47 protein-coding genes, 1 tRNA gene and 4 pseudogenes are annotated in these 43234 nt (G+C 48.3%); 29 read left to right on the top strand and 23 right to left on the bottom strand.

From position 1 onward, the window contains the following. The first annotated feature begins 95 nt into the window (after positions 1–95). The 3 genes and pseudogenes from BIY29_RS15630 to BIY29_RS15620 all read left to right on the top strand — a co-directional run. Positions 96–1043 (top strand): ribosome-inactivating family protein, encoded by a 948-nt coding sequence (locus tag BIY29_RS15630; protein WP_121576000.1) that lies wholly within the window; start codon positions 96–98, stop codon positions 1041–1043. Between the two features lie 116 nt (positions 1044–1159). After that, on the top strand, positions 1160–1423 hold the full coding sequence (locus BIY29_RS20065; protein WP_147437167.1) for a hypothetical protein: 264 nt from the start codon (positions 1160–1162) through the stop codon (positions 1421–1423). Positions 1424–1574: 151 nt separating this feature from the next. After that, positions 1575–2134 (top strand): annotated as a pseudogene (locus tag BIY29_RS15620) (transposase); the annotation flags it as partial. 213 nt (positions 2135–2347) lie between these two features. Here the strand turns inward: BIY29_RS15620 and BIY29_RS15615 are convergent. Beyond that, positions 2348–3373: an IS110 family RNA-guided transposase gene (locus BIY29_RS15615; protein WP_121575998.1), complete on the bottom strand. Its 1026-nt coding sequence runs from the start codon at positions 3371–3373 to the stop codon at positions 2348–2350. 175 nt (positions 3374–3548) lie between these two features. After that, entirely contained in the window at positions 3549–4142 is a 594-nt protein-coding gene (locus tag BIY29_RS15610; protein ID WP_121575997.1) for a hypothetical protein, read from the bottom strand. Positions 4143–4200: 58 nt separating this feature from the next. Here BIY29_RS15610 and BIY29_RS15605 point away from each other — a divergent pair, with 58 nt between their 5' ends. The 4 genes from BIY29_RS15605 (at position 4201) to BIY29_RS15590 (ending at position 8845) form a co-directional block, all read left to right on the top strand. Next, positions 4201–4410 (top strand): DNA polymerase III subunit theta, encoded by a 210-nt coding sequence (locus BIY29_RS15605; RefSeq protein ID WP_121575996.1) that lies wholly within the window; start codon positions 4201–4203, stop codon positions 4408–4410. 109 nt (positions 4411–4519) lie between these two features. After that, entirely contained in the window at positions 4520–6031 is a 1512-nt protein-coding gene (locus BIY29_RS15600) for an ATP-dependent helicase (RefSeq protein ID WP_240630165.1), read from the top strand. Between the two features lie 101 nt (positions 6032–6132). After that, on the top strand, positions 6133–7737 hold the full coding sequence (locus tag BIY29_RS15595; protein WP_121575995.1) for a conjugal transfer nickase/helicase domain-containing protein: 1605 nt from the start codon (positions 6133–6135) through the stop codon (positions 7735–7737). A gap of 85 nt (positions 7738–7822) precedes the next feature. Further along, positions 7823–8845: a tyrosine-type recombinase/integrase gene (locus tag BIY29_RS15590; RefSeq protein ID WP_121575994.1), complete on the top strand. Its 1023-nt coding sequence runs from the start codon at positions 7823–7825 to the stop codon at positions 8843–8845. A gap of 190 nt (positions 8846–9035) precedes the next feature. Here the strand turns inward: BIY29_RS15590 and BIY29_RS15585 are convergent. The 5 genes from BIY29_RS15585 to aspA form a co-directional block, all read right to left on the bottom strand. Next, positions 9036–9111 (bottom strand) — tRNA-Phe (locus tag BIY29_RS15585). Between the two features lie 128 nt (positions 9112–9239). Next, a complete protein-coding gene (locus tag BIY29_RS15580) occupies positions 9240–9815 on the bottom strand; it encodes a transcriptional regulator (protein ID WP_095834919.1) in 576 nt (191 codons plus the stop codon). 44 nt (positions 9816–9859) lie between these two features. Continuing rightward, positions 9860–11575, bottom strand: a complete 1716-nt coding sequence (locus BIY29_RS15575) for a protein-disulfide reductase DsbD (RefSeq protein ID WP_121575993.1) — start codon at positions 11573–11575, stop codon at positions 9860–9862. After that, positions 11551–11883 (bottom strand): divalent cation tolerance protein CutA, encoded by a 333-nt coding sequence (cutA, locus tag BIY29_RS15570; RefSeq protein ID WP_121575992.1) that lies wholly within the window; start codon positions 11881–11883, stop codon positions 11551–11553. The genes BIY29_RS15575 and cutA overlap by 25 nt, the downstream gene beginning before the upstream one ends. Before the next feature lie 155 nt (positions 11884–12038). Continuing rightward, complete coding sequence (gene aspA / locus BIY29_RS15565) at positions 12039–13478, bottom strand: aspartate ammonia-lyase (RefSeq protein WP_121575991.1); 1440 nt, start codon at positions 13476–13478, stop codon at positions 12039–12041. Positions 13479–13865: 387 nt separating this feature from the next. On the opposite strand from aspA, the gene BIY29_RS15560 reads away from it, so the two are divergent. The 5 genes from BIY29_RS15560 (at position 13866) to ubiA (ending at position 18314) form a co-directional block, all read left to right on the top strand. Next, positions 13866–14336 carry an FxsA family protein gene (locus tag BIY29_RS15560; protein WP_121575990.1) on the top strand — a complete coding sequence of 157 codons (471 nt, stop codon included), beginning with the start codon at positions 13866–13868 and terminating at the stop codon, positions 14334–14336. Between the two features lie 220 nt (positions 14337–14556). Then, a complete protein-coding gene (locus BIY29_RS15555; protein ID WP_048636335.1) occupies positions 14557–14850 on the top strand; it encodes a co-chaperone GroES in 294 nt (97 codons plus the stop codon). A 46-nt stretch (positions 14851–14896) separates the two neighbouring features. Next, positions 14897–16549: a chaperonin GroEL gene (gene groL, locus BIY29_RS15550; protein ID WP_121575989.1), complete on the top strand. Its 1653-nt coding sequence runs from the start codon at positions 14897–14899 to the stop codon at positions 16547–16549. A gap of 355 nt (positions 16550–16904) precedes the next feature. Then, positions 16905–17426 (top strand): chorismate lyase, encoded by a 522-nt coding sequence (gene ubiC / locus BIY29_RS15545; protein ID WP_121575988.1) that lies wholly within the window; start codon positions 16905–16907, stop codon positions 17424–17426. 15 nt (positions 17427–17441) lie between these two features. Further along, a complete protein-coding gene (gene ubiA / locus BIY29_RS15540) occupies positions 17442–18314 on the top strand; it encodes a 4-hydroxybenzoate octaprenyltransferase (RefSeq protein WP_205680358.1) in 873 nt (290 codons plus the stop codon). Between the two features lie 43 nt (positions 18315–18357). Here the strand turns inward: ubiA and plsB are convergent, their stop codons facing one another. Further along, positions 18358–20835: a glycerol-3-phosphate 1-O-acyltransferase PlsB gene (plsB, locus tag BIY29_RS15535; protein ID WP_121575987.1), complete on the bottom strand. Its 2478-nt coding sequence runs from the start codon at positions 20833–20835 to the stop codon at positions 18358–18360. 128 nt (positions 20836–20963) lie between these two features. Between plsB and BIY29_RS15530 the strand changes: the two genes are divergently transcribed. The 3 genes from BIY29_RS15530 (at position 20964) to BIY29_RS15520 (ending at position 22640) form a co-directional block, all read left to right on the top strand. Then, positions 20964–21329 carry a diacylglycerol kinase gene (locus tag BIY29_RS15530; RefSeq protein ID WP_121575986.1) on the top strand — a complete coding sequence of 122 codons (366 nt, stop codon included), beginning with the start codon at positions 20964–20966 and terminating at the stop codon, positions 21327–21329. Between the two features lie 108 nt (positions 21330–21437). Next, positions 21438–22046 carry a transcriptional repressor LexA gene (gene lexA / locus BIY29_RS15525; protein WP_121575985.1) on the top strand — a complete coding sequence of 203 codons (609 nt, stop codon included), beginning with the start codon at positions 21438–21440 and terminating at the stop codon, positions 22044–22046. Between the two features lie 384 nt (positions 22047–22430). Continuing rightward, on the top strand, positions 22431–22640 hold the full coding sequence (locus tag BIY29_RS15520; RefSeq protein ID WP_121576006.1) for a CsbD family protein: 210 nt from the start codon (positions 22431–22433) through the stop codon (positions 22638–22640). Between the two features lie 66 nt (positions 22641–22706). On the opposite strand, the gene zur is transcribed toward BIY29_RS15520, so the two are convergent. Next, positions 22707–23216, bottom strand: coding sequence for a zinc uptake transcriptional repressor Zur (gene zur / locus BIY29_RS15515; RefSeq protein ID WP_121575984.1), 510 nt, complete (start codon positions 23214–23216; stop codon positions 22707–22709). Positions 23217–23321: 105 nt separating this feature from the next. Beyond that, positions 23322–24038 carry a pirin family protein gene (locus tag BIY29_RS15510; RefSeq protein WP_121575983.1) on the bottom strand — a complete coding sequence of 239 codons (717 nt, stop codon included), beginning with the start codon at positions 24036–24038 and terminating at the stop codon, positions 23322–23324. A 110-nt stretch (positions 24039–24148) separates the two neighbouring features. Here BIY29_RS15510 and BIY29_RS15505 point away from each other — a divergent pair, with 110 nt between their 5' ends. Next, on the top strand, positions 24149–25045 hold the full coding sequence (locus BIY29_RS15505; protein ID WP_121575982.1) for a LysR family transcriptional regulator: 897 nt from the start codon (positions 24149–24151) through the stop codon (positions 25043–25045). A 31-nt stretch (positions 25046–25076) separates the two neighbouring features. On the opposite strand, the gene BIY29_RS15500 is transcribed toward BIY29_RS15505, so the two are convergent. The 9 genes from BIY29_RS15500 to exuR form a co-directional block, all read right to left on the bottom strand. Then, the gene (locus BIY29_RS15500) at positions 25077–26066 is read right to left on the bottom strand and encodes a glutathione S-transferase family protein (protein ID WP_121575981.1); all 990 of its coding nucleotides are present in this window, start codon (positions 26064–26066) and stop codon (positions 25077–25079) included. Between the two features lie 110 nt (positions 26067–26176). Next, on the bottom strand, positions 26177–26572 hold the full coding sequence (locus tag BIY29_RS15495; protein ID WP_121576005.1) for a DoxX family protein: 396 nt from the start codon (positions 26570–26572) through the stop codon (positions 26177–26179). 256 nt (positions 26573–26828) lie between these two features. Beyond that, the gene (locus BIY29_RS15490) at positions 26829–27113 is read right to left on the bottom strand and encodes a YqjK-like family protein (RefSeq protein WP_121575980.1); all 285 of its coding nucleotides are present in this window, start codon (positions 27111–27113) and stop codon (positions 26829–26831) included. Continuing rightward, positions 27110–27505 (bottom strand): phage holin family protein, encoded by a 396-nt coding sequence (locus BIY29_RS15485; protein WP_121575979.1) that lies wholly within the window; start codon positions 27503–27505, stop codon positions 27110–27112. Before BIY29_RS15485 ends, BIY29_RS15490 begins: the two co-directional genes overlap by 4 nt. A 14-nt stretch (positions 27506–27519) precedes the next feature. Next, the gene (locus BIY29_RS15480; RefSeq protein ID WP_121575978.1) at positions 27520–27825 is read right to left on the bottom strand and encodes an ElaB/YgaM/YqjD family protein; all 306 of its coding nucleotides are present in this window, start codon (positions 27823–27825) and stop codon (positions 27520–27522) included. Positions 27826–28012: 187 nt separating this feature from the next. Further along, complete coding sequence (locus BIY29_RS15475) at positions 28013–28387, bottom strand: DUF1090 domain-containing protein (protein WP_420808427.1); 375 nt, start codon at positions 28385–28387, stop codon at positions 28013–28015. Positions 28388–28397: 10 nt separating this feature from the next. Next, positions 28398–28778 (bottom strand): EnvZ/OmpR regulon moderator MzrA, encoded by a 381-nt coding sequence (mzrA, locus tag BIY29_RS15470; RefSeq protein ID WP_121575976.1) that lies wholly within the window; start codon positions 28776–28778, stop codon positions 28398–28400. A 2-nt stretch (positions 28779–28780) separates the two neighbouring features. Beyond that, a complete protein-coding gene (locus BIY29_RS15465) occupies positions 28781–29455 on the bottom strand; it encodes a DedA family protein (protein ID WP_121575975.1) in 675 nt (224 codons plus the stop codon). Between the two features lie 489 nt (positions 29456–29944). Then, positions 29945–30721 carry a transcriptional regulator ExuR gene (gene exuR, locus BIY29_RS15460; protein ID WP_121575974.1) on the bottom strand — a complete coding sequence of 259 codons (777 nt, stop codon included), beginning with the start codon at positions 30719–30721 and terminating at the stop codon, positions 29945–29947. 455 nt (positions 30722–31176) lie between these two features. Between exuR and BIY29_RS21050 the strand changes: the two are divergent. From BIY29_RS21050 to BIY29_RS15445, 3 pseudogenes are all read left to right on the top strand, one after another. Continuing rightward, positions 31177–31512 (top strand): annotated as a pseudogene (locus tag BIY29_RS21050) (glucuronate isomerase); the annotation flags it as partial. A gap of 6 nt (positions 31513–31518) precedes the next feature. Next, a pseudogene (locus BIY29_RS21045) lies at positions 31519–32139 on the top strand (mannitol dehydrogenase family protein); the annotation flags it as partial. After that, a pseudogene (locus tag BIY29_RS15445) lies at positions 32129–32458 on the top strand (altronate dehydratase); the annotation flags it as partial. The pseudogenes BIY29_RS21045 and BIY29_RS15445, both read left to right, overlap by 11 nt. Positions 32459–32556: 98 nt before the next feature. Here BIY29_RS15445 and sstT read toward each other — a convergent pair. Further along, a complete protein-coding gene (gene sstT, locus BIY29_RS15440; RefSeq protein WP_121575972.1) occupies positions 32557–33804 on the bottom strand; it encodes a serine/threonine transporter SstT in 1248 nt (415 codons plus the stop codon). 240 nt (positions 33805–34044) lie between these two features. Beyond that, positions 34045–34998: a TerC family protein gene (locus BIY29_RS15435; RefSeq protein ID WP_121575971.1), complete on the bottom strand. Its 954-nt coding sequence runs from the start codon at positions 34996–34998 to the stop codon at positions 34045–34047. Between the two features lie 638 nt (positions 34999–35636). Between BIY29_RS15435 and rlmG the strand changes: the two genes are divergently transcribed. The 4 genes from rlmG to copM all read left to right on the top strand — a co-directional run bounded on the left by rlmG (position 35637) and on the right by copM (position 38398). Beyond that, a complete protein-coding gene (gene rlmG / locus BIY29_RS15430; protein ID WP_121576004.1) occupies positions 35637–36776 on the top strand; it encodes a 23S rRNA (guanine(1835)-N(2))-methyltransferase RlmG in 1140 nt (379 codons plus the stop codon). A 79-nt stretch (positions 36777–36855) separates the two neighbouring features. After that, positions 36856–37152, top strand: a complete 297-nt coding sequence (locus BIY29_RS15425) for an MbeD/MobD family mobilization/exclusion family protein (protein ID WP_121575970.1) — start codon at positions 36856–36858, stop codon at positions 37150–37152. Between the two features lie 239 nt (positions 37153–37391). After that, positions 37392–37871 (top strand): ATP-independent periplasmic protein-refolding chaperone Spy, encoded by a 480-nt coding sequence (gene spy / locus BIY29_RS15420; RefSeq protein WP_121575969.1) that lies wholly within the window; start codon positions 37392–37394, stop codon positions 37869–37871. Between the two features lie 167 nt (positions 37872–38038). Then, positions 38039–38398 carry a CopM family metallochaperone gene (gene copM / locus BIY29_RS15415; RefSeq protein ID WP_121576003.1) on the top strand — a complete coding sequence of 120 codons (360 nt, stop codon included), beginning with the start codon at positions 38039–38041 and terminating at the stop codon, positions 38396–38398. Between the two features lie 166 nt (positions 38399–38564). Here copM and BIY29_RS15410 read toward each other — a convergent pair whose 3' ends face one another. After that, positions 38565–38759 (bottom strand): hypothetical protein, encoded by a 195-nt coding sequence (locus BIY29_RS15410; RefSeq protein WP_121575968.1) that lies wholly within the window; start codon positions 38757–38759, stop codon positions 38565–38567. On the opposite strand from BIY29_RS15410, the gene BIY29_RS15405 reads away from it, so the two are divergent. The 5 genes from BIY29_RS15405 (at position 38758) to BIY29_RS15385 (ending at position 42533) form a co-directional block, all read left to right on the top strand. Then, entirely contained in the window at positions 38758–39072 is a 315-nt protein-coding gene (locus BIY29_RS15405) for a hypothetical protein (RefSeq protein ID WP_121575967.1), read from the top strand. The two genes, BIY29_RS15410 and BIY29_RS15405, sit on opposite strands and share 2 nt — an antisense overlap. 125 nt (positions 39073–39197) lie before the next feature. Continuing rightward, on the top strand, positions 39198–39797 hold the full coding sequence (locus BIY29_RS20275) for a hypothetical protein (protein ID WP_170158954.1): 600 nt from the start codon (positions 39198–39200) through the stop codon (positions 39795–39797). Next, positions 39797–40174, top strand: a complete 378-nt coding sequence (locus BIY29_RS15395) for a type II toxin-antitoxin system YafO family toxin (RefSeq protein ID WP_121575966.1) — start codon at positions 39797–39799, stop codon at positions 40172–40174. The genes BIY29_RS20275 and BIY29_RS15395 overlap by 1 nt, the downstream gene beginning before the upstream one ends. Before the next feature lie 423 nt (positions 40175–40597). Next, complete coding sequence (locus tag BIY29_RS15390; protein ID WP_121575965.1) at positions 40598–41914, top strand: tyrosine-type recombinase/integrase; 1317 nt, start codon at positions 40598–40600, stop codon at positions 41912–41914. 4 nt (positions 41915–41918) lie between these two features. Continuing rightward, on the top strand, positions 41919–42533 hold the full coding sequence (locus BIY29_RS15385; protein WP_205680355.1) for a Fic/DOC family protein: 615 nt from the start codon (positions 41919–41921) through the stop codon (positions 42531–42533). Here the strand turns inward: BIY29_RS15385 and BIY29_RS15380 are convergent. Next, positions 42530–42685 (bottom strand): hypothetical protein, encoded by a 156-nt coding sequence (locus BIY29_RS15380; RefSeq protein ID WP_100247371.1) that lies wholly within the window; start codon positions 42683–42685, stop codon positions 42530–42532. The genes BIY29_RS15385 and BIY29_RS15380 overlap by 4 nt on opposite strands. A 129-nt stretch (positions 42686–42814) precedes the next feature. On the opposite strand from BIY29_RS15380, the gene BIY29_RS15375 reads away from it, so the two are divergent. Next, on the top strand, positions 42815–43234 hold a 420-nt coding region (locus tag BIY29_RS15375), incomplete at its 3' end, for a hypothetical protein (protein WP_147437166.1).

The raw sequence follows: 43234 nt of genomic DNA, 5'->3' as shown, positions 1-43234 counted from the left end.
GTATATTATATGTTTGGATATAATATAACATCATAAATACTGCTCCATTTACCTTTGATTATATAGTTTTCATTAGTGTAGTTAAGTGAGAAATCATGAAAATTAACGTTATGATTTTTTTTCGAATGAAAAAGTATTTAATTGTGAAAAATATAAATCGTAAGGCTTGTTTGTATAAGAATATCTTGGCTCTTTTTTTTATATTTTTTAGCGGCTTTTCATATTCTGATTCATTTGATTTTAAGTTTAGGAGTCCTCGGGAATATATAGGTTCAATAAAAAATATAAGAGAAAACATCGCAGATGCTTTACCCCGTGTTCCCGGTGTTCAGGCACTTAACTCTTCTAATTCCTATAGTGATGTGCGTTTTATCAGTACAGATAATAACGACCAAGAAGTCAAACTTATTCTATCAAATAGTAATCTTTATGCCGTAGGATTTGTTTGCGGGAGGTATTTTTATCGGTTTAATGATCCTGAATTTTCAAACATCACCGTACCAAACACAGAAGCATTGGAAATGAATGTATCATCGGACTATACAAGCTTGAGCACCAGAGCTGGCCGAGTTAGAGCTGATGTGATCGTTAACGAAATAACTATTAATGAAGCTATAAGAAATCTATCAAGTATGGATAGTCAATATGTGACAGAAAATACAGCAAGATCTTTATTGACGTTAATAATCGGAGTGTCCGAATCGGTTCGATTTGCCAACATATCATCTTTTATTTCTCGAAATTATGACAGGCATACTCCGATTGGAAGTTTATATTCCATAACAAACCAATGGGGAAATCTCAGTGACTATGCACGTAGGATGTCGCAAAACGCTAGCTCGGACGCTGAATATTACAGTAGTATTACGCATGCAACAAATAGAAATGAGCTATATTCGTATCTTGCTGTAGCTAACTGCATAAATGATCGGGAAAGAATGAAAGTTTCCAAAATGGGGGAGATGTGCTCATCAGGAGATAGTATAGTGTTAATTGGTAATATATATTGGCCAAAAAATTTAATAGCTGTATTAATTCAATAAATATCATAGTAAATTCGCCGAGGTGTGGGTACTGCCGGTACGCCAGGCGAACGGGGCGCGCTTGAGCACGACGTCACCCTGGACGGCGCGGTGTACCAGGCGTTCAGGGGGATTTTGTGGTGCGGCAGGATGGTTCGACCTGCCTGCAGCTGTGGCACGCGAACGGCCCGCGCACGGTGATCGAGGGCGACGCGCTGCAGATCGCCACCTCCACAACGCTCTGCCGTGATATCACTCTGCGCGGTTACTGCCAGTGGCTGCAACAATGGGTTAGGTCATACTTTAGTGAAAAGGACGGGTATCGCCTTTTGCTGGCCGCGTCACTGAACGAGGTGGAGCACTACCCGTCTCTTAAAGTGCTCTATAGCAGAAGGGTTTAAAGACTCTCTTCCGCGCTCCTTGACTCCATTGCATGCTTTACCTGCCGTTTTCTTACATTCAGTAGTACCTGTGTTGTTGTAGTGACACACTGAATTTGGCCACTTGAACAGAGGTGATATGCTCACCTCAGAACAACACAGGTGCTCTCCAATGAAAAGAAGAAACTTCAGTCCTGAATTCAAACGCGAATCCGCTCAGTTGGTTGTAGATCAAAATTACACCGTCTCTGACGCAGCTAAGGCTATGGATGTTGGTCTTTCCACGATGACAAAATGGGTAAAACAACTGCGTGATGAGCGTCAGGGCAAAACACCAAAAGCCTCTCCGATAACACCAGAACAAATCGAAATACGCGAGCTGAGGAAAAAACTACAACGCATTGAAATGGAAAATGAAATTTTAAAAAAGGCTACCGCGCTCTTGATGTCAGACTCCCTGAACAGTTCTCGATAATCGGGAAACTGAGGGCGCGTTATCCTGTGGTCACTCTCTGCCATGTGTTCAGGGTTCATCGCAGCAGCTACAAATACTGGAAAAACCGCCCTGAAAAGCCAGATGGCAGACGGGTTGTATTACGGAGTCAGGTACTTGAGCTGCATAGCATCAGCCACGGTTAGGCTGGAGCAAGAAGCATTGCCACCATGGCAACCCAAAGAGGCTATCAGATGGGACGCTGGCTTGCTGGCAGGCTCATGAAAGAGCTGGGGTTGTGTACTGGTTCGATACGGTTTGCGACCATATATCCGGCGTCGTTAGTGGGTTAATTTACCCGCGCCATGATGTTATCCGAGCCCTGTTTCCTTATCACTACACCGGTATATGATTACCCAGGTCAACTTCAGGCTGTTACAGGGACGGTAGCCGTTTTCTCATCAGTGCCTGCAAACTCAGTTAAATAATTTTCTGTAAATTGCTGTTTTTAGCTAATTCATCGCAACGGCCTTCTGCATATTAAAATCAACCCCATCTGTCAGCACACGCCAGATAATTCTCGTCAGTTTATTCGCCAGTGCAACCGTGGTTTTCAGGAACCCCTGACGAGCTTCAAGCCTTTGCAGCCAAAGGCCCAGACTGTCATCGCGCTTTTTCATACAGCGCATTACAGACCGTGCTCCATGGATGATTAATGTTCTGAGACTACGATTGCCATTTTTTGTCACGGAGGATAATCGTTGCTTGCCTCCCGAACTGTGCTGCCGGGGAACCAGGCCACACCAGGCGGATAACTCTCTGCCGCTGGAAAATTGCCCTGCATCCACTTCACTGATAAACGCTGCCGCGATGAGCGGGCCGACTCCCGGAATAGTTAACAAATGGCGATAGGCAGCTTGTTGTGAAGACAATGCAGCAATTTCCTTATCCAGTCCGGTGACGCGTTCATTCAGCGCCTGCATGTCTTCCCGCAATGTAGAAAGTAAACGGCGGACAGTGAACGTTAACTCATTCGATGCGTCTTCCATCAGTTCAGGCAGGTGCTGCTGGAGGCACTGGATCCCGACAGGGATAATGAGACCATATTCAGCGAGCAGAGAACGAAGCTGGTTAGCCAGCGCCGTTCTTTGCTCAACCATGAGCTGACGGGTATTTCGCAGCGCTTTGATATCCTGCTGCTCAGCAGTTTTAACCGGAACAAAGTGGATGCCAGGGCGGAGTGCTGTTTCACAAATCGCCAGCGCATCATTAGCATCGTTTTTCTGGCTTCTGACAAAGGCTTTAACGTGCTGGGCAGGTATCAGTCTGACGTTGTATCCCATCGTTCTGAAGGTTCTGCCCCAGAAGTGCGAAGTAGAGCATGCCTCCATCGCGATAAGCGTTCCGGGCTCGAAGTGTCGAACGCAATCCAGCAATTTTGAACGGGAGATCTTCTTGTTATATGCAATTGAACCATCAACCATCCAGACGCATACCTGAAAAACAGATTTGGCAATGTCGATACCAACAACTCTGATTGTGTTCCTGTGATATCACTCCTGAATTAATTGCAGTCAATAGAGTATGGCACTGGCTACTTCAGGGAGGGGCGTCCATAACATCACTACACTCCAGACTCTCCAGACTCTCCAGACTCTCCAGAGGACAGGCTGGGCAGACTGTAATCGATAAATAGGTTATCTACCATTCATGCTACAACCATGTCGAGATTCCAGAAACACCAAATGCGGGCTGTAGTCTCGGCATGTATTTCCGCTCAATAAATGTATTGCTTACTTGGTAACCATTTTCACAGATTAGGTTATCGACGCATTTGGCTGCACAGATACCGTCATTGAGCTCACTTACAGTTATCCTAAACTGCTTCGAAGGTTGAGACAAAATTTCATTGACATGGTCATTATGTTCATCTTCTCCAGAGGGCATAAACGGAAATTTAGACTCAAAAAAGTCCCCATGCGCAATATTGTCTCTGAATAACAAGCATTTTTTGATGGTCTGATAATCGCGACTGCCTAACAGATCTCCAATACCACAAAGATTCATAGTTTTTTTATGAAAATCTTTACGTCCTGATCTATCATTAGTTTTGTCGTAATTTGAATCAACCTGCCTCCGGTAAAAGATGAACATTGCCTCAATGGCAAAAGCTAGGAAAACAAAACCCGTGGAACAATGATACTGCTTCCATGAATATTCTTTTGCTTGCTTGGCCAGTTCATATGCTGTTTCCGCAATTATCATACACTCATAAGAGGGTTTATTTTGCTTACTAACATTAATCATAAATGACGCTACCTTCCATTTCGCCAATCTTGCTAAGGCTTAAGACCTTCATGTTTGCATAATTCACTTATGCCACTCAGTTCATATAAATCACATCACTTTTGATGCCAAGCAAGTTATCACAGAGCAGGTCGAGCGCGAACAACTTGAACATTTGCGTGAGTATTTTCGTCAATGTGTAACATACTATAGAGAAGTGAGTAAACAGTTACCACATGGTTCAGATCTTGCGTATCAGCGTATGGCAGAGTCCAACGATAAAAAGTAAATGATACCTGAGTTACATAATTCCCCAGTGTTAATAATTGGTTTTTAATGGCGATAACGCATACTTTCCTGCACTGTGCCGGCATGATTTTTCACTATGGATCTCTGGCATGGCCTACTCAGATACACCCGAACAATCCGCTGTCATCAACTGGAAAGGCCGACACCTGGTGGTTAACGCTTTTGCTGGTACTGGTAAAACATCAACGCTGGTTCGCTACGCGCAGGCCAATCCTGACCGTAGAATGCTTTACCTTGCCTACAATCGTGCAGTTCGTGATGAGGCTGAACGAAACTTTCCCTTCAACGTCGAATGTAAGACCTCTCATCAACTGGCCTGGATGAAGTTTGGCAGGCATTTAAAGCCGAGATTAACGGCCAATTTGCGCATTACCGATGTTGCCCGCAAGCTAAATACCCGTCACTGGGCGTTGGCCAGAGCAGCCTTGTCTGCACTGAACCATTTCCTGTGTAGTGCTTCCCCGGCACTCAGTTACGAACATCTTCCAGATGAGAATGATTGCGATGGTCTGGATGCCAGCAAGATATTGGGTGCCGCTCAGTTTCTGTGGAACGAGATGAGTAGCATCGATTCGATGTTTCCTGTCACGCATGATACCTATCTGAAGCTGTTCCAGTTGTCAGCGCCCGATTTGTCGAAACGGTGGGACACCATTCTGTTCGATGAAGCTCAGGATGCAAATCCTGTCACCAGTTCGCTGGTGCTGAGTCAGAACTGTAATGTCGTACTGGTTGGCGATCGCCATCAGCAGATTTACCGTTTTCGCGGTGCCGATAACGCACTGGATGCGCCAGCCCTTGAAGAGGCCGACCGCCTGTGGCTGACGCAAAGTTTTCGGTTTGGTCCTTCTGTTGCAAAAATGGCGAATGTATTGCTGAAGCGCCAGGAGGAAACACATCCGGTGATCGGCAATGGCGGTGATGACGATGTGGTTGATCGACTTCCTGAGGACGTTTCGCGTTACACGGTGCTCAGCCGTACAGTGGGGGGAGTCATTGGCGCAGCGCTTTATGAAAGCATGAGGGAGAAACGTGTGTATTGGGTGGGGGGAATTGAAGGCTATAAAACGGAAGAACTGGAGGATCTGTACTGGTTTTCTGTTGATATGCCTGAACGGATGCGTGCGCCGCGTCTCAACCGTGAATATCGGAATTTTGAAGAGTATAAGTCTGTCGCCAAAGCAACGAGTGATGCGGAAATGAATCAGGCGATCGGCCTGTTGGATAAATACTTTCCGCTGCCGCAAAAATTGCAGATTTTACGGCGCCAGGCTACGACACAAGAAAAAGACGCTGATGTTGTGGTGTCGACTGCACATCGCAGCAAGGGGCTTGAATGGGAAACAGTGATTTTAAACGATGATTTTGCGGATATCACAGATCCATTGTTATCGGAAGCAGCAAGAACGGATGAAACCAATTTGCTCTATGTGGCGACAACCCGGGCGCGGAAACTTTTGGTCAGAAATGAATTACTGCAATTGCTCAGTGAACAGGAAGAGTCAACCGATACAAAAGAAGAGCTTCAAACTGACGACGGTACGCCAGAGCCTGCAGATGATATGCCGTTTATCAAGAGCGCTGTTCCTGATGAAGAATGACAGACCTCTTCTGAATAATTTTTAAAATGCAAAAAGAGTTTACTCTTGTCTCCCGACCGTGAGCCGCTCAAGACTGTGCCGCTCACAGGCAGGAGACATTCATGCTCACCAGAATAAAACATTTTCTTGTTGGCGCGGATAGCGCTCCCCGAAATGAGGCTAATTCTCCCCGATCAACGTGTCCGTCCGGCTATCACGTTCCTAGCCCTATTGACGCATTAATTGCGTTCCCGCAGCGTCAGCGTTTTCTCCAGCAGCTTAATGACAATCATGCGCTGCCGGCGGCGTTTTATCGGCAGAGTTATCTGGCTCCTCTGTTTTCGTTACTCAGTCGTGTTCAGAATCTGCCTGCTTCAAAAGAGGGAAATTGGGCACATGCCGGTGCGTTTGGCGATTTGACTATACAGTTTGCTACGTATGCGGTCAGGCTTGCCAAGGGGAGAACCCTGCCCCCGGGGAGCCCGCCGGAGGAACAAGCGGCTCAGGGATTACTCTGGAACGCCGTGGTGTTTTGGTCAGCCTTGTTTTATCACCTGCCATTACTCTGTGAGTGGGAAGGGGAGTTAGATGGCGGAGAGTGCTGGAACCCGGGATTTACGGTTCCGGGAAAGCCATTTCGCTTTCGGTATCGTGCGGATAAATTGCCTCCTTCCTATGTGCAAGGCCGGGTATCATTACTGGCAGGCATGCTATTACCTCCATCCGCGCTTCCCTGGCTATCGGCTGTTCCTGAGGCGTTCGACTGTCTGGCACAGCGTACACTTAGGAGACCTGCAACCATTGCGCTGATTGATGAATTGCTGCTTTTGGCCGCAGAAAAGTGTGGTGCGCCGCCATTAACAGGGACGCTGCCCCAGCCAGTGTTGTCAATGCCGGCGACGGAGAGTAGTGAGCTACCGATTGTCTCACTGGGGCCGTTGATGGCATCGGCGTTAACGTCGGCACTGTCTGATAACAGTCCGACAACTGGAAGTAATGAGCCGTCTCCGGTATCAGAAGCGGAAGCAACACTATCATTAAAACAGGCGCCTCTGCTTCCTAATGCGTCGGTTTCGGTACTGGATGCAATGGTTTTGGGGAGCGATACGCCTGTAGCTTCTGAGCAACAGACAGCGGATCCGACACCTAAACCGGTTCAGGATGATACCCAGGCGCTTCTGGGCCTTTTTTCCGGCATGGCAGATACCCTGAAGCCGGATATTGAACCAGTACCTGAGACAGTCGCCGTCGTTCCGAATGAGCTAAAAAATAAAAAGGAGGATGAAAACACCTCGTTGGTTGAGTCCCTGGGATCTGTTATTTCCCCGGCAGAGAAAACTGGCAACGATCAGGAAGGAAATAACAAAGGGACGGTATTTCTGGAATGGTTATCCGCTGGATTAATTGGTGGAAGAATAACTATCAATGAAGAAGGGGCTCGCGCTCATATCGTTGCCGGATTCGTTTTTTTGTGTGTGCCCGAAATATTTTATCTGTTTCAGAAGGAAACTGGAAATAAGGGAAAGCGTAACGCATTGCAGGCATCGTTTGAGCGTTTGGGCGTGCATCGTGTTGCCGACGGCAGGCGTTTCTTGCAGGCCAGAATATACAGTACCCCATCAGGAACAGGGACGTATCAGAACATTAACGGTTACCTGGTTAAAGCTTCATCACTTTATCGGGGAAATCGTATTCCTGACGAGAGCGCATTATTGATCTTGCCCTGACGTATGGCAATCTGATTAGCGGACTAATGTTTAGTCTGCACACAGCAAAGGCGCATTTGTGCTCTATAAATATAAGGGAAATTATATGTCTGATAAGTCAATGAGCTGGGATGAGTTGGTCGATGAATATTTTTTTTCTCATAATCTTCGCCAAGCGACAGAAATCAGCTATTTAAAAGTGGTTAATGGTTTCAAACGATACATGGGCGAGGGGGTAGAGCCAAATCAAATAACACACAGAGATGTGTTGAGATGGCGACGAAATATCTTAAAAGAGAGAAAATTATCGGCGCATACCTGGAATAATAAAGTAGCGCATATGCGAGCAATATTTAATTTTGCTATAGAGCAGAAATTAATCGAACAAGAGAAGAATCCGTTCAACGATGTGGTTGTGCAGAAGGACCGTAAGAAAAAGAAAACTCTGACGCGTGAACAACTGACGACAATTTATCTACTGATGCAACGAATAGAAACCGAAGAACCTCATGCTATCTGGGGACAACGGTGTGCGCTTTATCCCGTCTGGTATTGGCTGACAGTCCTCGATACCCTGCGCTATACCGGCATGAGGCAGAATCAATTACTGCATATCCGGTTACAGGACATCAATCTCGACGAAGGATATATTGAATTGCGGCTGGAAGGAAGTAAAACGCACCGCGAGTGGCGTGTGCCGGCCGTTCTTCATTTGCGTACGCGGCTGGCCGCGTTACTGGCTCGTGCGAAACTGGCCGGAGCACAGCCAGCCGATCTGTTGTTTGATGTAACCCGCTTTATGAAATCCCGTCGGCACCAGGACGAGTATCAGTACGATGAAGCGAGAGCATTACAAACGACCCGATCATTTTTTTATCGCCTGTCCCGTGATTGCGGGTTTGCGGTATCGCCTCACAGGTTCCGACACACGCTGGCAACGGAATTGATGAAGGCGCCGGAGCGTAATCTTCAACTGGTCAAGGATTTGCTGGGGCATCGCAGTGTGAGCACGACAATGGAATACATTGAGCTGAATATGGAGATAGTGGGGAGAACGCTGGAAAAAGAGCTGGCGTTACATACGGATATTTATGCGCAACCCGTTTTACATGACTTGACAGTAATGTAATTCACTGTAACCATACGCGGGAACGAGAAAAGGGAATCTGCTGGCATGCAGATTCCCTATCTTGAGGATTCAGTTCTTATCCACAGTGCAGCCTCTTCGACTGTCTCTGCACCGGAACGATTTTATGACCGAACCCTGTATTAACCGCCCGTTAAGTTTCTCACTCTTAACCAGCGTGCTTTGATGCAAGTGGTGCCCGGACTCGGAATCGAACCAAGGACACGAGGATTTTCAATCCTCTGCTCTACCGACTGAGCTATCCGGGCAACGGGGCGCATTAAACCGTATTGACTGCTTGCCGTCAACGGGTTTATGAGTTAACAAGCGGAAAACCCTACTGATTGCCGACTTTTCAGCCAACGCGCGGAGTTCGCGTTTCTCATTGCTTTTGCGGTCAGGTCAATGCCCCGTTTTTACGGCATAATGAAAAGCGGAGAACATCTTCGGCCAGCCGTCGTGCCGTTGCAATGCTCGATGCCTGATGTTTTACCAACAGATTGCTTAAACATCCTTCCAAAATCAGTTCCATCTGCTGAGCCACCATTTCCGGATCGTCGGTTTCCAACTCTTCCAGCAGGTCGCGGGTATAGCGGTAGGATGCCTGTTTCTGCTGCTCGGCAATCTGATGGATCGGGTGGTTAATATCAGGAAAGAAGCTGCAGGCGGCCACAAACAGGCAGCCGGGATAACGCTGTTGTTTTACCGCATCATGCAGCACCTGATAACGCGCCAGCAGTTTTTGCTCAGTGTTTTTCGTGTCATCCAACAGAAGCTGTCGCCGCCAGACATCGACCTGTTGGCTGTGATAGCGCAGGCTGTCATAAAGCAGGGCTTCGCGATCGGGCCAAAACGGCAGTAGCTCTGCCATGGAAACGTCCAGTTTTTCAGCCAACATGTCCAGAGTGGTCATGGCGAAACCGTGTTGTTCCAACAGCGTGAGTGCATGTTCAAGAACGTCTTCCCGTTGCATTGGCTCTCCTCCAGAAAAGCGATTGCCAGAATAAATAGTGTCGTTTACGGACTGAACTTCTGCAAATGTGCCTGAAATTTTTCCGCGTCCATAAATCCGGTAACGCGTGAGCCGGGTATCTCTTTACCCTGCGCATCAAAAAACAGGATGGTGGGTAGCCCCAGAACCTGTAGTTGTTTCAGCAACCTGTTCTGTTCCGTTCGATTTTCGGTCACATCAGCTTGTAATAACGTCATGCGTGATAAAAGGCGCTGCACATGGCTATCGCTGAAGGTGTATTTTTCAAACTCTTTACAGGCGACGCACCAATCAGCGTACAGATCGAGCATCACGGGTTGATGGCGTCCCGCCAGCGCATTATTCAAACTGACGACGTTGGTCACCGGTGTAAAATTGAGGGCGGAAGAGGCATGTCGCCGTTCAGATTCCGCCGGTGGAAATATCCAGTTCTGTAGCGGTCGCGCTGCGACTAGAGCACTCGCCAGCAGCAGTAGCTGAACGCCGCGCATCCAGCCTTTATGGCTGCGTAAGCTCAGCGTGAACGCCCAGCCGAAAAAGGCCACACCCAACAGACTCCACAATCTGATCCCCCAACTTTCACCCAGTATGCGCTCAAGGAGAAAAACGGGCAGCGCCAGAATGACAAAGCCAAACGCTTCTTTGACGTATTGCATCCACGGGCCGCTGCGCGGCAATAGTCGATTGCCGAACATCGTGATCAGGATCAGCGGCAGGCCCATGCCGAACGCATATAAATACAGTGAGCCACCTCCCGCCAATAAATTGCCGCTTTGCGCAATATAAAGCAGGATGGCGCTAAACGGCGCAGTGGTGCAAGGCGAGCAAATTAATCCCGCCAGCGCCCCCATGCTGAATACGCCAGCCAGCGATCCGCTTTGCTGGCGATTACTCCATTCCGCCAGTCGCGTTTGCATGGCGGGCGGCAATTGCAGGGTATACAGACCGAACATCGAAAGCGCCAGTGCGATGAACAGCACAGACAGGCCAATCAAGACATAAGGGTGTTGCAGCGCAGCCTGAAAACGCAGCCCTGCAGCGGCGACAATGAAGCCCAGCAGCGTGTAAGTCAGCGCCATGCCCTGCACGTAGGTCATCGAAAGCCAAAAGGTTCGCTGGGGCGTCAACTGCGTTTTCCTGCCGAGCACCAGACCGGATATCAGTGGATACATCGGCAGCACGCAAGGGGTAAATGCCACGCCAATGCCAATCAATAGCGCCCACCAGGGTGAGAAGGGTAATGGCCGTTCTTGTGGCTGCTGATTTTGTGAGAAACCTTCGCCTGCAACCTGGGTAGTCTGGCTCACCGGGATGATCCGTGTTTCAGGCGGGTAGCAAAACCCGGCATCAGCGCAGCCCTGATAAGTGATTTTCACCGTGGCATCTTCATTAGTCTGAATAAGCGGAATAGTCAGCGTCAAATGCTGTTTAAAGATGGAAATCTGGCCGAAAAATTCGTCACGATGAGGGATGCCTTGCGGTAAAACGACATTACCGAGAACAGCATGACTGCTTTCCAGTTTTATCTGCTGCCGATAGAGGTAGTAGCCTGGCTGTATTTCCCAGCGGACGGTTAACTGGTTATCCCGCTGCTGGAAGTCAAAGGCAAACGCCTGATCGACAGGCAAAAACTGCGAATTCTGGTTATCGCCAACCCTGTTTTGAGCAAACGGTGAGGCGGTAGTTGCGGTGCTAAATGCTGCCCAGATCAGGATAATCAGTGTAAAGATTCGTTGAGCCATGTCAGATAATCGCTATCGCCACTCAGTACCGGTAGCACCAGCAGTTCTGGTGTCTGATAAGGATGGTGTTGTTTCAGGTGATCCAGCAAAGCCTGCTGATGTGAAAGGTTACTTTTGATTAGCATTTGTACTTCTGATTGCTGCTCAAGTTTGCCTTCCCAATAATAAAGCGAGCGAGTGCCGGGCAAGAGGGTTACGCAGGCGGCAAGCTGTACTTCCAGTAATGATGCGGCAAGCTGTTGTGCGCAAGACTCGTCAGGCGCGGTACACAGTATGACGACGGCATCGCAAGCAGGGCGGTCGGACATCGTGACCTCGGTTTCAGGTGAACATAAGGACACTATACCTTGCTTTGTATAATGAGGGGAATTGTGCGGCTCGGGGCGGCTGTGTAGAAGCAGCATAAAATTAAGGCACGCCGCTTTCAGGGAGCGCGTGCCTTCAATGGGTTTAAGTCAGAAAATTAAGACTGTTCGTTCTCGTCGGTGTAGCGCTTGGCTTTGTATTCCGGGTGCATCAGGTTCTGAATGGAGAAAATGTCATCCAGTTCAGCTTCCGTCAGCAAACCGCGCTCCAGAACGACTTCACGTACGCTTTTTCCGGTTTCCGCGCAGATCTTGCCGACAATATCGCCGTTATGGTGGCCGATAAACGGGTTCAGATACGTGACGATACCGATGGAGTTAAAGACATAGGCCTCGCACACTTCTTTGTTAGCCGTGATGCCATTAACGCATTTTTCCAGCAGGTTGTAGCAGGCGTTGGTCAGAATGTGGGTTGACTCAAACATGGCCTGACCGATGACCGGCTCCATAACGTTGAGCTGAAGTTGCCCTGCTTCGGAAGCCATGGTGACGCAGGTATCGTTGCCGATGACCTTGAAGCACACCTGATTGACTACTTCCGGGACTACCGGGTTGACTTTGGCCGGCATGATTGAAGAACCCGCCTGCAACTCTGGCAGGTTAATTTCGTTCAGACCGGCACGCGGTCCGGAAGACAGCAGACGCAGGTCGTTACAGATTTTTGACAGCTTCACCGCCAAACGTTTAAGCGAACTGTGCACCATAACGTAAGCGCCGCAGTCAGATGTAGCTTCAATCAGGTCTTCCGCCGGAACACACGCCAGGCCGCTGACTTCCGCTAACCGCTGTACTGCCAGTTGCTGATAGCCATCCGGCGTGTTTAGCCGAGTACCGATGGCCGTCGCCCCCAAATTCACTTCCAATAATAATTCTGCGGTACGCAACAGATTTTTGTTTTCTTCTTTCAGTAACACATTGAAAGCATGGAACTCCTGGCCCAGTGTCATGGGAACCGCATCCTGCAACTGGGTTCGTCCCATTTTCAATACGTTTTCAAATTCTTTGGCTTTGCGTTCGAAGCCATCACCAAGTTGAGTCAGCGCATCGATCAATTTCAAAATGGAGGCGTAAACGGCAATACGAAACCCGGTGGGGTAAGCGTCGTTAGTCGATTGGCACTTGTTCAGATGATCGTTTGGGTTCAGGTACTGGTACTCGCCTTTCTGGTGTCCCATCAGTTCCAGACCGATATTGGCCAGCACCTCGTTGGTATTCATATTAACCGAAGTGCCTGCGCCACCCTGATAGACATCAATCGGGAATTGATCCATGCATTTGCCGTTATTCAATACTTCATCACAGGCCTGGATGATGACATCGGCAATTTTACGCGGGATGGTTTGTAGTTCTTTATTTGCGAGTGCGGCAGCCTTTTTGACCATTACCATGCCGCGCACAAATTCTGGAATGTCGCTTATCTTACTGTTGCTGATATAAAAATTTTCGACAGCCCGGAGTGTATGAACGCCATAATAAGCATTGGCGGGAACTTCCTTCGTACCTAACAGGTCTTCTTCAATACGAATGTTATCTGACATGAGAGCCTTCTCTTAATTCTGCTGTTAAATTTGACTTGTGTGAACTAATTGCACCGCTATACGCAACAGTAGCAGAATGTTTAACCATAACTGCATCCGTTGTTGTGATGATATGCTGCTCGGCGAACAAAAATTGTAGCCCGGATCACTATCTTATCTTTCCATTATCCTCAGAGAAATGAACTGTGATAGTTGTCACGCGCAACTATTTTAAAATAATAAATGGCTCTGCCATAGCTTGAAAATCGCTGACCGCGCTACCATCTCAGTGAATTATAATGTGCAGTGCAGTGATGTCTGGTCATATTTGTTTTCAATAACATAATTTGTTTACAACAACTGCGTTTGTTCTTAACAGTATGCGTTTTTCAATAACAGGAGAGTCAGGTGCGCTGGTTACCGTTGTTATTAATTTTTCTTTTTGCCTACATAGAGATATCGCTGTTCATTCAGGTGGCAGAGGTACTTGGCGTGGCGATGACCCTGTTGTTGGTGGTCTTCACTTCTTGTGTCGGTGTGTCGTTGGTGCGTAATCAGGGCATGAAAACCATTGTTCAGATGCAGCAGAAAATGGCATTGGGTGAAAGCCCTGCGGCGGAGATGGTGAAAAGCGTGTCTCTGGTGCTGGCAGGTTTCCTGCTTTTGATCCCCGGATTCTTTACCGATTTCCTTGGGCTGTTGCTGTTGCTGCCGCCGGTACAGAAGCGTTTAACCCTGAAACTGATGCCGCATTTGCATATCTGGCGCTCAGGCTCCGGCGCTCCCCCGTCTGACGGTAATACGTTTGAAGGCGAGTATCAGCGTAAAGACGATGGCCGCAGAAATATTGAACACCGGGATGAAAAAGACGATCGCTAAGTGTGATATAAACCGAATGATGAACAAGAATTATCGTGTTGATAATTCTTGTTTTTTGTTTATAGGAATACAAAAAAACAGCACTTGACACAAAAAAAATGAATTTTTTCCCTTGAAGGGAAAAGAAACGCCCCCACTTAGAACACCACAAGGTCAGATATGAGGGCATATCTGGCGTTCATCCTAAACTGATGTGGACTTTCTCAAAGGAGAGCTATCAATGAAAATTCGTCCATTGCATGACCGCGTGATCGTCAAGCGCAAAGAAGTCGAGTCCAAATCTGCTGGCGGTATCGTTCTGACCGGCTCCGCCGCAGGTAAATCTACCCGTGGTGAAGTACTGGCCATCGGCCATGGCCGCATCCTGGAAAATGGTGAAGTCAAACCGCTGGATGTGAAAGTTGGCGATATCGTCATTTTCAATGATGGCTATGGCGTGAAGGCAGAGAAGATCGATAACGAAGAAGTGTTGATCATGTCTGAAAGCGACATCCTGGCAATTGTTGAAGCGTAATTGCGCGTAATCATCTGAACTGAACGAATTTAAGGGAAATACACCAATGGCAGCTAAAGACGTAAAATTCGGTAATGACGCTCGCGTAAAAATGTTGCGTGGCGTAAATGTACTGGCTGATGCAGTGAAGGTTACCCTGGGCCCTAAAGGCCGTAACGTTGTATTGGATAAATCCTTCGGTGCACCCACTATTACCAAAGACGGTGTTTCTGTTGCACGTGAAATCGAACTGGAAGACAAGTTCGAAAACATGGGCGCGCAGATGGTTAAGGAAGTTGCCTCCAAAGCGAATGATGCGGCGGGCGACGGTACCACCACGGCAACCGTACTGGCTCAATCCATCATCACTGAAGGTCTGAAAGCCGTTGCGGCGGGCATGAACCCGATGGATTTAAAACGCGGTATCGATAAAGCCGTTATCGCCGCAGTTGAAGAATTGAAAAAACAATCTGTTCCTTGTTCCGATTCAAAAGCCATCGCACAGGTTGGCACCATCTCTGCAAACTCCGACGAAACCGTGGGTAAGCTGATTGCTCAGGCGATGGAGAAAGTGGGTAAAGAAGGCGTTATCACCGTTGAGGAAGGTTCAGGCCTACAGGACGAACTGGACGTGGTTGAAGGTATGCAGTTTGACCGCGGTTATCTGTCTCCTTACTTCATCAACAAACCGGAAACCGGTTCTGTCGAGCTGGAAAGCCCGTTCATTCTGCTGGCCGACAAGAAAATCTCCAACATTCGTGAAATGCTGCCGGTGCTGGAAGCAGTGGCTAAAGCCGGTAAACCTCTGCTGATTATCGCGGAAGATGTTGAAGGCGAAGCGCTGGCGACGCTGGTGGTTAACACCATGCGCGGTATTGTGAAAGTGGCTGCGGTTAAAGCGCCTGGTTTCGGCGATCGCCGTAAAGCCATGTTGCAGGATATCGCTACCCTGACTGCCGGTACCGTTATCTCCGAAGAGATTGGTCTGGAGCTGGAAAAAACCACGCTGGAAGATCTGGGCCAGGCAAAACGCGTCGTTATCAATAAAGACACCACCATCATCATTGATGGCGTGGGTGACGAAAGCGCAATTCAGGGCCGGGTTACTCAGATTCGTCAACAGATTGAAGATGCGACTTCAGACTACGACAAAGAAAAACTGCAGGAACGTGTGGCTAAACTGGCTGGCGGCGTAGCCGTTATCAAAGTTGGCGCGGCGACTGAAGTTGAAATGAAAGAGAAGAAAGCCCGCGTTGAAGATGCGCTGCACGCTACCCGCGCCGCCGTAGAAGAAGGTGTGGTTGCCGGTGGGGGTGTTGCACTGATTCGTGCCGCTTCCTCTATCAGTGCTTCTGGCCTGAAAGGCGATAACGAAGATCAGAACGTGGGTATTAAAGTTGCGCTGCGCGCCATGGAATCTCCGCTGCGTCAGATCGTTATTAACGCCGGTGAAGAAGCCTCTGTTATTGCCAACACGGTTAAAGCCGGTGAGGGCAGCTATGGTTATAACGCTTACACTGAAGAGTACGGCGATATGATCGGCATGGGTATCCTCGATCCAACCAAAGTGACCCGCTCTGCTCTGCAATATGCAGCTTCTATCGCAGGCCTGATGATCACCACCGAATGTATGGTTACCGATCTTCCGAAAGAAGATAAAGGTGCTGATATGGGCGCTGGTGGTATGGGCGGCATGGGTGGAATGGGCGGTATGATGTAAAACGGCGCCGCTGTCATCAGACGTAACGTACTGATGACAGCCCGGCCCGGTTTACACTCGTCACATCTTGCAGTTCAAAAAGCACTATCCGGTTAGCTAGCTGGATAGTGCTTTTATTTTATGTCGTTACCTGGCCGCCCCGGTTTACCTGCCTGCGTCGCTGTTGCCCGGTTATCATCCTGTTTTGCGTGACTTTCTCTTTAAAATCAGTAAGTCTTCTTTCCCTATTACGATTACAAAAATGTTGCCATATCAGGTATCAATCGGTTTAGAACGTGTTATCAAAGCGCTATTCTGCGCTACAATATGAAGCGTTTACTTTATTTACGAATCACCCCTGATCGGAGTAGGGATAATGTCTGATGTTGCGCAAATCTCTCTGCGGGCTATTGAATGGTTTACCGAACAGCCCACAATAATGCCTGCGCACATTGAGGACTGGCTGATGGAAACAGATTCAATGACGCAGCGTCTGGATGGCTATTGCGCTCAACTGACGGTGACTATCTGCAATGAGCGTTTTATCTCTCCGGGGGAGTTGAATGATGAACGGACACTCCTGCCCGTTAGTGAGCGTTATTGGCTGCGCGAGGTCGTGCTGTATGGCGATGAGCGTCCCTGGTTATTTGGCCGCACCCTGATTCCCCAACAGACACTGGATGGCACAGGCGCCGCCCTGACGACGATCGGTAATGTACCGCTGGGGCGTTATCTGTTTCAACATGATGCCCTGACGCGTGATTATATCCATACCGGATACAGTGAAGGGGGGTGGGCGCGTCGTTCCCGTTTGTGCCTTTCTGGTCATCCGTTGCTATTGACCGAGCTGTTTTTACCAGAGGCACCGCTTTATTTTACGGATAGCCATGAAGGCTAGCCGGTAATTGAGGAGATGAGTCCGTTGGAAAGAAGTGTAACAGCGGGGAGATGGCTGGCTTACTGTCGGTTGATGCGTGTTGATAAGCCGATAGGCTCTCTGCTGCTGCTGTGGCCAACTTTATGGGCATTATGGCTGGCAGGTCGAGGGACGCCTGATCCGTGGATATTGCTGGTTTTTGCTGCCGGTGTTTTTTTAATGCGGGCGGCTGGGTGTGTGATCAATGATTATGCCGATCGGCATTTTGACGGGCATGTAAAGCGCACGGCTTCACGCCCTCTGCCCAGCGGAATGGTCAGCGAACAGTCTGCCAAAGTGTTGTTTGTGGTGTTGGTTCTGCTGGCGTTCGGTCTGGTTCTGACATTGAATAGGATGACCATCTGGCTTTCTGTCGCCGGGCTGGCGCTTGCATGGGTATATCCGTTTATGAAGCGCGTCAGCCACCTGCCACAGTTGGTTCTGGGGGCGGCATTTGGCTGGTCGATACCGATGGCCTATGCGGCAGTGAGCGAGACGTTACCCCTAACCTGCTGGATAATGTTTCTGGCCTACGTCTGTTGGACGGTTGCCTACGATACGCAGTACGCCATGGTGGATCGGGATGATGATCTCAAGATCGGCATCAAATCCACCGCTATTTTATTCGGACGTTTTGACACGTTGATTATTGGCCTGCTGCAACTGGCTGTCATGTTGCTGCTGCTGGCGCTGGGTTATATGACATCATTAGGTTTGGTATTTTACGTGTCGCTGCTGGTTGTTGCCGGGTTGTTTGTTTACCAGCAAAAGTTGATCGCCGGGCGCGAGCGGGATGCCTGTTTCCGGGCATTCAAAAATAATAACTATGTTGGTATGGCGCTGTTTCTTGGGGTGTTGTTCAGCCTGTAAGATCAAAGAAAGGCGGAGAATGGTTCTCGCCGCCTTTTCTTTTTTAAGCCTGACTATCGGGGGGAACGGCTTCTGCTTTCCGGCTGTCGATTTCAGTTTCCGCCGGTGAGTTGGCGCTTTCAATCGTCAGCCTGACCTCCGGGGTGATCAAATCACCCAGAATGTTATATATTTCCAGGATATCTCCCTGCGCCGTCTCGCTGGTGTCACTGATGTAGCCTTCACTGCGTAAGGTGGCAACCAATGTTGAGAACACCGCTTTATCGAAGAACTCCGGGGCGTTGATACCATGCAGAACCGATAGCCGTTGCGCCAGATTCCGGCTCTCTTTTTCCAGCGTCCCGCGATTGATGCCCGGATTAGCTCCCAGCAGCGACAACGTAATTGCATAGCGTTGCAGCGTTTCACGTACTCCGGCAGCCAATAACTGTAGCGTGCGGGTGCGTGCAGGGTTGATCACCAGTTCGTCCTGTTTTATGTAGAGCAACGCTTGCCGTGATAGCTCTTCTGTCAGGGCGGACAGCACGGTTGGCAATGTGTCTCTGGTGTAATGTAAAAACAACTCGGCTTGAAGCAGGGGATAAAGTAGCGTCACCTGGCGAATCACTTCAGACAGGGAAATGCGGCGGTGATGGATCATGATGCTGGCAATGAGCGACGGCAATATCAGCAGATGTTGAATATTATTGCGGTAATAGGTCATCAGCACGGCCTGCTCACGCGGCAGAATAATGATGTCGCCGATGTTGTCTTTCTCGACTTCAAATTTATTCATACCCAACGCGTGTTCCAGCAATTCATCGGGCGTCTTTTCCGGCGCGGTGATGTCTTTATGGTAAGGAACATTGCGCAGAAGTTGCAGGTAACAATCCAACTGCTCATGCATTTGCTCGCGGGTCAACGAGCGCTGACGTGACGCCAGTAACGCTGTCGAACACAGGTTCATGGCATTTGCCGCCGCCGCGTTGTTAATGCGCACCATGATATCCATTGCGATATCCTGCACCGTCGGCGTTAACCAGCTTGGGCGCTGTGCTTCAATCGGGTCAATGGCATCACGCCATTGCGGCACATGTTGATTCAGATAGGCGGTTAAGGGCAGCGGTTCACCGAAGTTGACATAGCCTTGTCCAAGGTTACGCAGCTTACGCAAACCGCGCACCATCTGCACAAATCCTTCTTTCTCTTTCGTCGCGCCGCGCAGCTCTTTCGCATAGGTTCCGACTTCCATGACGTGCTCATAACCCACGTAAATCGGCACTAAGGTAATCGGACGTGTACCGCCACGTAGCATGGCCTGAATGGTCATGGCCAGCGTGCCGGTTTTAGGTTCCAGTAAACGCCCGGTACGTGAACGACCGCCTTCCACGAAATATTCGACGGAATAGCCACGGGCAAATAGCTCGCCCAGGTATTCACGAAAAATGGTGGAATACAGTTTATTGCCTTTGAACGTGCGGCGAATGAAGAATGCCCCCAGCCGACGGAAGATCGGGCCGGCAGGCCAGAAATTCAGATTGATCCCTGCGGCAATGTGCGGAGGAACCAGCCCCTGATGATAGAGCACGTAAGAGAGCAGCAGATAGTCCATATGGCTGCGGTGGCAGGGAACATAGACGATTTCATGCCCGTCTTGCGCCAACTGACGTACCCGCTCGGCGTTATGAACGTTAATCCCCTGATAGAGACGGTTCCAGGTCCAGCTTAATACGCGATCCGATAAACGAACGGCTTCATAAGAAAAGTCGGCGGCAATTTCTTCCATCAGGGAAATGGCGTTTTGCTGCGCTCTCTCATGAGAGAGTTTTTTGCTGCGCGCTTCCTCATCAATGGCTTTTTTTATCGCTTTGGAGTTAAGCAGTTTATTAAACAGTTCCTGACGTACCGGCAGACGTGGGCCTACCGCAGCCAGGCGCTGACGCGAGAAGTGCATACGCGCGACACGTGCAAGCTTGTGAGCGATAGTTTTATCAGTGCCGTGCTCGGTTGCCATATAGCGTAGCGACACAGGGCTGGAAAAACGGACAAAGCTGTCCCGGCCCAGCCATAGCACGGCAAAGAACTTCTCAATGCCGTTAAGCAGCCGCAAATGGGGCGTCGCCTGATTTTGACCTTCGCGGCCAGGAGAACGGCCAAACATGACGGAAACCGGCACCATCTGTACGTCCAGATCGGGATTGCCGCGATGCAGATCCAGATAGTCATGAAACAGTTTTATGGATTTCTGTTTCGGAACGTAATAGTGGAAGACGCGGGGTCCTTCGTTAATAAAAACATGACTGGGCAGTTCCACACCGTTGATATCGACAGTCCGTAGCGGATCCGGCAGACCCAGGGTCTGACACTTGGCCTGCAACGTCAGTAAATCCGCCTGAGAATTGTAAGGCAATACATAGAGAATGGGGCGCGAGGGATCTAATCCCAGCTCGGCCACGGGATCTATAGGTATGACTTTACTTTTCACTAACAGTTTGAGTGGGAAATTCAATAATTTATAGTAAATTCTACGCCAACCTGACATAACAACTTGAAGCCTCTTGTTAGCAATGCGTCGCAAGGATACCAGAAACTGCGCTGGAGATCTGTTGTGATGAGACAACGGTTAAGGGTTAAAATGCGGACGATTTCTTATAAATAAATGGAGGATGGATGAAAAAAGCAACGGGGATAACCCGGATAATCAAAGCAACCGGCTATTCCCTACAGGGGTTGAAGCAGGCATGGCAACATGAGGCGGCGTTCCGTCAGGAAACCTTGCTGACGATTATTGGCACGATTATCGCCTGTTTACTGCCTGTTACCCCAGTCGAAAAACTGTTGCTTATCGGGGCGGTGGTATTGATCATGCTGTTTGAACTGGCCAACAGCGCGATTGAAGCCGTGGTCGATCGTATTGGCCTTGAACATCACGAATTATCCGGTCGGGCAAAGGACATGGGTTCGGCTGCCGTGTTTATTGCCATTTTATTGGCTGTGGCCGTTTGGGGCAGTATTCTCTGGCAGCATTTTGCGTGAAAGCTTCCAGAAATTAATAAAAACCGAGGTTTACTCACATCCCGGTTTCCAATTGTGCATTACCTGTATATACTCACAGCAAAACTGTATAAACAACCAGGGGGCGGGATGAAAGCATTAACAGCCAGACAGCAACAGGTTTATGACCTGATCCGCGATCATATTGTGCAGACCGGTATGCCGCCAACACGGGCGGAAATTGCCCAGCAGCTAGGATTTCGTTCACCTAATGCCGCTGAAGAACATTTAAAGGCATTGGCGCGTAAAGGCGTTATTGAAATGGTATCCGGTGCCTCTCGTGGTATTCGCTTGCTGATGGAAGAAGAGGCTGGCATTCCGTTAATTGGTCGTGTTGCGGCAGGCGAACCGCTTTTGGCGCAGCAGCACATCGAATGTCATTATCGGGTTGACCCGTCAATGTTCAAACCGAGTGCTGATTTCCTGCTGCGTGTGAGCGGGATGTCAATGAAAGACATCGGTATTATGGATGGTGATTTGCTGGCGGTACATAAAACGCAAGATGTCCGTAACGGGCAGGTCGTCGTTGCGCGGATTGACGATGAAGTAACGGTTAAGCGTCTGAAAAAACAAGCAAATATGGTGCATCTTCTGGCTGAAAATGAAGAGTTTTCTCCTATTGTCGTTGACCTGCGCCAACAGAGTTTCTCTATTGAAGGGCTGGCGGTTGGCGTTATCCGTAATGGTGACTGGAGCTGATTTTACGTCTTTGACAAGAGAGTAAGAGCGGTTGCTCTGGTATTCCTGATCCATCGCCTCGGTTTCGGGGTGATGTCGTTTAAATATTCCCTTTACCCTCCTCTGTGCTGTTATCTTCTGTTTCTTTTATGGTTTTTTATTCTTTTTGCTGCTAAATATCACTTATTTGGTGTCAAATTCCGTTTTAAAATAACAAATCGGAATTATTGTCTATAATTATTATTAAGGTAAGCATATTGATCGATGAGTTATCACTAACAATCGGAAACATATTGGAAGTTTATGATGGCGCTTACTGAAATGATTGTTCTGAAACTGACAACATAAGGTATAGGCAGACAATTCGCTTATGCCGATCTGAACCCAAGAGATGGAGATACGATGATGAATAAAGACCAAGCTGGCGGAAACTGGAAACAGTTTAAAGGCAAAGCGAAAGAACAGTGGGGCAAATTGACTGATGACGACATAAAAGTCATTGAAGGCAAACGTGATCAACTGGTTGGTAAAATCCAGGAACGCTATGGTTACGAGCAAGAAGCTGCCGAAAAAGAAGTCAATGATTGGGAAAAACATCACAAATATCACTGGTAAGTAAGTTTCAGCCTACCAGAGGAGCAGAGGGTGTCTCCTTCCAGCCCTTACGAGCGATCGTGAGGGCTATCGCTTTTTGATAGGGAGTGTGTGATCGTGATCGCAATGATCCGGCTGTTTACACGAGGCGACTTCCTGACAGCTTTCGCATAATCCATGTGCTTCAATAATACTGTGGCGTAAGGTGAACCCAGCCTGTTGTGCTAACTGACGCAACGTCTCTTCTACCCCCTCTGTCTGGCGTTCAGTGACCTGACTACAACGATCGCAGATAAACAATGCAGAAGTGTGGCTATGATCTTCAATGTGATGACAAAGTACATAGCTGTTGGTTGATTCCACCCGGTGGATGAATCCCTGTTCCAGCAGAAAATCCAATGCGCGATATACCGTCGGCGGTTTAGCTTGCGGTTCCGATATCCGCAGTAGGTCTAGCAGGTCGTATGCGCTGATTGCGCCAGATTGTTGGGCCATCAGACGGAAAACTTCCAGCCGTTGTGGCGTCAGGCGCACGCCGCGATGCTGACAAATCTGTTCAGCCTGGGCAAGGAGTTTGTCCTGATTGGTTGAATCCATTGTCGTATAACCCTGACGCGTAAAGAACAAGGTAAATATCTTAGCACGACGGAAGAAAAACGCAGAACCCGTGAGGCTGACCTGTCGATATTGACCAACGATTCGCTAAACCACCAGGTCGACCAGCAAGGCGCGTAGCGGTGTTCCAGCCTGCATGGTTAACTCGGTTTCCTGCTGGATAAATGCGCCATCGCCACAGTGCAGTGTGTCACCGCTATGCTGATGACCGCTAACGGTCACCAATCCGTGGATCGACTGGAGATATGCCTGATTGCCATTCAATTTAATGATCTGCCGCTCATTTTCTTGCAATTGCAGATGATGGATCCACACTTGCTGGCGGAGTTGCAGACTGTTTTGTTCCCCCTCAGGCGAGGCCAATAAACTGTGGGCTGGGTTATGGCGATCGATGCTATTCAGCGCCAGTCGTTGCAGTGGGCGGTTTTCCCGTGTCGGGCAGGCGTCCAGCCAAAGCTGCATACGGGTAAGTGGCCGACTGGGGCTGCGGTTATGCTCGCTATAGCTGACATTGGGCTGGGTGGCAAGCAGCAGAACATCCCCCTCTTTGGCATGGATGTGGTGACCATTACTGTCGCGGTATTCTGCTTCTCCCTGGAGAATGATATTTAAAATATCTACTCGTGGATAGGTACGGGGCTGAAAAGACGATCCTGGTGTCAGCACTTCCTGATTTAGTACCCGCAGTGATGCATAACCCAGCAACGCGGGATCGAAATAATGGCCAAAAGAGAACGTATAGCGTGCTTGCAACCAGCCATAGTCAGCTTGACCACATTGTTCTGCTGCTCTTCTTATGATCATGGCAATAAGCTCGGATAATTATTTCTTAAACAAATAGTAATTGTGTGGACGCTGGATTGTTAGCTAGTTAATCTGGTCGGCATATTCAAAATTCCTGAATGAGTACCAAAATGGCTAAAGAGAGAGCATTGACGCTGGAAGCCTTGAGAGTGATGGATGCGATTGATCGCCGGGGAAGTTTTGCCGCGGCGGCGGATGAATTAGGTCGCGTGCCGTCAGCTCTAAGCTATACCATGCAAAAACTGGAAGAAGAGTTGGATGTGGTGTTGTTTGATCGCTCCGGGCACCGCACTAAATTCACCAATGTTGGGCGAATGCTGCTGGAGCGTGGGCGTATTTTGCTGGAAGCCGCCGATAAACTCACTACGGATGCCGAAGCGCTGGCCCGCGGTTGGGAAACACACCTGACGATTGTGACCGAGGCGCTGATCCCCACGCAGAAACTCTTTCCGCTGCTTGATAAACTGTCGCTGAAGGCGAACACTCAGGTTTCGCTGTTGACGGAAGTATTGGCGGGAGCCTGGGAGCGGTTGGAGCAGGGCCGTGCCGATATTGTGATTGCGCCGGATATGCATTTTCGGGCGTCTGCTGAAGTAAATACCCGCAAACTTTATACAGTGAAAAGCGTTTATGTTGCCAGCCCCGACCATCCTATACACCAGGAGCCAGAACCGCTATCTGATGTGACCCATGTGAAATACCGGGGGATTGCCGTCGCGGATACCGCACGCGAACGCCCGGTGTTAACCGTACAACTGCTGGATAAGCAGCAGCGTCTGACCGTCAGTTCGCTTGATGATAAACGCCGGGCTTTGCTGGCCGGGCTGGGGGTGGCGACTATGCCTTATCCGATGGTCGCACAGGATATTGCCGAAGGCCGGTTGCGGGTAGTCAGCCCTGAGTATTCTATGGAAAGTCAGATTATTATGGCCTGGCGACGTGACAGCATGGGTGAAGCCAAATCCTGGTTTTTACGCGAAATCCCACGGTTGCTGAATCAGGCCTGAGTTTTTTTCACCGTTTATCTGACGCCGCCAATTAGTTTGTAAATTGCGTATCCCGCCCGTGAGGGCTATGCAGATCCTGAGCGGGCCCCAGCGAGATAACCCCGTGTGGATTTATCGTGCCGTGGCTTCGGAAGTAGTGGTGCCGAATGTGCCCCATATTGACGGTATCGGCAATACCGGGCATCTGATAGATATCACGCAAAAAACCATATAGGTTCGGATAATCACTCAAGCGGTACTTGTCACATTTAAAATGGGTATGATAAACCGGATCAAAACGTATCAGCGTAGTCCATAAGCGCAAATCAGCTTCAGTCAGGCTGCTGCCCGTCAGGTAACGCTGCTGTTCAAGAATGGATTCCAGTTTAGATAATGCCGCAAATACGTTAGTGGCGGCTTCATCATAAGCTGATTGGCTGGTAGCAAAACCGGCTTTATAAACACCGTTGTTAACCTGGTCGTAGATCCAGCCGTTCAGTTCATCAATCTGGGAACGCAGATCCTGCGGGTAGTAATCCCCCGGTTTTGCACCGATATCGTCAAAGGCGGTATTCAACATTCGGATGATATCGGCTGACTCGTTACTGACTATCGTATGCTGTTCGGTGTCCCACAGTACCGGAACGGTAACCCGCCCGCTATAGTCGGGATTGGCGTGAAGATAAAGCTGGTAGAGAAATTCATGCTGATACAGCGAATCCCCGGTGGCGTCCTGAAAATCGGTATCGAATGTCCAGCCGTGGTCCAGCATTAACGGATGAACGACAGAAATGGCAATGTGTGTTTCCAGCCCTTTCAACTGGCGCATTAACAAGGTGCGGTGTGCCCAGGGGCAGGCAAGCGAAACATACAGATGATAGCGGCCTGACTCCGCCGGAAATCCACCGTCTCCGGTAATCCCAGGTTGACCGTCCGGCGTAATCCAGTGACGAAAATGTGATTCTGAACGCTTAAAATGACCGCCGGTAGATTTGGTTTCATACCAGGTATCGTGCCATACGCCATCAACCAGTTGTCCCATAGCTCCTCCCGTTAATTAAACCATGCGGAACGACGACACGTTCTGTATTGCTGTACTTGTCGCCGTTCTTTGTGATTACCAACTGTTGTACAAGGTGAAAATTTCCTGCCTTACCACTTTTTATTCAGGATGCGGTCAAGGCTGAACGCGCCAGGTCCGGTCACTGCCAGTAACAGGTAGCCGCCAGCGATAGTCAGGTTTTTCAGGAACATGATCTGATTTGCGCTTTCAGCAAAATTGGTATGGAAAATGAGAGCCGTCAGCAGAGTAAAACCAGCGGTGAACAGCGCCACAGTACGGGTCAGCAGACCAAACAGGATTGCCAGCCCTCCCCCCAGTTCTAACAAGATCGTCAGCGGTAACAGGAAGGTTGGAACCCCCATCGCCTGCATATACTGTTGTGTGCTGGCATAGGCATCACCCAGTTTTCCATAACCTGCAACGATAAATAGAATTGGCATTAAAATACGGGCAACCAACAGGGCGATGCTTTCTAAATTTTTCATCATCTCTCCAATATATTATTCATAGACATTAATTTCCTGATGGACAGTCTTAGCAGGTACTTATTGAAAATATCCCCTGCCATCAGGTTATAGATTAGATGCTATAGAGAGATTATATACGGTGCCAGCAAGTAAAATTGTCTATTTTATTCAGAAAAATTGATGCTATATCTGATGTCTGTGCAAGCCAGATAAGTTAAGTGGTGAAAGGCTGTCATATGGCAATTAAAGGACATGATGCGAAGGGATGAGAAAATTAACGTCGGGAAAAGGTTTTGCGAAAAAGTCTGAAGGTTCCCCAAAGCCCAACAGCGCGGCGGCCCCAGAGGATCATGCGGCGTGGGTGGCGTACGCCGTAAATAGCGATGAGGCCGGAACCAATAACCCAATATTTCCGCCATTGCAGCAAGTTTTGCCAGTAGCGGTCATAGGAAGCGGTTGATTCCAGCCAGTGTTTTTTACCCGACGATAAATCCAGCCTCTGCTGCTGGATTTTACGTAAAAGCTGAGTTTTTTCTCTGTCACGCTGCTGATGACTCATTTTGATTCATCCTCCAGCAGCGTCCGATCGGTCGCCAACTCTTTGCGGGTGGCCTTGAGCAGAGTCGATTTCCGTACCTTCAGCAAAGTCCACAGACCGCCAATGATGGCTAATCCCAGCAATGTGGCGGTGAGACATCCCAGTGCAAACAGGCGGTGTTGGGGCTCAACTCCCCAGATAATCAATGCAATCAAACTCATTAGACCAAATGCGGCGAAAAGCAGCGTTAGCCCCGCCATCATCAGTAACTGAATCAGATTGGCTTTCTCTTCTTCCAGCTCAATAACCGCCAGACGGACACGTGTTTCCACCATACTGACAAGGATGGTGATAATACGCTGAACAGAGGCTATAGCCCCGATTGCGGGGCCTTGTCGTTGTTTATCAGTCATAATTGTCAGAATAATTAACGGCGGGCAAGCAGAACACCGAGTACAACGCCAACCGCAGCGCCGATACCCACACCAGTCCACGGATTCTCACGGACGTAGTCATCTGCACATCCCACGGCTTCCCGTGTCTGGGTGGCAATGCGTTCACCTGTATCGCTCAGGCGGGAGCGTGTTTCTTTCAGCGCCGCTTCTGCTTTGCTGCGCAGTTTATCCAATTCGGTTTTGGATTTTTCGCTGGAGGTACTTAACACTTCTTCCAGCGTATCCGCCAGTGATTTCAATTCAGCGCGTAAAAACTCAGAATTCTGATCTTTAGCCATAGTGAATACCTTTATTGTTGTCATGAACCTTGAATTCTAACTATAGCTTAAGTTTCGATTTATGCCCGTTAAACTGCGTGCGGATAATTCTGATAACTTATTGTAAATTTTAGTAATTTATGTTCCGGTCATAAAATGAGCGATAATGACATTTTAATTAGACACATGAGTATAGACAGCCTTTCGTCTATTTATTTTTTTCCAACGCCTGTAATTCCTGTTCTGCTTCAGCCAGTTTTTGCTCACGTTTAAGGATTTTTTGCGGATCGCCCTTTTGCTTACTTTCATTAAGCTCACGCTGCCGTTCAGAGACTTCCGCTCGTTTGTCCGCAATCTTATTCTGCTGTTTGGCGGCCAGCCCTGCATCGGTGCAGTGTGATTTGACTTCAGTCAGTGCGCGTTCCAATCCTTTAACGCGTTGCTGATTATCGTGCTTACGTGCTTGATCGATCTGGCGTTGAATATCCTGTTCTTTTTGTAAACAGCCACCCTGCGTATTTTCGGTCTGAGCCAGTACATTGCCAGAAAATATCAATAAGATAGCGGTTATTAAATAATGTATTTTCAAATGATTATCCCAATTTAGACTGTTTTTGCGTCAGTTTTTGCTGCCAGAATGACGCTGGTTTAGCGGCTTGCTGCGCCGTGATATTCACTTTAGGCAATGAGACACGCAAAATATCTCTGGCTTCAACGCTTTGCTCTGACGAAGCCAGACGCACAATAAGGCTGTTCTGCGCAGGAGTGATGCTTTTTATCGCAATGCCATGTTCATTTAATCGCTGATAAATGTAGAAGCCGTCAGGCAGCCCCGCACCTTGATAGCGCGGCTTGATATGTAACATGGCTTCATCCTGAGAACAATGTGGCGACTGTGTCAGCACAAGGAGTGGTAATGTCGCTAATAGCAGTATGCGCCATATTTTTTTGGGGTAAAACCGGCGGATTGACACCGTTAATTTCCTTTTTCTGCGTTAGCGGTGCGCTTTTTACGCCAAAGTACAAACAATGATCCAAACAGGCCGATAAACAACAGTGCCAACGGCAACAGCATCAGAAAAAACATCAACTCGTCTTCATATTTCAGAAACACGGGGGTTTTCCCCAACGCGAAACCGAGCGAAACCAGAATCAACACCCACAATAATGCGCTCATCCAATTAAAGAACTGGAAACGGGCATTATTTAAGCCCGACAAACCTGCGATTGTGGGTAAAAGTGTACGTACAAATGCCAGAAAGCGCCCAACTAATAGCGCGGAAAGGCCATGTCGATGGAAAAGCTGATGCGCACGCTGATGATAGTGTGCGGGTAAATGCGCCAGCCAGCCTTGTACTATTCGTGTATTGCCCAGCCATTTTCCCTGAATGTAACTGACCCAGCATCCCAGACTGGCCGCGGTGGTCAGCAAGACGATGGTAAAGGGGAAATTCATGGTGCCTTTGGCAACCAGAACGCCAACCAGAATGAGTAAGCTATCACCCGGTAAAAATGCTGCGGGCAGCAAGCCATTTTCTAAAAAAAGGATTAAAAACAGTAATACATAGATGGTCCACACCAATTTGGGGTCAGCTAAAAGATCGAAATCTTGCTGCCAGAGTGCATGTAACAGTTCTTTAATAATATCCATCCGGTATTCCTAATACTGCTGCATTTCATTTAACCCGTGGCGATATAAACGCTTCCGGTCATGATAAAAGTGAATACGTTCACCAGGTGGCACATTTCAACGTTTTCCCTTTATGATTTATCAGAAGATTATACAGTTGTGTGCCATAACGGTGATAAAGCTGCTTCCTGGGGCTGATTCTTGTTTTCTGAGCGCGTTATCTGGATACCCGGCAGATATTCGGCCAAAACCATCTGGGGTCGGGGATTGTCTGCCACTGACGCGTTTTACGCCCAAAGCCACGGATTAAGCGTAAAAAAACGCTCTAACTGTAACAAAATAGGTGTTATTGAAACAGAAAAATATCACAGCAACCAAGTTGATTTAAGACGGGTTATAGGGGAAACGTTGAACTTTCTGCCATATTTTACACTCACTGACAGAAGTCGACGCTTTTTGACTTTTTGCCCCCCTGTTTGGCGAAGAATGCGGCGATGATATAACATGAGACTAGCGTTTGTTGGTGTTCATCTGGTCTAAGTGAACCACCGGGTTTTCCGCAAACATATAGCGATCCACATTAAATTCAAAATCGTCAGTGGTGGCGCGGAACAGCATTTGTTTTGTGTTCTCCAGATGTTGCCACATGGCGAGTTTGGTCGCATAGGGATCTTTGCGAATCAGCGCCTTAAGGATCTGATCGTGATCTTCGCACCAGCTTTCAATCGATTTGTCGTCAATGTGTTCGTGCAGTTTAAGCCAGTAGGGGTTGTGTACGCGCTGGCTCCACATTTTCTCCACGATGGTGGCCATCGCCGAGTTTTGGGTGGCCAGTGCAACCTGCACATGAAATTTCAGATCCCATTGTGAATCGCGGAAGCGATCTTCCTGCCGGGCGTGTTCCTGAATTTCCATCAATTGTACGATATCCTGCCGGGTAACCTGCGTAGCGGCGAATTCGGCAATATTGCTTTCAATCAGTTGACGGGCCTGAAGCAGTTCAAACGGGCCGGCGGTCACAAATTCGATATCCTCACGGGTGACCAACAGATGCTTCTGCTGGTTGGAAATAACATGAATACCTGAGCCTTTACGAACTTCAACATATCCTTCCACTTCCAGCATAATGATCGCTTCACGCACCACGGTGCGGCTGACATTCATCTCTTCAGCAATATAGCGCTCTGCGGGTAATTTTTCGCCAACCTGATAAACACCGCTTTCAATACGCTGCTTTAATTCTGCGGCCAGTTGCCGATAAAGGCGCCTGGGTTCTGCAAGTTCCATAATACCTGCTCTTAGATGGATGACGTATCAGGTACTGTATCAGGGCCTGAGTACCATCGTGTTAATTTATGGGAGTGATTTGTTATACCACTTGAAGGCAACAACAACTATTGTCGCAGTCACAGATCTCCGTCACTTTAATCTGTCTCAGCAGACGGCTGCCTTAACGAAAACAGAATCTCATGCTGTTTTAGCGAATTCTCGCATAGTTATCATATATCTTTATAAGTTAAGTGATATCAAAACTGCTGTTTTTACACTTCATCAGCCTACTATCTCTGTTTACAGCGTATTTAAGCGCAAATTTATGGCAGAAGATGCCTATATCACGGCCATTATTAAATTTTTGCGATCATGACCTCACTAATAGTATGAGATATTGAAGATAATTGGTGTGACATCTTTAAGGGGTAAATCCATTTGGTGTGCAAGAAGTACGGTAAGGAAGAAAAAACATGCCCTATTTTCTTAGTGAAGATTTTCTGCTAGATAGCGCATTTTTCCGTCGGTTATATTATGACTATGCCGCCGATCAGCCAATATTTGATTACCATTGCCATTTACCGCCGGAACAGATAGCGGAAAATTACCGGTTTAAAAATCTGTATGACATCTGGTTAAAAGGTGATCACTACAAGTGGCGGGCAATGCGAACCAATGGCATATCCGAGCGCTTTTGCACGGGTGACGCCAGCGATTGGGAAAAATTCGAAGCATGGGCGGCAACCGTTCCTCATACAATCGGTAACCCGCTGTACCACTGGACGCATCTGGAACTGCGCCGCCCATTTGGCATTACCGATACCCCGCCTGTCGACTTTCCGGCGAAGTTAACCCGCCTGCTGTATGCACGTTTTTGTCATTTTGACGGCGCTCCAGATAAAGGCTGGGTATTGTTGCCTTGTGAACTGATTGACTACAACGGCGTGGCGTTGAAAGCGCTGGTGCTGCGTTATGCAAAACAGTGGCAACTGCCGCCAGCATTTATTGCCTGGCTGAACGAAAACAATACGTTTTGCTCCACGCTGGTGGACAGAATCGTCACTGGTTATCCGCGTGCTGAAATTGACGGCCTGCAACAAGAGCTGGGTTATACCGATACGTTTCTGGATGCGGCTGAATACTTCTATCTGTTTGTGATCCAGGGGCCGCAGTGGCTGGCGGAAGAATTACGGCTGAATAAACGGGATCTCAATGTTCGTATCGTCGATGACATCAAACCGTATAAAGAACGCAAAGTGGCCATTCTTAATGGGGCGCACACGGCGCTGGTGCCGATAGCCTGGTTGACAGGGTTGGATACCGTTGGCGAAGCGATGAATGATGCCCGGATTGGTAAGTTTGTGGAAAAAACCATCGCAGAAGAGATCGTGCCGGTACTCGATTTGCCGCACGATGAGCTGACCTCATTTGCTCAGTGCGCCGGGGAATGATGCAGTGGCGACCAGTGCTCTGGCTGGCGCAGGCTGTCATATGGTGTTATTCAGTACCGGGCGAGGCACGCCTTATGGTGGTTTTGTCCCGACGGTGAAGCTGGCAACCAACACTGAACTGGCGAAGAAAAAACCGCACTGGATCGATTTTAACGCAGGCGGTTTGATTCATGGAATGGCGATGGACGAGTTGCTGACGCAGTTTGTCGATCTCATTGTCGAAATTGCCGATGGCAAACCGGCTAAAAATGAAATCAATGACTTCCGTGAGTTGGCACTATTTAAAAGTGGCGTAATATTGTAAATCTTCCGCGCTCTGCATGAGGCTGCCGATGGGGCCTTCCCGCCGTGGGGAAGGCTGGAACAGGAATAACCCTATCTTACGGGTTATCCCTGGATCGTTTACGACAGATTCAGGCGTTCCTGTTCTGCCAGTTTTGCCTCTTCCGCCTGACAAACCGCCGCGATAAAGATCACGTCCGTTGAGGAGTTTAGCGCTGTTTCTGCGGAATCCTGCAACACACCGATGATAAAACCAACGGCCACGACCTGCATGGCGATATCATTTGAGATACCAAACATGTTGCAAGCCAACGGAATCAAAAGCAGCGAACCTCCCGCAACGCCAGATGCGCCACAGGCACAGAGTGATGCCACGACACTGAGCAGCAGTGCGGTAGGCAAATCAACATGGATCCCCAGGGTATTGGCTGCCGCCAGAGTCAGCACGGTGATGGTAATGGCGGCACCCGCCATATTAATGGTGGCACCCAGCGGGATAGCGACAGAATAGGTGTCTTCATCCAGATTCAGCTTACGGCACAACTCCATGTTTACTGGGATGTTGGCGGCAGAGCTGCGGGTAAAAAAGGCGGTTACGCCGCTTTCACGCAGGCAGCGGAGTACCAATGGATAAGGGTTGCTGCGGGTCTTCCAGTAAACGATCAACGGGTTGACACCCAATGCCACCAGCAGCATCCCGCCGATTAATACCATGAGCAGATGAGCATAACCCCACAGAGCGCCAAAACCGGTTTCGGCCAGCGTAGCGGCAACCAGACCAAAAATACCTAAAGGGGCGAAACGGATGACCACACGGACGATAAATGTCACTGCATCAGATGCATCGGTAATCAGGCTTTTAGTGCTCTGCGAACTGCGGCGGAACGCTATCCCTAATCCAACGGCCCAAACCAGAATACCGATGTAGTTCGCATTCAGCAGCGCATGGATAGGGTTGTCGATGATACTCATCAACAGGCCTTCCAGCACCTCCACAATACCCGAAGGCGGCGTGATGTCGTCTGCCTGCGCGTTGAGTGCCAGAGTCGAGGGGAAAAGGGTACTCAGCACCACGGCAATCAGCGCTGCCGAGAATGTTCCGATCAGATAGAGCATCAGCACCGGACGGATATTCGTTTTCTGCCCTTGCTGGTGGTTGGCAATGGAAGCCATGACCAGCATCAACACTAATACCGGCGCCACGGCTTTCAGTGCGCCAACGAACAGTGTTCCTAATAACCCCGCGGCAAGCGCGGCTTTGGTTGAAACAGAAGCCAGAATAGTCCCGGCTACCAGTCCCAGCAGTATCTGTTGAACCAGACTACCGCGAGTAATGTACTGCAAAAAACGTGACTGTTGATTTTCCATAGTATTGACGACGTGGCCGTTTCCATTGAGTGATGGTCTGTTACGGACGCGAAACCTCTGACATCTAAGACGCCGGATTTCTTTCTATATCCGTAATAAGATGTGTTTGTACGTGTCAGTATATGAAAATTTTATACAAGGAGAAGAGGATGCGGCATTTTTTCTGCCTTGAGTCGGATTTTTTATCAACGGATATTGCCGTACAGGATGAACGCTGTACGGCAAGAGCAGGCGAATCGGCTATTGCGTGCTACGACGGTTGACCCAAACGTTGACCAGCAGAGTGATGACCAGAATCCCGGCAACCACGCCCAACGAAATGGCGATGGGAATATGGTATACGTCGATCAGCAGCATCTTGATACCGATGAAAATCAGGATGACGGCCAGCCCGTATTTCAGCAGGGAGAAACGTTCAGCCACGCCTGCCAGCAGAAAATACATGGCGCGCAGACCCAAAATGGCAAACAGGTTGGAGGTTAGTACGATAAAGGGATCGGTGGTCACGGCGAAGATGGCCGGGATACTGTCAACGGCAAAAATCACATCGCTGATTTCGACCAGTATCAGTACCAGAAATAGCGGTGTGGCATACAATAAACCACTGCGGCGGACAAAAAATCTGTCATCTTCAATGCTGTCGGTCATGCGTAAATGCCCACGTATCCAGCGCACCATCGGTTTGTCGCCAATGGCATTATCATCTTCTTTCGCCAGCGCCATTTTGATGCCGGTAAACAGCAGAAATGCACCGAAGACGTACAACAGCCATTGGAACTGTGTCACCAGCCAACTACCGCCAAACACCATGAGCGTTCTCAGGATGATCGCGCCCAACACGCCGTAAATCAGTACCCGGCGCTGATATTGTGGCGGAACAGAGAAGTAGCTGAACAACATCAGCCAGACGAACACGTTATCGACGGCGAGCGCTTTTTCAATAAGATAACCGGTCAGGAATGCCAGCGCCTGAGTATTGGCGACTTCACGCCCCAGCGTTCCATCCAGATACCACCAGAAACCCGCGTTGAACAACAGGGAAAGGGTTATCCAGACAATCGACCATCCGGCGGCTTGTTTAAATGTCATCACCGTCGATCCTTTGCGCCCTTGATAGAGCAGATCGATGGCCAGCATAACGATAACAATGACAGCAAAGCTGCCCCATAACCACGGCGTGCCAATGGTATGCATAGCAATATCCTTTAAATGAAAACAAAAACGGCCAACATCGAAAGACGCTGGCCGTTTACTATTATAGCCGCAAATGTACCTCGCCTTCCGGCAAGGTCTCACTTACAACATTAATCTGATTAAGGTTGCCCGGTAACCGGATGCGTATTTACCCTTACATCTTTCAAGTTGCAGGTGTGTTGGCTACGCTTTCTCACTCCAGTCACTTACTTGAGTAAGCTCCTGGGGATTCGTTCGCTTGCCGCTTTCCTGCGCCCTGAAATCTATTGGGTAGTGCACCGTAATGACGATTAACCGGCGGAAAAGTTACTCCCCTTTGCTGCACAAAAGATAGGTGAAAACATGATCTGGGTCAAATAAATATCGCCATAATAACGGCGACCTTACTTAGCCCACTTTAACCTGTGTCACGGTATTGAAAAACTGACGAAGGAGCCAGCTTGCTCCTGCCATAGCAAAGCGAATCATAAGCGTTCGTATCCTATGAGGGATTTCAGGTTATCATGGTGAAATCGCAAGACGACGTTACTGTTAAAACACGGTTAACGTTGTCATTTGCCTGTCTGCCAGAGAAAAGCATTTACTGGCGCATCATTTTAAGGGATAAACAGCGCAAATTTTGTGATTCAGGAGGAACCATGTGCCAACTTGAACTGGAAACGCGTAATCTGACTTTGGTACGTTATCCTCAGGTAGCAGATAACACGGCGCTACAGGCGTGGGAAGCGGCGGATGAGTTCCTGCTGCGTGAGCTTTCATCGATGGAGGTTTCACCTGGGCCACGCCTGATTTTTAATGATGTATTCGGGGCATTAGCCTGTGGATTGCAGGCTCAGGCACCCGTTAGTATCAGTGATTCTTACATGAGCCAACTGGCAACGCGGCATAATCTGGCGCTGAACGGTTTTGATGCTGACGCTGTGGAGCTTCTGGACAGCCTGACCGACTTACCTGCCGCGCCAGCATTGGCGGTGATCAAAATTCCGAAAACTACGGCGCTGTTGGAATATCAACTACGTATGCTGCGCAAGGTAGTCACGCCGCAAACCCGCATTATCGCTGGCGCCAAGGCTCGTGATATCCATACGTCGACACTACAGTTATTCGAGCGCATCCTGGGGCCGACAAAAACCTCATTGGCCTGGAAGAAAGCGCGTCTGATTCATTGTGAAGTCGCGGATTTAAATGTGAGTGAACAACCGCTGACAACCGAGTGGGCGCTGGAAGATTATGGCTATCGCATCCACAACTACGCGAATGTGTTTTCGCGTGGCGGATTGGATATTGGCGCACGTTTCTTCCTGCAACATTTACCTCAGCAGTTGGAAGGTAAAATCGTTGATTTGGGCTGCGGAAATGGCGTTATTGGGCTGGCGGCGCTATCGGCTAATCCGGCTGCTTCCGTCAGCTTCTTTGATGAATCTTATATGGCGATCGCCTCCAGTCGGATGAATGTGGCGATTAACCGTCCGCAGGATCAAGAACGCTGTGGTTTTGCGGTTAATCATGGGCTGTCTGGCGTGGCGCGTGACAGCTTACAGGCCGTAGTGTGTAATCCTCCGTTCCATCAGCAGCAGGCGGTTACTGATAATATTGCCTGGCAAATGTTCCTTGACTCCCGCCGCTGTCTTCAGGTCGGCGGTGAATTACGCATTGTCGGTAATCGTCATCTGGATTATTTTCACAAGCTGAAACGTCTGTTCGGCAACTGTGAGGTAATTGCCAGCAACGCTAAATTTGTGGTGCTGCGGGCGGTGAAAACCGCAGCAGCCCGGTAACCTACACCCGCCTGCAATTGTTTGTTGTTAAGGCCCTGTGCCATTATAGTTCGATGGATAATCAGGCGAAGGAATCTCTATGTGGGTTGAAGAGTTGGAAACACGGCTGAATGGCGCGTTTCAGGAACTGGAGCGCAGCGTTCAGCAACAGCAGCAGATTTGGCGACGCGATTATCAGCAGCTACAGCAGCAGTTGGCGCAGGCCAGGCAGCATGAAGCACAGCTTTGTGAGCAGATTGAGCAGCTTGTCACTCAGTTGAACGCGATGGATAGCTCTCCGGCGCGTAATCCGCTGCTGCAAAAGGTCAAAGTTATCAGCGCGCATATTGATGCGTTGGCGAAAGATGCGTCGAATTTTGTCCGTTCGCTACCCTAATCGGCTGTCAGCCCTGACGAGTTATGTGTGAAATAATCCGTTATCTCACGCAAGGTTTAACGCAATTCTATCAATTCCTTACACATTTCCCCCGTATTCTCCATATTTGTCGGAAATGTGAAGTCATTACTTGCAGACATTTACCGTTGCTCTAACTAACTGAAACTATCAGGCCTATACTTTCTCTCGACAGTACGACAATGGTCGTCAATGCGTTAAACCTGAGAGAAGGATAAATTATGCGTAAATTAACAGCACTTCTGGTTGCTTCTTCTTTAGCACTGGGAACGGCAGGTATCGCTCAAGCTACTGATACGCCAAAAGGCCACCCGGAAGTAAGAATGGTTAAAGATGGGAAAGGTCCCCGCGGTGGGCAACATGAGATGATGTTTAAAGAACTGAATCTGACAGAGGCTCAGAAACGGCAAGTGGATGAAATTTTGAAAGCCTCTCATGATGATATGCGAAAATCCATGCAGGATGAACGACGTGAAATGCACAATCTGGTTACATCCGATACGTTCGATGCCGCTAAGGCACAGGCGCAGTTGGATAAAGCCGATGCCGCGCGAAAAGCGCACATGCTGAACAGGTTAGAAACCCAGAATAAGATTTATAACATCCTTACGCCTGAGCAAAAGAAACAGTACAACGATAATTTTGAAAAACGCCTGACTCAACCGCCAAAACCCGACGCTAAACCCGCGTCGGCTGAGTAAGCAACAGCACCATCCTTAAGACCGCCGGGTTTATCCATCGCTGATTTTTATCACCGTGGTGGATAGGTTCGGCGGTTTTTCTTATTGGGTTCTTTCTCTTGACCTTCCCCTTACGGGAAGGACTACCTTTAAGGTGATATTCCAATTGGTCTGAAATAGAGGTAATGATGAAGAGCATAAATTTACTAATTGTCGGTAGTCTATTGGCGCCCCTGGCCGCTTTCGCTGCCGACAGTGGACACAACGGCCATCATTCCGGTAATGCAACCGAGTCACAGCAGGCCTATATGCAGGGCATGGATCAGATGCATACCCAGATGCAGGAAGGGATACAGTCCAGCGATCCTGACGTTGCGTTCGCTAAGGGGATGATAGCCCATCATCAGGGAGCGATTGATATGGCCAAAACAGAGCTCAAATACGGCAAAGATCCTGAGCTTCGCAAACTGGCGGAAGAGATCATCAATGCCCAGCAGCCGGAAATTGACCAGATGCAAGCATGGCTGAAAAAGCACGAGAAAAGGTAATAAGGTATTGTTGCAGTCAGCAATAAATCCGATGTGATACAAACGAAATACAGCCCGGTGATTGGTGCCTGATAATAATTGATCGACACAACCGATCAATAATTCATAATCGATCTGTATAAACGTTTATAAAATAAACGAACCCAATGTCATGATGATTTTGAATTTAAAAAGATAACGATGACATCAGGGAAAGCGAAGCCCGCCGCGTGCGGGCTTTTTTGCGCCTGTCATAAAACGCGCTCAGACGCCCCACAAAGCGAACCATTCCACACATCACACCATCACGAACCCGCAACCTCAATCGCTGCATCACGTCGCGCAGGCGCAGCCAGCGCATACACAAAATAAACGGTCGCATGACAAAATCGGCGCTACACCGCACCCGCCTGCGGTTTTCGGATCAGAGAAATTTTTCAGTTTTATTTTTCTACAAATGGGTACGCCAGCCCGCGCCGTTACTGGGGTTTTGGTGGAAACCTCAAACTGAAAAGATTGAAAGAAATTTCAGTGTTTTTCAGTTTTTAGGATCTAAAAAGGATCGAAAGAAAAACCTAACCAACAGAAAAATAGGAGTTTATTTGAATTTTGTTGAGTGGGTTGATCTAATCGCTGAGTTTACACCATGCATTGAAGAATGGTTAAAAACCTACACAGTAGAGTATGTTAGATGACCGCCATAGGCATTATGAAACTGAAAAAAAGTTACGCGAGTTGGAGTGAGGCTGATAACGGATAGCTGTTTGCTGCTGACTATTCTGTAAGCTAGAATGGCAGCATAATCTATGGAGTTCATATTATGAGCAAGCCCCAAAAAAACAAAGTCACCTATATGGCTACCGCTATGGCGATAGCCATGGCACCAGTTCCTGCCAGCACGTTGGGGTATAGCGACATTGCATTAACCCATGCTGATACCAGTACTACATTACAAGTACTACCTGGATCGGTTGTATACCTGCCGATCGGTGATGCGACGGTCTATCTTAAGGCAATGACTGACCGTCTGAACTTCCACTTAAGAAATATCCGCTTAGAATGGGAAGAAAAGCAGATACCCATCGCCATGGAAAAACAAAGCCCATTCGTACAGAAGCATCTGGAGCGTGAGTTACAAAAGCGCATTACTATTGCAACAAAGTTTGTTGATGCGGTAAGGCTGGCGTTGAATGAAATCAGTGATGATGATCTGCGCGGAGAAGTGGTTTCCTTTGGACGTGCAGCTGCAAGCCTGCGATATACCGCCGAAGACTTTTTGTCATTCATTGACCAAACTCATCCACCAAAGAAAACAAGCTCTGAAATGATTAAAGCCAGTGCTGATGAAGTTAAGGCAATGATCCGTGCAGAGCACAAATCATTAGGATTAGACATCCCGGAATTTGATCGGGTTTCGTAATGGCGACTGTTTCAGTTCATTTGAAAGTGGAGCATCCAACGATTGCGAAGCAATATGCTTCTGCCTTGCAAGGGTGGATGAATAGCAAAGTCTTACCGCCATTTCTTGGAAGCGAAGCGCAATGGGAAGATAACCGCAAACTATGTGATTCTCATGTTTTTAAGATGCATATCAGACTACCCAATGAGCCACAGTGGGGGAAAGGCGTTCCGCAAGCCGCGCGAAAGTCGAATAGCTATCTTGTCTATGCACGCCATTGGCTCAATCCAGATAGTTTTCAGGTGATAAGTATAATGACGCCCAATGCACATGGACTGGCAAGAACATCATTTCTCGCTGAGTTAGAACGCCGAGCCGAGCAATTTCAGAATACTTAAACCCGCAAACAAAAGCATGCCTCCTCCATTTCCATAGTACCGCTGTATCCTTGTGTTTTTAGTAAGGATTTGGCTTATGGTTGTTTTAATGGATTTTAGCTTTGCTGCCATTGGCATTTAGATACTAAAAAGCCACTTGTTTAAAAGTGGCTTAATTATATGATTTTAAAGATAAAGTTTGGTGGCCCCTGTTGGGTTTGAACCAACGACCAATCGATTATGAGTCATAAAATCGGCATGTTTCTAATCGTTCGGTATTGACGCTTGTTGTATTTTTAATTGTCTATAATCAATCAGTTATGATGTTGCTTTTGTTTCTGATTGGTTGTCTCGTCTCCCCATTGTACTATCGTTACCTGACCCATTACCTGACCCAAAATGGGCATCGGGTCAGGTAACGCTTATCCTTAGAAAGGTAACCTCATGGCCGCTAATCTTACCGAGACTGCTATACGCGGATTGAAGACAAAAAGCACGTCGTACTACGTGTGGAGCAACAGTGCTCAGCGTGGTACCGGCAGGCTTGGCGTTAAGGTTCAGCCTTCAGGCAGCAAAGTTTTTTATTTCCGTTACTACGTTGAGAAAGGGAAGAAAGAGAAATTCATTCAGTTGGGCATCTGGCCTGAGATGAAACTGGTGACGGCCAATGAGCTGGCGAAAAAATATGGTGCCTGGCTTATTGAAGGAAAAGAACCTCAGCAAGAGCTTGAGCAACAGCGCCTGGCCGAGCAGCACATCATGCAGCTTCATCGCTCGCAGGGATCGTTTAAAGAGCTGGTACATGGCTACGTTAACAAGATGAAGCTCGACAATAAGCGGACCTGGGCCGATGTTCTGAAGCGTCTTGAAAAAGAGTGCTATTCAGTCATTCCTCGAGAGACCAAAGCGAAGGATGTCACGCCATTACAGATCAAAACGATCTTATCTGGCATCATCCAGCGTGATGCAGTGGTCCATGCGAATCGAATTCGTTCCTACCTGATGGCGGCTTTTAACTACGGTCTTAAAGCCGATAACGATCCGATGAATACCAGCGTGGGTATTACGTTCGGCCTTGAAGTTAATCCGGTATCGGCCATACCGAAGCAGTCCTCGGCGGAGAAAGTGGGTGATACATGGTTAACACTGGAGGAGCTACGTTTTGTCATGGAGCAGTTCGCTCAGGCAACTAACGTTGGGCCGTTGATGCAGCATTTAATCCGCTTTTGCGTTTATGTTGGCGGGCAGCGTCCATTTGAAATGATTGCCAGCCAATGGAGTGCAATTGACTGGCAGCAAAAGACATTACTGGTCATAGCCGATGTATCGAAAAACAAGCGTGAGCACCTGATCCCGCTGACTGAATCGGCATTACAGGAATTAGCCTCAGTGAAAGAGCTGACTAAGGAAAGTAACAGTCCCTATATTTTCCCGCTATCAACCAACGGTGAGCGCCCGGTACGTACCGATAGCCTGGCCCGTTCCATCATGTATTTCCGTGCTTTTAATCCTGAGTTTAAAGTTTTCACGGCGCGAGATTTACGCCGGACCTGTAAAACGCTGATGGGGGAGGCGGGGATCAGTAAAGAGATCCGTGACCGTATTCAGAATCACGCTTTAAATGACGTCAGCTCGAAACACTATGACCGCTATGATTATCTGACTGAAAAGCGCAGGGCGCTTGAGATCTGGGAAGAGCGGGTTAACAACTATCAGCGACAGCAGGAAAACAACGTTGTGAACTTGTTTGGGCGGAGGTAAGAGCTTGGCAAAATATGAGCTAAATTCAGCAGAAGAGCGTTATCAGCCGGGCTCTGGAGATTTAGTGCTGGCTAATAAGCTGGGGATCATTGATGAAGAGGAAATGGAGGCGCTGGAATCAGGCTTGCTGCTGATGCTTTATGAACAGCTATTTATCGAAGGCCAGCCGCCAGCGGTGCTGACTTTTGAGCACATCAGTGGGTGGCATCGCCAATGGTTGGGGAATGTGTATGACTGGGCTGGGAGGTTACGCAATGCCAACCTGACTAAAGACAGTTTTCAATTTGCCGCTGCCGACAGAATTCCACTGCTTCTCGATGGTTTCGAGAGGCAATTTCTCTCCAGGTCTGGTGAACTGAAATCCATGGCTCGTCCGGAGCTGGTTAGCTATCTGGCTGAATGCCATGTGGAGTTTATTTTGATCCATCCATTCAGAGAAGGTAACGGGCGTCTTTCGCGGCTGCTTTGCGATGTACTGTCGGTTCTGGCAGGGAAGGGCTTACTGGATTACAGCCTGTGGGATGAGCACAAGGCATTTTACTTCAAGGCGATACAGGCAGGCGTATCAGGGAACTACAGCCCCATGATGCAATTGGTGGACGATATATTGCCAGATTAACGGGCGAGGCCCACGGCTTTCGCCTGTGCTTGATTTTTTTTGAGTTGCTGCTCAATTTTTTGCACAGAAACGCCAGTTTCAATTGCGGTTGAGCTGGCAACGGCACGGAGGATTTTTGCTTTGGTCACTTGAGATGATGTATGTTTTCTCATGAAAAATTTCCCTATGGCTGCTGCTAGGATTGTAGGTGTTTGGGGATAGATTAGTCCAGTTAATTTCACATTGTGTATCGTAATTTATTTTGGTTGTAAGCTATTTATTGATTTTAAAAAGGATAAAAAATGTTTGATAAGCCTGATTTTACAAGAGAAAATTTTGAAGAACTACTGAGGATAAATAATTCGTTAAGGAGGGAAAACAGTAATCTTTTAAGTGATATAAAAAAGTATCATAAAGATACGGAAAACTTCCTTGTTGATAAAGAAAACTTCATCAAAGACATTGAAATGTTTAGAGGCGAAAATAAGGAGCTAAAAAAAGAGTTGTTAAATAATGAGGAAAAATCAAAAAATAACAACGGTGATACTAAAATCAGACCGCCAGCATTAAATGCAATTTATCTTCTTAGCAAAGAGTGTTATCCAGAATGCGAGTTTATTGCAAAGGATTTTGTTAAAAAATTAGACTCCCTCGCAAAATCACATGATATTGTTTACTCCTTCCAGTTAAAGACTGTTGAGGCCTGGTGTACAGAATTCAAA

The organism is Brenneria alni, assembly GCF_003666245.1.
Classification (GTDB): domain Bacteria; phylum Pseudomonadota; class Gammaproteobacteria; order Enterobacterales; family Enterobacteriaceae; genus Brenneria; species Brenneria alni.
Note: the sequence above shows the minus strand (reverse complement) of the source record. Positions and strands in the feature narration are given on the sequence as shown.

Coding starts and splice junctions, on each gene's coding strand:
- ubiA (WP_205680358.1), top strand. CDS start 17,442: ATGAGTCCGTTGGAAAGAAGTGTAACAGCGGGGAGATGGCTGGCTTAC.
- BIY29_RS15380 (WP_100247371.1), bottom strand. CDS start 42,685: ATGAGAAAACATACATCATCTCAAGTGACCAAAGCAAAAATCCTCCGT.
- BIY29_RS15595 (WP_121575995.1), top strand. CDS start 6,133: ATGCTCACCAGAATAAAACATTTTCTTGTTGGCGCGGATAGCGCTCCC.
- groL (WP_121575989.1), top strand. CDS start 14,897: ATGGCAGCTAAAGACGTAAAATTCGGTAATGACGCTCGCGTAAAAATG.
- BIY29_RS15485 (WP_121575979.1), bottom strand. CDS start 27,505: ATGACTGATAAACAACGACAAGGCCCCGCAATCGGGGCTATAGCCTCT.
- BIY29_RS15490 (WP_121575980.1), bottom strand. CDS start 27,113: ATGAGTCATCAGCAGCGTGACAGAGAAAAAACTCAGCTTTTACGTAAA.
- ubiC (WP_121575988.1), top strand. CDS start 16,905: ATGTCTGATGTTGCGCAAATCTCTCTGCGGGCTATTGAATGGTTTACC.
- plsB (WP_121575987.1), bottom strand. CDS start 20,835: ATGTCAGGTTGGCGTAGAATTTACTATAAATTATTGAATTTCCCACTC.
- aspA (WP_121575991.1), bottom strand. CDS start 13,478: ATGTCAGATAACATTCGTATTGAAGAAGACCTGTTAGGTACGAAGGAA.
- BIY29_RS15520 (WP_121576006.1), top strand. CDS start 22,431: ATGAATAAAGACCAAGCTGGCGGAAACTGGAAACAGTTTAAAGGCAAA.
- BIY29_RS15405 (WP_121575967.1), top strand. CDS start 38,758: ATGACAAAATCGGCGCTACACCGCACCCGCCTGCGGTTTTCGGATCAG.
- BIY29_RS15465 (WP_121575975.1), bottom strand. CDS start 29,455: ATGGATATTATTAAAGAACTGTTACATGCACTCTGGCAGCAAGATTTC.
- rlmG (WP_121576004.1), top strand. CDS start 35,637: ATGTGCCAACTTGAACTGGAAACGCGTAATCTGACTTTGGTACGTTAT.
- BIY29_RS15505 (WP_121575982.1), top strand. CDS start 24,149: ATGGCTAAAGAGAGAGCATTGACGCTGGAAGCCTTGAGAGTGATGGAT.
- spy (WP_121575969.1), top strand. CDS start 37,392: ATGCGTAAATTAACAGCACTTCTGGTTGCTTCTTCTTTAGCACTGGGA.
- BIY29_RS15600 (WP_240630165.1), top strand. CDS start 4,520: ATGGCCTACTCAGATACACCCGAACAATCCGCTGTCATCAACTGGAAA.
- BIY29_RS15590 (WP_121575994.1), top strand. CDS start 7,823: ATGTCTGATAAGTCAATGAGCTGGGATGAGTTGGTCGATGAATATTTT.
- BIY29_RS15580 (WP_095834919.1), bottom strand. CDS start 9,815: ATGCAACGGGAAGACGTTCTTGAACATGCACTCACGCTGTTGGAACAA.
- BIY29_RS15480 (WP_121575978.1), bottom strand. CDS start 27,825: ATGGCTAAAGATCAGAATTCTGAGTTTTTACGCGCTGAATTGAAATCA.
- sstT (WP_121575972.1), bottom strand. CDS start 33,804: ATGGAAAATCAACAGTCACGTTTTTTGCAGTACATTACTCGCGGTAGT.
- cutA (WP_121575992.1), bottom strand. CDS start 11,883: ATGTCCGACCGCCCTGCTTGCGATGCCGTCGTCATACTGTGTACCGCG.
- exuR (WP_121575974.1), bottom strand. CDS start 30,721: ATGGAACTTGCAGAACCCAGGCGCCTTTATCGGCAACTGGCCGCAGAA.
- zur (WP_121575984.1), bottom strand. CDS start 23,216: ATGGATTCAACCAATCAGGACAAACTCCTTGCCCAGGCTGAACAGATT.
- BIY29_RS15630 (WP_121576000.1), top strand. CDS start 96: ATGAAAATTAACGTTATGATTTTTTTTCGAATGAAAAAGTATTTAATT.
- BIY29_RS15395 (WP_121575966.1), top strand. CDS start 39,797: ATGGCGACTGTTTCAGTTCATTTGAAAGTGGAGCATCCAACGATTGCG.
- lexA (WP_121575985.1), top strand. CDS start 21,438: ATGAAAGCATTAACAGCCAGACAGCAACAGGTTTATGACCTGATCCGC.
- BIY29_RS15530 (WP_121575986.1), top strand. CDS start 20,964: ATGAAAAAAGCAACGGGGATAACCCGGATAATCAAAGCAACCGGCTAT.
- BIY29_RS15500 (WP_121575981.1), bottom strand. CDS start 26,066: ATGGGACAACTGGTTGATGGCGTATGGCACGATACCTGGTATGAAACC.
- BIY29_RS15435 (WP_121575971.1), bottom strand. CDS start 34,998: ATGCATACCATTGGCACGCCGTGGTTATGGGGCAGCTTTGCTGTCATT.
- copM (WP_121576003.1), top strand. CDS start 38,039: ATGAAGAGCATAAATTTACTAATTGTCGGTAGTCTATTGGCGCCCCTG.
- BIY29_RS15510 (WP_121575983.1), bottom strand. CDS start 24,038: ATGATCATAAGAAGAGCAGCAGAACAATGTGGTCAAGCTGACTATGGC.
- BIY29_RS20275 (WP_170158954.1), top strand. CDS start 39,198: ATGAGCAAGCCCCAAAAAAACAAAGTCACCTATATGGCTACCGCTATG.
- BIY29_RS15575 (WP_121575993.1), bottom strand. CDS start 11,575: ATGGCTCAACGAATCTTTACACTGATTATCCTGATCTGGGCAGCATTT.
- BIY29_RS15425 (WP_121575970.1), top strand. CDS start 36,856: ATGTGGGTTGAAGAGTTGGAAACACGGCTGAATGGCGCGTTTCAGGAA.
- BIY29_RS15555 (WP_048636335.1), top strand. CDS start 14,557: ATGAAAATTCGTCCATTGCATGACCGCGTGATCGTCAAGCGCAAAGAA.
- BIY29_RS15495 (WP_121576005.1), bottom strand. CDS start 26,572: ATGAAAAATTTAGAAAGCATCGCCCTGTTGGTTGCCCGTATTTTAATG.
- BIY29_RS15610 (WP_121575997.1), bottom strand. CDS start 4,142: ATGATTAATGTTAGTAAGCAAAATAAACCCTCTTATGAGTGTATGATA.
- BIY29_RS15410 (WP_121575968.1), bottom strand. CDS start 38,759: ATGCGACCGTTTATTTTGTGTATGCGCTGGCTGCGCCTGCGCGACGTG.
- BIY29_RS15390 (WP_121575965.1), top strand. CDS start 40,598: ATGGCCGCTAATCTTACCGAGACTGCTATACGCGGATTGAAGACAAAA.